This window comes from Muriventricola aceti (assembly GCF_025567565.1).
Lineage (GTDB): Bacteria > Bacillota > Clostridia > Oscillospirales > Oscillospiraceae > Lawsonibacter > Lawsonibacter aceti.
This window is the reverse complement of record NZ_JAOQKF010000006.1, coordinates 105,604-162,826: the sequence shown is the minus strand read 5'-3', so window position 1 is coordinate 162,826 and position 57,223 is coordinate 105,604. Positions and strand designations below refer to the sequence as shown.

55 protein-coding genes, 2 tRNA genes and 1 pseudogene (2 of these 58 running past the window's edge) are annotated in these 57,223 nt (G+C 58.2%); 52 read left to right on the top strand and 6 right to left on the bottom strand.

Features of this window, described 5'->3' with window-relative positions; translation table 11 throughout:
- Both citX and citG read left to right on the top strand, forming a co-directional pair.
- Positions 1–294: pseudogene (gene citX / locus OCV64_RS16195) on the top strand (citrate lyase holo-[acyl-carrier protein] synthase); its annotated part reaches 78 nt to the left of the window's first position; the annotation flags it as partial.
- Between the two features lie 18 nt (positions 295–312).
- Positions 313–1,233, top strand: coding sequence for a triphosphoribosyl-dephospho-CoA synthase CitG (gene citG, locus OCV64_RS08545; RefSeq protein ID WP_262669801.1), 921 nt, complete (start codon positions 313–315; stop codon positions 1,231–1,233).
- Positions 1,234–1,748: 515 nt separating this feature from the next.
- Here the strand turns inward: citG and OCV64_RS08540 are convergent.
- Positions 1,749–1,822, bottom strand: a tRNA-Gln gene (locus OCV64_RS08540).
- 163 nt (positions 1,823–1,985) lie between these two features.
- Here OCV64_RS08540 and OCV64_RS08535 point away from each other — a divergent pair.
- The 21 genes from OCV64_RS08535 (at position 1,986) to OCV64_RS08430 (ending at position 23,104) form a co-directional block, all read left to right on the top strand.
- Positions 1,986–2,252 carry a GNAT family N-acetyltransferase gene (locus OCV64_RS08535; RefSeq protein ID WP_186852454.1) on the top strand — a complete coding sequence of 89 codons (267 nt, stop codon included), beginning with the start codon at positions 1,986–1,988 and terminating at the stop codon, positions 2,250–2,252.
- A gap of 292 nt (positions 2,253–2,544) precedes the next feature.
- On the top strand, positions 2,545–3,705 hold the full coding sequence (locus OCV64_RS08530) for a galactose ABC transporter substrate-binding protein (RefSeq protein WP_240287880.1): 1,161 nt from the start codon (positions 2,545–2,547) through the stop codon (positions 3,703–3,705).
- Between the two features lie 160 nt (positions 3,706–3,865).
- The gene (locus OCV64_RS08525; protein WP_147571237.1) at positions 3,866–5,374 is read left to right on the top strand and encodes a sugar ABC transporter ATP-binding protein; all 1,509 of its coding nucleotides are present in this window, start codon (positions 3,866–3,868) and stop codon (positions 5,372–5,374) included.
- Between the two features lie 17 nt (positions 5,375–5,391).
- Positions 5,392–6,450: a galactose/methyl galactoside ABC transporter permease MglC gene (locus tag OCV64_RS08520; RefSeq protein ID WP_147571236.1), complete on the top strand. Its 1,059-nt coding sequence runs from the start codon at positions 5,392–5,394 to the stop codon at positions 6,448–6,450.
- A 140-nt stretch (positions 6,451–6,590) separates the two neighbouring features.
- Complete coding sequence (locus OCV64_RS08510; protein WP_147571235.1) at positions 6,591–8,195, top strand: response regulator; 1,605 nt, start codon at positions 6,591–6,593, stop codon at positions 8,193–8,195.
- Between the two features lie 148 nt (positions 8,196–8,343).
- A complete protein-coding gene (locus OCV64_RS08505) occupies positions 8,344–10,110 on the top strand; it encodes a cache domain-containing sensor histidine kinase (RefSeq protein ID WP_240288908.1) in 1,767 nt (588 codons plus the stop codon).
- Positions 10,107–11,060, top strand: coding sequence for a sugar ABC transporter substrate-binding protein (locus tag OCV64_RS08500; protein WP_262669800.1), 954 nt, complete (start codon positions 10,107–10,109; stop codon positions 11,058–11,060). Before OCV64_RS08505 ends, OCV64_RS08500 begins: the two co-directional genes overlap by 4 nt.
- Positions 11,017–12,081, top strand: a complete 1,065-nt coding sequence (locus OCV64_RS08495) for a galactose ABC transporter substrate-binding protein (protein ID WP_262669799.1) — start codon at positions 11,017–11,019, stop codon at positions 12,079–12,081. The genes OCV64_RS08500 and OCV64_RS08495 overlap by 44 nt, the downstream gene beginning before the upstream one ends.
- 105 nt (positions 12,082–12,186) lie before the next feature.
- Positions 12,187–13,107: a tocopherol cyclase family protein gene (locus OCV64_RS08490; RefSeq protein WP_186852459.1), complete on the top strand. Its 921-nt coding sequence runs from the start codon at positions 12,187–12,189 to the stop codon at positions 13,105–13,107.
- Positions 13,108–13,306: 199 nt separating this feature from the next.
- Entirely contained in the window at positions 13,307–13,819 is a 513-nt protein-coding gene (locus OCV64_RS08485) for a cob(I)yrinic acid a,c-diamide adenosyltransferase (RefSeq protein ID WP_262669798.1), read from the top strand.
- A gap of 11 nt (positions 13,820–13,830) precedes the next feature.
- On the top strand, positions 13,831–14,166 hold the full coding sequence (locus OCV64_RS08480) for a winged helix-turn-helix domain-containing protein (RefSeq protein ID WP_147571230.1): 336 nt from the start codon (positions 13,831–13,833) through the stop codon (positions 14,164–14,166).
- A 118-nt stretch (positions 14,167–14,284) separates the two neighbouring features.
- Positions 14,285–15,367: an ABC transporter substrate-binding protein gene (locus tag OCV64_RS08475; RefSeq protein WP_262669796.1), complete on the top strand. Its 1,083-nt coding sequence runs from the start codon at positions 14,285–14,287 to the stop codon at positions 15,365–15,367.
- Positions 15,368–15,380: 13 nt separating this feature from the next.
- Positions 15,381–16,397: a FecCD family ABC transporter permease gene (locus tag OCV64_RS08470; RefSeq protein WP_186852462.1), complete on the top strand. Its 1,017-nt coding sequence runs from the start codon at positions 15,381–15,383 to the stop codon at positions 16,395–16,397.
- Complete coding sequence (locus OCV64_RS08465) at positions 16,390–17,163, top strand: ABC transporter ATP-binding protein (protein WP_186852463.1); 774 nt, start codon at positions 16,390–16,392, stop codon at positions 17,161–17,163. The genes OCV64_RS08470 and OCV64_RS08465 overlap by 8 nt, the downstream gene beginning before the upstream one ends.
- Before the next feature lie 178 nt (positions 17,164–17,341).
- A complete protein-coding gene (locus OCV64_RS08460) occupies positions 17,342–18,133 on the top strand; it encodes an FAD binding domain-containing protein (RefSeq protein WP_186852641.1) in 792 nt (263 codons plus the stop codon).
- Between the two features lie 3 nt (positions 18,134–18,136).
- Positions 18,137–18,601 (top strand): (2Fe-2S)-binding protein, encoded by a 465-nt coding sequence (locus OCV64_RS08455; RefSeq protein ID WP_147571228.1) that lies wholly within the window; start codon positions 18,137–18,139, stop codon positions 18,599–18,601.
- Complete coding sequence (locus OCV64_RS08450) at positions 18,601–20,892, top strand: xanthine dehydrogenase family protein molybdopterin-binding subunit (protein WP_262669795.1); 2,292 nt, start codon at positions 18,601–18,603, stop codon at positions 20,890–20,892. Before OCV64_RS08455 ends, OCV64_RS08450 begins: the two co-directional genes overlap by 1 nt.
- Entirely contained in the window at positions 20,885–21,481 is a 597-nt protein-coding gene (locus tag OCV64_RS08445; RefSeq protein WP_262669794.1) for a nucleotidyltransferase family protein, read from the top strand. Before OCV64_RS08450 ends, OCV64_RS08445 begins: the two co-directional genes overlap by 8 nt.
- A 3-nt stretch (positions 21,482–21,484) precedes the next feature.
- The gene (gene rsmD, locus OCV64_RS08440) at positions 21,485–22,078 is read left to right on the top strand and encodes a 16S rRNA (guanine(966)-N(2))-methyltransferase RsmD (RefSeq protein ID WP_262669812.1); all 594 of its coding nucleotides are present in this window, start codon (positions 21,485–21,487) and stop codon (positions 22,076–22,078) included.
- Positions 22,075–22,572 carry a pantetheine-phosphate adenylyltransferase gene (gene coaD, locus OCV64_RS08435; RefSeq protein ID WP_186852466.1) on the top strand — a complete coding sequence of 166 codons (498 nt, stop codon included), beginning with the start codon at positions 22,075–22,077 and terminating at the stop codon, positions 22,570–22,572. The genes rsmD and coaD overlap by 4 nt, the downstream gene beginning before the upstream one ends.
- Before the next feature lie 4 nt (positions 22,573–22,576).
- On the top strand, positions 22,577–23,104 hold the full coding sequence (locus OCV64_RS08430) for a hypothetical protein (RefSeq protein ID WP_147571224.1): 528 nt from the start codon (positions 22,577–22,579) through the stop codon (positions 23,102–23,104).
- Between the two features lie 100 nt (positions 23,105–23,204).
- On the opposite strand, the gene OCV64_RS08425 is transcribed toward OCV64_RS08430, so the two are convergent.
- Both OCV64_RS08425 and cysK read right to left on the bottom strand, forming a co-directional pair.
- Positions 23,205–24,518 carry an Ig-like domain-containing protein gene (locus OCV64_RS08425; protein WP_262669793.1) on the bottom strand — a complete coding sequence of 438 codons (1,314 nt, stop codon included), beginning with the start codon at positions 24,516–24,518 and terminating at the stop codon, positions 23,205–23,207.
- A gap of 140 nt (positions 24,519–24,658) precedes the next feature.
- On the bottom strand, positions 24,659–25,591 hold the full coding sequence (cysK, locus tag OCV64_RS08420) for a cysteine synthase A (RefSeq protein WP_240288907.1): 933 nt from the start codon (positions 25,589–25,591) through the stop codon (positions 24,659–24,661).
- Between the two features lie 181 nt (positions 25,592–25,772).
- Here cysK and OCV64_RS08415 point away from each other — a divergent pair, with 181 nt between their 5' ends.
- On the top strand, positions 25,773–26,624 hold the full coding sequence (locus tag OCV64_RS08415) for a patatin-like phospholipase family protein (RefSeq protein ID WP_186852468.1): 852 nt from the start codon (positions 25,773–25,775) through the stop codon (positions 26,622–26,624).
- On the opposite strand, the gene OCV64_RS08410 is transcribed toward OCV64_RS08415, so the two are convergent.
- Positions 26,614–26,862 carry a hypothetical protein gene (locus tag OCV64_RS08410; protein WP_262669792.1) on the bottom strand — a complete coding sequence of 83 codons (249 nt, stop codon included), beginning with the start codon at positions 26,860–26,862 and terminating at the stop codon, positions 26,614–26,616. The two genes, OCV64_RS08415 and OCV64_RS08410, sit on opposite strands and share 11 nt — an antisense overlap.
- A 154-nt stretch (positions 26,863–27,016) precedes the next feature.
- Here OCV64_RS08410 and OCV64_RS08405 point away from each other — a divergent pair, with 154 nt between their 5' ends.
- The 10 genes from OCV64_RS08405 (at position 27,017) to OCV64_RS08360 (ending at position 38,969) form a co-directional block, all read left to right on the top strand.
- Positions 27,017–27,967, top strand: coding sequence for a 3'-5' exonuclease (locus OCV64_RS08405; RefSeq protein WP_262669791.1), 951 nt, complete (start codon positions 27,017–27,019; stop codon positions 27,965–27,967).
- Between the two features lie 147 nt (positions 27,968–28,114).
- The gene (locus OCV64_RS08400) at positions 28,115–28,810 is read left to right on the top strand and encodes a response regulator transcription factor (protein ID WP_147571219.1); all 696 of its coding nucleotides are present in this window, start codon (positions 28,115–28,117) and stop codon (positions 28,808–28,810) included.
- The gene (locus OCV64_RS08395) at positions 28,811–30,892 is read left to right on the top strand and encodes a sensor histidine kinase (RefSeq protein WP_147571218.1); all 2,082 of its coding nucleotides are present in this window, start codon (positions 28,811–28,813) and stop codon (positions 30,890–30,892) included. It begins immediately after the preceding gene.
- 233 nt (positions 30,893–31,125) lie between these two features.
- A complete protein-coding gene (locus OCV64_RS08390) occupies positions 31,126–32,601 on the top strand; it encodes a VCBS repeat-containing protein (RefSeq protein WP_262669790.1) in 1,476 nt (491 codons plus the stop codon).
- A gap of 22 nt (positions 32,602–32,623) precedes the next feature.
- Positions 32,624–33,313, top strand: coding sequence for a response regulator transcription factor (locus OCV64_RS08385; RefSeq protein WP_147571216.1), 690 nt, complete (start codon positions 32,624–32,626; stop codon positions 33,311–33,313).
- Between the two features lie 251 nt (positions 33,314–33,564).
- Positions 33,565–34,992 carry a sensor histidine kinase gene (locus OCV64_RS08380; RefSeq protein ID WP_147571215.1) on the top strand — a complete coding sequence of 476 codons (1,428 nt, stop codon included), beginning with the start codon at positions 33,565–33,567 and terminating at the stop codon, positions 34,990–34,992.
- Positions 34,993–35,165: 173 nt separating this feature from the next.
- Entirely contained in the window at positions 35,166–36,152 is a 987-nt protein-coding gene (locus OCV64_RS08375) for a DUF1385 domain-containing protein (protein ID WP_262669789.1), read from the top strand.
- A gap of 102 nt (positions 36,153–36,254) precedes the next feature.
- The gene (prmC, locus tag OCV64_RS08370; RefSeq protein ID WP_147571214.1) at positions 36,255–37,118 is read left to right on the top strand and encodes a peptide chain release factor N(5)-glutamine methyltransferase; all 864 of its coding nucleotides are present in this window, start codon (positions 36,255–36,257) and stop codon (positions 37,116–37,118) included.
- 120 nt (positions 37,119–37,238) lie between these two features.
- The gene (gene recA, locus OCV64_RS08365) at positions 37,239–38,348 is read left to right on the top strand and encodes a recombinase RecA (protein ID WP_186852472.1); all 1,110 of its coding nucleotides are present in this window, start codon (positions 37,239–37,241) and stop codon (positions 38,346–38,348) included.
- Positions 38,349–38,969 carry a regulatory protein RecX gene (locus tag OCV64_RS08360; RefSeq protein WP_147571212.1) on the top strand — a complete coding sequence of 207 codons (621 nt, stop codon included), beginning with the start codon at positions 38,349–38,351 and terminating at the stop codon, positions 38,967–38,969.
- Here the strand turns inward: OCV64_RS08360 and OCV64_RS08355 are convergent.
- Positions 38,966–39,220: a hypothetical protein gene (locus OCV64_RS08355; protein WP_262669788.1), complete on the bottom strand. Its 255-nt coding sequence runs from the start codon at positions 39,218–39,220 to the stop codon at positions 38,966–38,968. The genes OCV64_RS08360 and OCV64_RS08355 overlap by 4 nt on opposite strands.
- Before the next feature lie 69 nt (positions 39,221–39,289).
- On the opposite strand from OCV64_RS08355, the gene OCV64_RS08350 reads away from it, so the two are divergent.
- From OCV64_RS08350 to OCV64_RS08335, 4 genes are all read left to right on the top strand, one after another.
- The gene (locus OCV64_RS08350) at positions 39,290–39,523 is read left to right on the top strand and encodes a helix-turn-helix domain-containing protein (RefSeq protein WP_147571211.1); all 234 of its coding nucleotides are present in this window, start codon (positions 39,290–39,292) and stop codon (positions 39,521–39,523) included.
- A 20-nt stretch (positions 39,524–39,543) separates the two neighbouring features.
- Entirely contained in the window at positions 39,544–40,869 is a 1,326-nt protein-coding gene (rimO, locus tag OCV64_RS08345; protein WP_147571210.1) for a 30S ribosomal protein S12 methylthiotransferase RimO, read from the top strand.
- A 338-nt stretch (positions 40,870–41,207) separates the two neighbouring features.
- Complete coding sequence (gene pgsA / locus OCV64_RS08340; protein ID WP_147571209.1) at positions 41,208–41,732, top strand: CDP-diacylglycerol--glycerol-3-phosphate 3-phosphatidyltransferase; 525 nt, start codon at positions 41,208–41,210, stop codon at positions 41,730–41,732.
- Between the two features lie 24 nt (positions 41,733–41,756).
- Positions 41,757–42,635: a YitT family protein gene (locus OCV64_RS08335; protein ID WP_262669787.1), complete on the top strand. Its 879-nt coding sequence runs from the start codon at positions 41,757–41,759 to the stop codon at positions 42,633–42,635.
- A gap of 149 nt (positions 42,636–42,784) precedes the next feature.
- On the opposite strand, the gene OCV64_RS08330 is transcribed toward OCV64_RS08335, so the two are convergent.
- On the bottom strand, positions 42,785–43,630 hold the full coding sequence (locus OCV64_RS08330; protein ID WP_147571207.1) for an AraC family transcriptional regulator: 846 nt from the start codon (positions 43,628–43,630) through the stop codon (positions 42,785–42,787).
- Between the two features lie 255 nt (positions 43,631–43,885).
- Here OCV64_RS08330 and OCV64_RS08325 point away from each other — a divergent pair, with 255 nt between their 5' ends.
- The 14 genes from OCV64_RS08325 to OCV64_RS08260 form a co-directional block, all read left to right on the top strand.
- Entirely contained in the window at positions 43,886–44,983 is a 1,098-nt protein-coding gene (locus OCV64_RS08325) for a CoA transferase subunit A (protein WP_240287854.1), read from the top strand.
- Between the two features lie 20 nt (positions 44,984–45,003).
- Entirely contained in the window at positions 45,004–45,807 is an 804-nt protein-coding gene (gene gctB, locus OCV64_RS08320; RefSeq protein ID WP_147571205.1) for a glutaconate CoA-transferase subunit B, read from the top strand.
- A 186-nt stretch (positions 45,808–45,993) separates the two neighbouring features.
- Positions 45,994–47,742 carry an acyl-CoA carboxylase subunit beta gene (locus OCV64_RS08315; protein WP_340405806.1) on the top strand — a complete coding sequence of 583 codons (1,749 nt, stop codon included), beginning with the start codon at positions 45,994–45,996 and terminating at the stop codon, positions 47,740–47,742.
- A 145-nt stretch (positions 47,743–47,887) separates the two neighbouring features.
- A complete protein-coding gene (gene hgdC, locus OCV64_RS08310) occupies positions 47,888–48,682 on the top strand; it encodes a (R)-2-hydroxyglutaryl-CoA dehydratase activase HgdC (protein WP_147571203.1) in 795 nt (264 codons plus the stop codon).
- Positions 48,679–48,849, top strand: a complete 171-nt coding sequence (locus tag OCV64_RS08305) for a hypothetical protein (RefSeq protein WP_186852475.1) — start codon at positions 48,679–48,681, stop codon at positions 48,847–48,849. The genes hgdC and OCV64_RS08305 overlap by 4 nt, the downstream gene beginning before the upstream one ends.
- Before the next feature lie 65 nt (positions 48,850–48,914).
- Positions 48,915–50,378 carry a (R)-2-hydroxyglutaryl-CoA dehydratase subunit alpha gene (gene hgdA / locus OCV64_RS08300; protein WP_147571202.1) on the top strand — a complete coding sequence of 488 codons (1,464 nt, stop codon included), beginning with the start codon at positions 48,915–48,917 and terminating at the stop codon, positions 50,376–50,378.
- Positions 50,375–51,511, top strand: coding sequence for a (R)-2-hydroxyglutaryl-CoA dehydratase subunit beta (gene hgdB, locus OCV64_RS08295; protein WP_240287852.1), 1,137 nt, complete (start codon positions 50,375–50,377; stop codon positions 51,509–51,511). Before hgdA ends, hgdB begins: the two co-directional genes overlap by 4 nt.
- Before the next feature lie 201 nt (positions 51,512–51,712).
- Positions 51,713–52,132, top strand: a complete 420-nt coding sequence (locus OCV64_RS08290; protein WP_262669786.1) for a biotin/lipoyl-containing protein — start codon at positions 51,713–51,715, stop codon at positions 52,130–52,132.
- 16 nt (positions 52,133–52,148) lie between these two features.
- Positions 52,149–52,808: an OadG family transporter subunit gene (locus OCV64_RS08285; RefSeq protein WP_147571199.1), complete on the top strand. Its 660-nt coding sequence runs from the start codon at positions 52,149–52,151 to the stop codon at positions 52,806–52,808.
- Between the two features lie 15 nt (positions 52,809–52,823).
- A complete protein-coding gene (locus OCV64_RS08280; protein WP_147571198.1) occupies positions 52,824–54,005 on the top strand; it encodes a sodium ion-translocating decarboxylase subunit beta in 1,182 nt (393 codons plus the stop codon).
- 214 nt (positions 54,006–54,219) lie between these two features.
- Positions 54,220–54,296, top strand: a tRNA-Arg gene (locus OCV64_RS08275).
- Between the two features lie 720 nt (positions 54,297–55,016).
- Positions 55,017–56,057, top strand: a complete 1,041-nt coding sequence (locus OCV64_RS08270; protein ID WP_147571197.1) for a tripartite tricarboxylate transporter substrate-binding protein — start codon at positions 55,017–55,019, stop codon at positions 56,055–56,057.
- 96 nt (positions 56,058–56,153) lie between these two features.
- Positions 56,154–56,669: a tripartite tricarboxylate transporter TctB family protein gene (locus OCV64_RS08265; RefSeq protein ID WP_186852477.1), complete on the top strand. Its 516-nt coding sequence runs from the start codon at positions 56,154–56,156 to the stop codon at positions 56,667–56,669.
- A gap of 18 nt (positions 56,670–56,687) precedes the next feature.
- A protein-coding gene (locus OCV64_RS08260; protein ID WP_147571195.1) for a tripartite tricarboxylate transporter permease crosses the window boundary here: on the top strand, positions 56,688–57,223 show its beginning. The gene runs 979 nt beyond the window's last position; only the first 536 of its 1,515 coding nucleotides appear in the window; the start codon lies at positions 56,688–56,690; its stop codon lies beyond the right edge, outside the window.

Below are 57,223 nucleotides of genomic sequence, written 5' to 3'. Positions count from 1 at the left end.
CGGGCGTTTCTAGAGGGACTGAAGAGATTAGATGAGGCGCTAACCGCCGCTGGTCTGGAGACAGTAGAGCGCCATCAAACCGATAGTCCAACCGGATGTGAAGCCCTGTGGGCTGTCCGTGGTGATGGGCGGCAGATTAAGCGGCTGTGTGTCGGTCTGGAGGATCGACACCCAATAGGCCGCATCTTCGATATGGACGTCTTGGATCCAGTACACGAAAAATGGAATCGCGCCGATCTGATGCTCCCGCCCCGTGGATGCCTGGTCTGTGGATGTAAAGGGAAGAACTGTGCCTCTAGACGGCTCCATTCTGTGGCAGAGATCCAGCAAGTTACAACAAACCTGCTCCGCAACTTTTTTGCCGAACAGGATCGATGTAGCTTGGCGGATTTAGCCAGCCGCTCTCTCCTCTATGAGGTGTGTACCACACCGAAGCCTGGGCTGGTGGATTGCCGGAACAATGGAAGCCACTGTGATATGAACCTATTTACCTTTCTGGATAGCACCTGTGCCCTGTTGCCTTACTTTCGCCGCGCTGTATCTGTGGGACAGGAGACAGCGTCTCTTCCTCCGGAGGAGACCTTCCTCCAACTGCGCCCCGACGGCGTGGGCGCGGAGCGCACTATGCTTCAAGTCACAGGTGGCGTAAATACCCACAAAGGTGTGATTTTTTCTCTTGGAACCGTGTGTGCAGCGGTAGGCCGGTTGTGGAATCCGGCATCCTTTAAATGGAATATATCCGAAATTCTGCGTGAGTGTGCCGCCATGACACGCCGGGCGGCTCTAGCTGAGCTGGATACCATTTCGCCAGACACTGCTTCTACTGCGGGGAATAGACTCTATATAAAATATGGAATTCGGGGGATTCGGGGAGAGTTGGCAGCAGGGTTGCCCGCTGTGGAGCAGATAGGCCTACCCGCCCTCAACCAGGCGCTGACAGATGGCGCTAGTCTGGATGAGGCTGGTGTCTCAGTACTGCTTGCTCTTATGACTTCAGTCACCGATACCAACTTGATAGCAAGGGGTGGAATGGAGGGATGGCAGTGGGTGGTCCGTCGTACACGGGATTTACTACTCAGTGACATTCCCCCTGATCAGGCGGCCTCTGTGCTGGATACAGAGCTCATCCAGCGAAATCTATCTCCAGGGGGATGCGCCGATCTACTGGCAATCACCTATTTTCTCTACTTTCTGCAGCATACTTCACCTTGCCAGGTAGAGTGTGTTTCATAAAAGCGCCGTGTCGTAATGAAGAAGTCTGACTCCGGCCGCTGCCTCCTTTGTAGCGCCTTAAAAATTGGTGTGGCTGATATGTATGTAAAGATAACGATATGATATGTGATTTGTGGTATGGTAGTTGACTATGAACGGGGTACGTAGCAGAGAATTTATGTACAATCGAAATCGAGATTTAAGGGCTCGGATCCCCGACCTGCATAATAAAGGGAGGAAAATTGTACATAAGATGACTGGATAGCCGATTTATTCCAACACCAACAGGCGAAAAAATAGTGTTGATCAGTAAAAAACCCCTGAAAGTGCTTTTTAGCACTTTCAGGGGTTCTAGCTTGTAAAGGACGGTAAAACAGGCGTTTTCTCATCATAAGACCAAACCGCTGTAAAGCGATGGACCCAGATCGAAGCCCAGTGACAGCGGGTTCGGTTTGGAAAAGAGGAGGAACAAAATGAGTGCGCTCTGAATTTTAAATAGAAAAGTCGGAGCAAACGACATAACGTTTGCTCCGACGTGGCAGCGGGAGAAGGATTCGAACCCTCACAAACAGAGTCAGAGTCTGTCGTGCTACCCTTACACAATCCCGCTATTTGCGCCTGCTGTCGCAAGCACGAATGTTATTATAGCAGAGGATAGAAAATTGTCAATAGAATTTTTTTATTTTTTTACATATAAAAGCAAAAAAGAAAGATGGTCCTGTCTTGCCTTCTATCTGAAAGTAAGGTATACTACCTTTTAAGGGGTGATGGATATGGAGTTTCAGCATGAGCGGGAGCGCATTTTTGCCTTGGATGAACAGGGAAAGCTGGTGGCAGAGGTCACATTCCCCGTTTCAGAGGGGGTGGCTGACATTGACCACACCTTTGTAGACCAGTCCCTGCGGGGACAGGGGGTGGCCGGCCAGCTGCTGGATGCTGCCGTGCGGCAGATTCGGATGGAGGGCCTGCGTGCCAAGGCAACCTGTAGCTACGCGGCAAAGTGGTTCAAGGAGCACCCTGATCAGTCTGATCTGCTTTAATTCCCCTGCACGAAGGACGACCTGTTCAAGGCCGTCTTTTTTATTGCTTCAATTTGTGGTGTAAGGCAGGAGAAATGAGGGGTATACTGTAAGGGTAAAAGGGCTGGGTTCGTCTTTTTTCGAAAAATTTTTCTCTTGTTTGCTCACGAAACCAAGTTTTTTTATAGAAGTTCGTAGTTTTTTCTATCGTTTTTGCGGCGAGAAACGATTAGAATAAGGACGCTGAAAGAAACATCGGTTTTTTCAGCGAGTCTACGTAAGACGCCAACTGAACGAAACAGGAGGAATAACAATGAAAAAGAAGCTTGCACTTGCTCTGGCCGCTGTCATGATGATCGGCCTGTTTGCCGGATGTGGCAGCAAGGACAACAACAGTGCGAACAGCAACGCCGGCAGCTCTGCTGGCAGCGCCGCCGGCAGCACCTCTCAGGGGACTGCCACTCCCGCCAGCGATATGCGGGTAGACGTGTTCTACTATGACTTCTCCGATATCTATATCTCCAGCGTCCGTGCGTCCATGGACGAGCAGCTGAAGGCCCTGGGCATTGAGCCCAACAACTGGGACGGCGCCGGCTCCCAGCCCACCCAGACTGACCAGGTCAACACCGCCATCACCGCCGGTTCCGATCTTCTGATCGTCAACATCGTGGAGACCTCCACTTCCGATCCCGCCAAGGATATCGTTGAGGCCGCCCGCTCCGCTGACATCCCCGTCATCTTCTTCAACCGCGAGGTCGCCGACAATGAGGTGATCAACAGCTATGAGAAGTGCGCCTTCGTGGGTACCAACGCCCCCGACGCCGGCCATATGCAGGGTGAGATGATCGGCAACTACCTGATGGCCAACTACGACGCCGTGGACCTGAACGGCGACGGCACCATCTCCTATGTGATGTTCAAGGGCCAGGAGGCCAACGCTGAGGCTGAGGCCCGCACCCAGTTCGCCGTTGAGGACGCCAACGCCATCCTGACTGCCGGCGGCAAGCCCGAGCTGGCTTACTACGATGCCTCCGCTTCCACCAAGTACCTGGTTGACCAGGCCGGCAAGTGGTCCGCTCAGGCTGCCAACGACTACATGGTGTCTCTGCTGGGCTCCTATAACGAGGGCAACAACAACATGATCGAGCTGGTCATCTGCAACAACGATGGTATGGCCGAGGGCGCTATCGCCGCTCTGCAGAACGTGGGCTATAACAACGGCGAGGGCACCACCATCATCCCCGTGTTCGGCGTTGACGCCACCGACTCCGCCAAGGCTCTGATCAAGGCTGGCAACATGACCGGCTCCATCAAGCAGGACGCCGTGGGCATGGCCTCCACCATCGTCACCCTGGTCAAGAACGTTCAGGACGGCGCTGAACTGATGGCCAATACCGATTCCTTCACCATTGACGCTGATGTGGCTAAGATCCGCGTGCCTTACGCCATGTATGACGCTACTACCCAGGACTAAGGACTGGTGGCAAAGCTGAATCGGCCCCAATAGAAACGACCCAAAGCGAGCGGGGCTGCCGGATGGCAGCCCCGCTCTCCAAGTGAAGCTCCCGCTTGAGACGCGGCCTGTACCGGGCGCGTATGAAGCGGAAGCTTCACCAAGAGAGAGGAGGAACAATATGGAGCAGCCAGCACTGCTGGAGATGCGCGGCATCTGCAAGGAATTCCCGGGCGTCAAGGCGCTGGACGGCGTCAACCTTACTGTCCGTCCTGGCACAGTCCATGCCTTGATGGGGGAGAACGGAGCCGGCAAGTCCACCCTGATGAAGTGCCTGTTCGGCATCTATCACAGAGACGCGGGTACCATCACGCTGGACGGCAAGGAGATCAATTTCAGAAGCTCAAAAGAGGCCCTGGAGAATGGTGTGGCCATGGTGCACCAGGAGCTGAACCAGGCCCTGACCCGCACGGTGAAGGACAACCTGTGGCTGGGCCGGTATCCTAAAGTAGCCGGATTTGTGGTCAGCGAGCGCATAATGGACCAGCGCACAAAGGAGATTTTTGAGACCTTAGAGGTAGAGGTGGACCCCAATGCTGTGATGTCCACGCTGCCCGTTTCCCAGCGCCAGATGGTGGAGATCGCCAAGGCAGTATCCTATAATTCCAAGATTATCGTCTTTGACGAGCCCACCTCCTCCCTGACAGAGACTGAAGTGGAGCACCTGTTCCGGATCATCAATATGCTGCGGGACCGGGGCTGCGGCATCATCTATATCAGCCACAAGATGGAGGAGATCCTGCGGATCAGTGATGATGTCACCATTATGCGGGACGGCACCTGGGTGGCTACCAAGCCGGCCAAGGAGCTGACCATGGACGAGATCATCCGGCTGATGGTGGGCCGTGAGCTGACCAACCGCTTCCCGCCCAAGACCAACAAGCCGGGAGAGGTGATCCTGGACGTCCAACATATTGCGGGAAAATATACCCGGCTGAAGGACGCTACTTTCCAACTGAAAAAGGGTGAGGTGCTGGGTATCGCCGGTCTGGACGGCTCCGGCCGGACCGAGGTGCTGGAAAATCTGTTCGGCGCCATGACCCGACAGGGGGGAACTATTACCCTCCACGGTAAGCAGATCCAGAACCGGACCCCCAGAGAATCCATCAAAAACGGCTTTGCCCTCCTTACCGAGGAGCGCCGGGCCACCGGCATCTTCGGCATTCGGGATATCAAGGAGAACACCGTCATCTCCAATATCAAAAATTACCTGGTGGGCTTTGGCCGTCTGGCCTATCTTAGCGACAAGAAGATGAAAGAGGACACCGACTGGGCCATCCAGGCCATGCACATCAAAACGCCCAGCCAGAGGACCCAAATCCGTTCTCTATCCGGTGGCAATCAGCAAAAGGTCATCATCGGCCGCTGGCTGCTGACCAAGCCGGAGATCCTTCTGCTGGACGAGCCCACTCGTGGCATCGACGTGGGAGCCAAATACGAGATCTATCAACTCATCATCGACCTGGCCAACGAGGGCAAGGGGGTCATTATGGTATCTTCCGAGATGCCTGAGCTGCTGGGCGTATGCGACCGCATCATCGTCATGTCCGGCGGTCAGGTAGCCGGTGAGGTAGACGCGAAGAACACCAGCCAGGAGGAGATCCTCACCCTGGCGGCGAAGTATGTGTAAAGAGGAGGAAACGATTCATGAGTAACGAATCCAAGCAGCTCGCCGCCAAGGCGAAAGGCATTGACGCCAAGCAGGTCGGCAACGCCCTGCTGAACAATGCCCTGATTATCATTATGCTGGCGGTGGCCGCCTATGTGGCGATCACCCAGCCTTCTTTCCTGGCCCCCCGCTCTCTGGTCAACCTGCTGTCCCTGACCGCGGCCTATCTGCCTGTGGCGCTGGGCATCGCCGGCTGCATCGTGCTGACTGGCACCGACCTGTCCGCCGGCCGGGCTGTGGGTATCACCGCCTGTGTGGCGGCCTCCCTGCTCCAGGCCAGCGACGCCGCCAACAAGATGTGGCCCAATATCGGCACCCTGCCCATCCCCCTGGTCATCCTGATCGTGGTGGGCATCGGCGCTCTGATCGGCGCCTTTAACGGTTTCTTTGTGGCTAAGTTCAAGCTGCACCCCTTCATCGTCACCCTGGCGACCCAGCTGATCCTGTACACTATCCTTCTGCTATATGTTCAGCAGGGCAACAACAACGGCATGGCCATCTCCGGTCTGGATCAGGGCTACCGCAACTTCGTGGTGGGCAATCCCCCTCTGCTGACCTTCGGATCCATTCAGATCCCCAACTATGTGATTTACGCTGTGCTGCTGACCGTTCTGATGTGGTTCATCTGGAACAAGACGACCTTCGGAAAAAACATGTTTGCCCTGGGCGCCAATGAGGAGGCCGCCCGTGTGTCCGGCGTCAACGTGTTTGCCACCACCATCGCCGTCTTTGCCCTGGCTGGCGCCATGTACGGCTGGGCCGGCTTCGTGGAGTCCGCCCGTATCGCCTCCAATACCGCCAACACCGGCGTCAACTACGAGCTGGACGCCATCGCGGCCTGCGTCATCGGCGGCGTGTCCTTTGTAGGCGGCATCGGTAAGATCAGCGGCATCGTCATCGGTGTTATCATGCTGCGCCTGATTTTCGTGGCCCTGCCTCTGGTGGGCATGGACCAGAACCTGCAGTATGCCATCAAGGGCGGGATCATCCTCTTTGCCTGCGCTCTGGATATGCGCAAATATCTGGTGAAAAAGTAATTTCTACCGCACGTTCCTCTGGCCTTTTGGGCGCCCATCCACCACACGGCGGACGGGCGCCTTTCTTCTGTGGGAAAGAAGGGAGGCCCTTGAATAGCTTGGCAGACCTGTGCTATACTCTTTCCAAAGGAGGGGTCACTATGGAGCCCTACCGTGTGCTGCTGGCCGACGACGAGGAGGAGATCCGCGCCGGCATCAGCCGCAAGATCGACTGGAGCAGTCTGGGCTTCGCCCTGGTGGGCGAGGCGGAGAACGGCCAGGAGGCCCTGGAGCTGGCCGAGCAGCTCAGGCCGGACGTGGTCCTCACTGATATCAAAATGCCATTTATGGATGGCTTGGAGCTGTGCCGCCGCTTGAAACAGTCCCTTCCGGCGGCTAAACTAGTAGTATTCTCCGGTTTTGACGATTTTGAATACGCCCGCCAGGCCATCGGTATGGACGTATCCGAATATATCCTGAAGCCCATCAACGCCCCTGAGCTGATGGATGTGCTGAACAAGCTGAAGGACCAGCTGGACCGGCAGCGGCTGGAGCGGCGGGATATGGAGACCCTCCGCCGCCGGTATGAGGAGAGCCTGCCCGTGCTGCGTGAAATGTTCTACGCCCGGCTGCTGGATGGACAGATACGGGCTGATCTGATTCAGGAGCGGGCGGGCCGATACGAGATTGAACTGCCTCAGGGGACTTGGGCGGCGGCGCTAGTCCAGGTGGACTGCCTCAACGAAGCGGGAAAGCCGGAGCGGGATGAACTGCTCCTCCTGTCCGTCCGGGCGTTTTTGGAGGAGCATTTTGCCTTGGAGGGCTGTACCATCCGGGCCATCCTGTATAATGATACAGTGGCTCTGCTGGCCCATATGGGAGATCAGGGGATATATCCCCTGATCGAGGAGCTGGGGCGGCTGTGTGCCCTGGCTTACAGCTATCTGGGGATGTCGCTGACCGTGGGGGTGGGCTTGCCCTGCGATGGGCCGGAGGAGCTCCATTCCTCGGCCGAGGGGGCCCGTTCCGCCCTGGATTACCGTGTGCTGAAGGGGAGCGTACAGGTCATCTATATCGGCGATATGGAGCCGGACCACACGGTCCGGCTGGCCTTCGAGGAGGAGGACCAGCGCCAACTGACAGCGGCGATCAAGCTGGGAAGCCAAGAAGAGGTGGAGCGGACCATTCGTACACTGATGGACCGGGTCCGCGAGGCGGGGCTCTCTTTGCCCCAGTGCCACCTGTTTTTCCTGGAAACCATGACCTGTCTGATCAAACTAGCCAGAGGAGGCGGGGTGGAGCTGGAGCGGGTGTTTGGGTCCGGCTTTACCGGGGCGATCTCCATCACGGATTTTTCCTCGCTGGATGAACTGGAGCGGTGGCTGGTAAAGGGCGGCCTGAAGCTGCGGGAACTGCTGGGGCAGCAGCGGACAGACTCCACCTGGAAGACGGTGGAGCGGGCCAAGGATTTTATTGCCCGGAACTATGGGGATGGGGATTTGAGCGTAGAAACCCTTTGCTCCTATCTCCACCTGTCGCCCACCTATTTTTCCACCCTCTTCAAACGGGAGGTGGGGATGAGCTTCATCGCCTATCTGACTGAGGTGCGGATGGAGCGGGCCGCCCAGCTCCTGCGGGAAACAGAGGAAAAGACCTACCTTATCGCGGAGCAAACAGGTTATACTGACCCCAACTATTTCAGCTATGTGTTCAAGCGCCGGTTCGGTGTGTCCCCCTCCAAATTCAGGGCGGGACAGACGGGCTGACACCATCCGCCGGATGGGCATAACAGCGGGCCATGGCCCGCTGCCCCTTTCCTGGGAAAGGGGACCTGGTCAACGAAAAGAGAGGAGGGGGAGAGTGACCTCTATATTAAAGCGGTTTACCAGCCGCTGGGCCCAGCGATACCAGAAAATGAGCATCCAAATGGTTATCTCCCTCTCCTTTACCACGGTGGCGGTGGTGGGGATGATCTTTATGGGCCTGAGCCTGTTTTGGCGCTTTTCTTCCGCCACCGGGGAACTGGTGGCGGAGAACAGCCAGCGGGTGCTGGCTCAGGTCAATTTGAATCTGGACAGCTATCTCCGCTCTATGATGCGGGTGTCCGACACCATGTACTACCGGGTTATCAAGAGCGCGGACCTGGGGCGGGACAGCCTGACCGCACCCATGGAGCTGTTATATGAGGACGACCGGGACTCCCTGGTGTCCATCGCCCTCTTTGACCTGCGGGGAGGGTTGGTGTCCGCCGTTCCGTTAAGCACCCTGAAACAGCCAGCGGACCTGACGCAGACGGGCTGGTTCCTCTCGGCGCTTCAGAAGAAGGAGAACCTCCATTTCTCTACGCCCCATGTCCAGGATCTCTTCGAGGACCCGGACTACCACTACCAGTGGGTGGTTTCCCTCAGCCGCTATGTCCAGCTGACCCGGGACGGAGCCACAGAGGGGGGTGTCCTGCTGGTGGATATGGGCTTTGCTGGCATTGAACAGGTGTGCCGCAACGTGGAGCTGCCCAATGGGGGCTACCTGTATCTCATTGACGGCAGCGGCGAGCTGATCTACCATCCCCGGCAGCAGCTCATCTATTCCGGGCTGCAGGAGGAGAACAACCAGGCAGCGGCACGCTACCGGGATGGCACCCACAGCGAGGAGTTCCAGGGCCAACGCCGCCAGGTGACCGTAAAGACCGTGGGCTATACCGGCTGGAAGCTGGTGGGAGTCGTGCCGGTGGAGGGAGGGTTTGTCTCTGACTCCCGGCAGATATTCCTTTTTGGGCTGTCCCTGCTGTTGTTCTCTATCTTCCTCATGGCCTTTTTGAATTTTCGGATATCTGCCCATATCTCGGATCCTATCCGCCGTCTGGAGCAGTCCATCAAGGAGCTGGAGGCGGGCAGGGAGGACGTGGAGATCGAGGAGGGAGGTTGCTATGAGGTGCAGCGCCTGGGCCACTCGATCCGGTCCATGGTGTCCACCATGCGGCACCTGATGGACGACATCATCGAGCAGGAGGGGCAGAAGCGCCGAAGTGAGCTGGAGGTCCTCCAGTCCCAGATCAATCCCCACTTCCTCTATAACACTCTGGATTCCGTCATTTGGATGACCGAGGCGGGCCGCTATGAGGAGGCCATCCAAATGGTCACCTCCCTGGCCCGGCTGTTCCGCATCTCTCTCAGCCGGGGAAAGAGCATCATCCCCCTGGCGGACGAGTTGGAGCACGCCCGCCACTATATGAATATCCAGCAAATACGCTATAAAAACAAATTTACCACACAAATCAATGCCCTGCCTGGGACCGATGGCCTATATACCATGAAGCTTATTGTACAGCCTATCTTGGAGAATGCCATCTACCACGGGATGGCCTCAGCGGAGGACGACGGCCTCATCACCGTCACAGCCCGGCGGGAGGGGGAGGACCTGGTCATTGATGTAGCGGACAACGGGCTGGGGATGCGTCCAGAGGTGGCCGCCTCTCTGCTGGATGAGGACAGGCCCGAAATCCGCACCAGCGGATCGGGGATTGGAGTGCGGAATGTCCACCGGCGGATTAGGCTGACCTTCGGAGACAGATATGGGCTTACCATATTCAGCGAACCCGACGAGGGGACCACTGTGCGGATCCGCCTCCCCGCTCTGGATCAGGACGGGGCGGCTCAGTACCAGCGGGAGGACGTGCCATGAAAAAGAGAAGAAGCGCGCTGATCCAGCTGGCCATCCTGACAGCTCTGGGAGCCGCTGTGGCCCTCACCCTTCTGCTGCCTCAGATGTCTGGACTGCACAGGCGTCCACAGCCGCTGGAGCTATCGGTCATCATTCGGGAGCAGGACAGCTCCCTCTGGACCAACACCCGTATGGGGATGGAGCAGGCGGCCGGGGAGCTGGGGGCTGAACTGCGGTTTTTGACCCTGGCCACCGCCAACGACGGCAGGGAGCAGTGGGAGCTGTTACAGCGGGAGATCGAGCAGGGCGCGGACGCTCTGGTGGTCGCCCCCGCGGACCCGGCGGCGCTGGAGAAAAGCCTGGGGGAGTTGGACAGGGACGTTCCGGTGGTCACATTGGAATCCCCACTGGAGGGGGCTGATTTGAGCGTGGTAGTCCCCAATGCTGAGATGGGGGCCAGTCTGGCCCAGGCGGCACTGGAGGATTGGAAGGGTGGAACGGTGCTTTTGCTTGACACCGCTCCCCACTGTACCGCTGTGGCCCAGCGCCTGGCGGCGGCCAAAGATCTCTTGGCCGGGGCTGGGGTGGAGACACAGGTTGAGACAGTCTCTGTAGACAGCCTGGCGAGCCGGCTGCCCGAGCTGCTTAGGCAGTTGAGCCCTGCCCAGCTGATGACGTTTGAGCCGGCGGCCACGGAAGCGGTCGCCAGTGTGAAAAGCCTGGAGGGGCTTTCGGCGGATCTCTACGGCGTAGGCGCGACCGCCGCCGTTGTAGCGGCCCTGGATCAGGGCGCCCTGTCCGCCGTGGCCGCTTGGAGCGACTACGCCGCGGGCTATCTGGCGGTGGACGGAGCCGCCAAACTGGCCAGGGGGGAGCGGAGCGAAATGAAGCCACCGCCCTTTTTCCTGATCCGAGGGGAGGACATCTATGAGCCGGACAACCAAAAATTACTCTTCCCAGTCACATCTTAAAGGAGTTGCCGTCCTGCTGCTGGCCCTGCTAGCCATAGCGCCTCTGTCTGGCTGCGGCCCAGAAAAGGGAGCGGAAACAGAGACCTTGCGGGTGGGGCTGGCGCTCTATACCCAAGACGACACGTTCATCTCCACCATTGTACAGGACCTGGAGCGGATCGCCCAGGAGGAGGAACTGGCCAGGGACATCAAGATCAACCTCTCTGTGGCTGATGGAAGGAGCAATCAGACGACCCAGCTGGAACAGGTGGACCGGCTGATTACCTGGGGCTGCGATGTGCTGTGTGTCAATATCGTGGACCGCACCGCGGCGGCGGTTCTCATTGACAAGGCGGAGGAGGCCGGGGTGCCCCTGATCTTCTTCAACCGCCAGCCGGTGGCGGAGGATATGGAGCGATGGGATCAGCTCTACTATGTGGGCGCCAGAGCGGAGGAGGGAGGCATCCTTCAGGGGCAACTGGTGCTGAAGGCATGGCTGTCCGACCGGGAGCGGCTGGATAAAAACGGAGACGGTATCCTCCAGTATGTGATGCTGGAGGGAGAGCCGGGCCACCAGGACGCCCTGCTGCGTACCGAGTATTCCATCCAGGTGTTGTCAGAGGCTGGGGTGGAGCTGGAGAAACTGGGAAGCGACACCGGAAACTGGAAGAGGGGTCCGGCCGCCACAAAAATGGGCCAGTGGCTGGAGGAATTTGGGGACCAGATCGAGGCGGTCATCGCCAACAATGACGACATGGCGCTGGGCGCGATAGACGCCTATGGACAGACGGACTGGGAGCTGCCTCTGGTGGTGGGGGTAGACGCCACCGCCCCGGCGCTTCAGGCCGTAGCGGAGGGAACGCTGTACGGCACGGTCCTCAACGACGCCGAGGGGATCGCACGGGCGATGCTGGACCTCACACTGGCACTGAGCGGTGTGGAGGACTCTGGGGACACTGTGGAGCTGACCGGGGACCACTACGTCTGGCTCTCCTACCAGAAAGTGACCAAAGAGAATCTGGCGGACTTTCAAATGGAATAGGTCTTTGGCGGGACGGGGCGTGGTTCCTGTCCCGCTGATATTTTGTTCCTGCGGGGATATACTATGGGGGAATGGATCTTAAACAGAGTAAAAGGTGGAGAGAGCATGGAATACTACCATGGTCCGGGCCGGCGTGGGGCCTATTTTGAGGGCTGGTATCTAAAGCATCAGGGCCCGGAGGGGGAGTTGGCCCTGATCCCGGCGATTCACCAGCGGCGCGGCGGGGAACGCTCTGCCACCATCCAGGTGATCACTGCGGACCAGACTAGAATATTCTCTTTCCCAGAACGGGCGTTTCAGGCATGGGCGGACCAGTTTAAGGTTCGAGTCAGCGGAAACTGGTTTTCCCAGGACGGAGTCTATGTGGATTTGGAGGAAGGGGATTTTTCCCTGAAAGGAGAGCTGCGTTACGGCCCGTTTACCAGGCTGGAGTCAGACATTATGGGCCCCTTTCGACGGGTGCCGGCCATGGAGTGCGTCCACACGGTGCTGAGTATGGCCCACCCGTTGGAGGGGCTGCTCTGCCTGAACGGGCGGTATTTGGATTTCTCCCATGGAACGGGATATATCGAGGGGGACAGGGGGAGGTCGTTCCCCAGGACCTACCTGTGGACGCAGTGCTGCTGGCAAGAGCGCCAGAAGGGGAGCATCATGCTGTCTATTGCCCACATCCCTATTCTGGTGGGAGGGTTTACCGGCTGTATCTGTCAGATATGGTTCGGAGGCAGATCTTACCGGATGGCCACCTACCAGGGAGTAAAAGTAGTCCAGTGGGGTAAAGAGGGGGCGCGCCTAAGACAGGGAGATTTGGAATTATCAGTGGATCTGGTCCGGGAGAGCGGACAGCCCCTCCGGGCCCCTGTTTCCGGACAGATGGAGCGGACCATCCACGAGAGCCTCTGCGCCACCGTCCGCTACCGCCTGTGGGAGCGGGGAAAGTTGATGTTCGACCGGACAGATGAGCTGGCCAGCTATGAGTACGCGGACGAGGGAAAAAAGCGCCGGGGGAGGGGCCGGTATTCATAAGGAAACATGGACTCCAACAAGATACAGACAGGAGAGGGACGGTCTTGTTCCCAGCCGGCCGGTCACAAAGCTTGATTTTTCTCAGAAAATGTAGTTAAATCAATCTGATATCGAGACGCCTGTGCCGCGAACGGCGCTTTGGCCCTTTCCGGAGTGGAGAAGGTTTTTTGGAGGCAGGCGGAAATGGGGAGGGACAAGCATGGAGCGGGGAATGGTCCACCTTTACTGGGGAACGGGAAAAGGAAAAACGACAGCGGCTATGGGGCTGGCCCTCCGGGCCCTTGGAAAAGGTATGGGAGTCACCGTAGTCCAGTTCTTAAAAGGGGGAATGAGCGGGGAACTGTCCCCTTTAGAGCGGTTGGGGGCCAGGATATACTCTGGGGCGGCTGGAGATCGGTTCTTCTTCCAGATGTCGGAGGCGGAGCGAAAAGAACTGGCGCAGGCGCAGACCAGACTGCTTCATCAGGCTCTCCAGGTCCCCTGTGACCTGCTGATCCTGGACGAGGCCTGTGCGGCCTGGCAGCTTGGCGCGGTAGACCGGGAAATGCTCCGTCAGGCTGTATTGGGCCGGCCGGAGCATTGTGAGGTAGTGCTTACTGGCCGGAAGCCCGCGGATTGGATGAAGGAGGCGGCCCACTACTCGACAGAGATGGTCTGCCACAGCCACCCCTTTGACCGCGGGACACAGGCTCGCCCTGGGATCGAATTTTAAGGGGGTAAGAAATGGATCATCTGCGCTATCATCTGACCGTGAGGCTCTACCGGCAGGACAAGAGCTTTGGCCCCGGCCCCATGCGACTGCTCCGCGGTGTGGAGGAGGGCGGTTCTCTTCACCAGGCGGCGGAGGCCATGGGGATGTCTTACTCCAAAGCGTGGACCCTGCTGCGTAAGCTGGAAAAGGAGTGGGGCTTTACCCTGCTGGACCGCCAGCCCGGCGGCCCCAAAGGAGGAGGCTCCGTACTTACCCCGGAAGGCAGGGATCTGCTGGAGCGGTATGAGGCCATGTGCGCCCAAGTGGAGCAGGCGGCCCAAAAGGCGTTTGCACAATATTTTCAGTAGCTGAGAGCACCCCTGCCCGACGGGCAGGGGTGTTTTTGACAAAGGGATATTCTTGTGTTAGAATAACGCTCGGCATTTGCTGACCAGAGATCGACAAAAGATAAAGAGGGATAGAGAGATGAAGATAAACTTTCAAAGGCGGCTGCTGGCACTGGCCATTGCAGCTGTGATGACCCTTTCCTTGGCCGCCTGTGGCCAGAAGAACGGCCCCGCGGCTTCCAGTGGGAGCCAGGGGGCGGCCGCTGGCTCCGCTGAGGTCCAAAGCGGCGGGCAGGAGGGGATAGTCGCCTTTACGGACCAGGCCGGGCGGCAGGTAGAACTGGAGGGTCCGGCCCAGACGGTGGTAAGCTGCTATTATGTGACCACTTACGCGGCGATTGCTCTGGGCGTAGCCGACCGGGTGGTAGGTCTGGAAAAAAAGGCGGATACTCGTCCAATCTATCATATGGCGGCCTCTGCCTTGCTGGAGAAGCCCCAGGTGGGCACCATGAAAGAACTGGATGTAGAGGCGGTGGCCGCTCTGGCTCCGGATCTGGTGGTCATGCCAAAGAAGCTGATGGACTATGCGGATACCCTGGAGGAGCTGGGCCTTCCGGTGATGGTCGTGGAGCCTGAAACCCATGAAGGACTAGTGACTATGCTGGAGCTGCTGGGGCAGGCCTGCGGGGTCGAGGACCGGGCGGCCCAGCTGACAAACTACTATGAGGAACAGCTGGACCGGATGGCCCAGCTCACCGAGGGGACGGAGAGGCCGCTGGTCTATCTGGCGGGGAACTCCTCCTACCTTACCGCCGCCCCGGACGCTATGTATCAGAGCTCTCTGATCGAGGGCGCCGGAGGGACCAATGTGGCCGCTGGCCTGGAGGGGGACTACTGGGCCGAAGTATCCTATGAGAGCGTCTTGGCCATGGCACCGGAGGTGGTCATTATCCCAGCGGGAGCGGAGTATACGGTTGAGGATATTCTAGGGGATCCCCAGTTGGCCTCCCTTCCAGCGGTCCAGAGCGGCGCGGTCTACGCCATGCCCAGCGGCATTGAGGAGTGGGACTCTCCCATCCCCTCCGGCATTCTGGGCACAATGTGGCTGACCAGCGTCCTCCATGAGGACGTTTATCCCTTTGCGGACTTTGTGGCCGACGCGCAGGACTTCTATCAGACCTTCTACGGCTTTCAACTGGATGGGAGCCTGATCACCAAGTAACGAAAGGAGGGGGATGCGGCCTGTGAAACGGTTTGGTCGGAGTGGGAAGGCCCTGGGGATAGCAGCCGTCCTAATGGCGGCTCTGGTCCTAGTTTCGGTACAGGTGGGCAGCTTCCCCCTTTCTTCCAATGAAATATGGGACATCCTCGCTGGGGGACGGAAGGGGACCACCCAGGCCCAGGTGCTGTGGACACTCCGTCTGCCGCGGGTGTGGATGGGGCTGCTGGCCGGCGGGGCCCTGGGTCTGGCTGGCGGAGTCTATCAGACGCTGTTCGGCAATCCTCTGGCCTCCCCGGACCTGACAGGGGTAGCCTCAGGGGCTTCCTTGGGAGCGGCCTGCGCTATTGTGCTGGGGGCCGGAACCTCCGCCCAGATCATGGGAGGCGCCTTCCTAATGGGAATGGCCTCGCTGGTCCTGGTCCTGGCCCTGGTGCGCTGGGCCGGGTTGGAGCGGACGGGGACCTATATCTTGGCGGGGGTCATCATCTCCTCGGCGGCGGATGCCGGGTTGATGGTGCTGAAGACTGTGGCTGACCCGGAGGGAGAGCTGGCCGCCATTGAGTTCTGGACCATGGGCAGCCTGGCCGCTATGACGGCGGATAAGGTGTGGCCTGCGGCGGCTGCCATCCTTATCCCGGCCCTTCTCATCTTTCTGTTCCGGCAGCGGTTGCTCATCCTCTCCATGGGGGAGGAGAGCGCTCGGACCATGGGCCTTGCCCCTGGACCGTGGCGGAGCCTGCTGCTTGGTCTGACCACGCTGATGGTGGCGGCGGTGGTGTCAGTGGCCGGAGTGGTGGCCTTTGTGGGGCTGATTGCCCCCCACATCGCCTTCCTTCTCCTGGGCCGGCGGGGCGGACCCTATCTGCCGCTGTGCGCCTTGGTGGGAGGAGATATCCTGCTGGCCGCCGATCTGTTGGCCCGAAGCCTAGCCGGTGGAGGAGAGCTGCCTTTGAGCATCTGGACAGTATGTTTTGGTGTGCCGGTACTGCTGGCCCTGCTGGTGGGGCAGAGAGGAGGCCGGGATGGATAAGCTACTGGAGGTACGGGACCTCAGCGCAGGCTATCAGAGGCCGGTGGTCCAGAACATCTCTTTCTCTATCCGCAAGGGGGAGCTGGCCGCTGTCCTAGGGAGAAATGGGTGTGGAAAAACCACGCTGCTCCGAGGCCTGACTGGCGGGGCCAAGGTGATGGAGGGGACTGTACTCCTAGATGGACAGGACTGTGCCGGCTGGGACCCGAGGCGGAAGGCCCGGAAGGTGGCGCTGCTCCCCCAGAGGGCACGGCTGCTTCCCGGTCTGTTGGTGGGGGAGGTTATCGCCATGGGCCGTTACCCTTGGACGGGTCCCCTCTCCGGGGGAGACAGAGAGGAGCGGGAACGAGTTCGGGCGGCGGCGGCCCGGTTTGAAGTGGATCACCTGCTGGACCGGGACTGTGCCCAACTCAGCGAGGGACAACGCCAGCTAGTCCAGTTGGCACGATTGGCAGCCCAGGACGCCCCGATCCTGCTGCTGGACGAGCCCAACACTGCCCTGGACTTTGACAATACCGCCCTGCTCTTTGACCGGATCACTCAGATGGTGGAGGGGGAAAAGTGCGCCCTGATGGTCCTCCATGACCCGGCCCTGGCCTTGGACCGCTGTCACCGGCTGCTCCTGCTGGACGGAGGAAGGCTGGTGGACGATATTACAGTGGCCGAACGGAGGGAGGAGGAACTCCAGGCGGCATTGAGAAGGCTGTATCCCTCCATCCGTGTCCGCCGGGAAGCGGAGGGCAGGTTTTACTGTCTGCCCGATTGAACGGGAAGCGGCGCCCTTTAATAGGGCGTCGTTTTTTGTTTGTCAAAGGAGAAAAAGGATGGTATAATAGCCGCTGAATGATGATGCCGCCAGGCAAGAGTCAATTTGGCTGTGCCGCTGCGGCATCCCGTGGATTATGACGGACATCTGTGCCGATCAAGATATGGAGGGGAACGCTTTGCTGACCATCGACCGGTATGTCAAGGCCCAAAGTCTGAAGGAGGCCTATGAGCTGTGTCAGAAGCGCAATAACGTGGTGCTGGGGGGAATGCTCTGGCTGAAGATGCAGGACAGAAAGGTGGGCGCCGCCATTGATCTGTGCGGCCTAGGGCTGGACCAGATCACGGAGAGGGAGGACGCCTTTGAGATAGGGGCCATGGTGTCCCTGCGGGAGCTGGAGAAACACCCTGGGCTCAACGAGCTGACAAGGGGGGCCATCTCTAACAGCGTGGAGCATATCGTGGGGGTACAGTTCCGGAACTGTGCCACTGTGGGAGGAAGCGTCTTTGGACGCTTCGGCTTTTCCGATGTCCTGACCATTCTGATGGCCCTGGGGGCCCGCGTGGAGCTGTATCACGCCGGAGTGATGCCGCTGGCTGACTTCTGTGAGAGTCATATTTCCAGGGACATCCTTACCAAAGTCATTGTCCCCAAAGGTGTGACAGGGGCGGTATACCTGTCCCAGCGAAACAGCGCCACTGATTTTCCTCTCCTCGCCTGCGCCATTGTCCGCCGGGAGGAGGAATATCGGGTGGCGGTGGGCGCCCGTCCTATGGTGGCCCGGACCTATAGCGATGAGAGAGGCCTGCTGGCCGGAGGTATTACCCGGGAAATCGCCCAGGCATTCGCCCTTGAACTGTCCCAGCGAGTGAAGCTAGGGGGAAACGCCCTGGGCAGCGAAGAGAGCCGAAGGGCGCTCTGTCCGGTTTTGGTCCGCCGGGGACTGCTGAAGCTGGAAGGGGTGGAGTGACATATGGAGATCAACCTGAATCTAAATGGAAGGGCTGTCAGCGCTTCGGTGCGGCCGGATACGCTGCTGCTGGATTTTTTGCGGGACCAGGGCTGCTACAGTGTGAAGCGGGGGTGCGAGACCAGCAACTGCGGCGCCTGTACAGTGCTGCTGGACGGCAGACCGGTTTTGTCCTGTAGCGTACTGGCGGCCAGAGCGGATGGCCGGACGGTCCAGACCCTGGAGGGCCTTCAGAGGGAGGCGGAGGCGTTTGTCACCTACATTGCCGACCAGGGCGCCGAGCAGTGCGGCTTCTGCAATCCCGGCTTTGTTGTCAATACCATTGCCCTGCTCCGGGAGAATCCGGACCCCACGGACCAGGAGATACGGACATTTTTGGCGGGCAACCTGTGCCGCTGTTCCGGCTATGAGGGGCAACTGCGGGGCATCCGGGCCTATCTGGACAGCAGAAAGGGAGGGAAGGCGTGATGGACCAGCAGGAGCTTAAGATCGTGGGCAAGGGGGTCAGGAAAAAGGACGCCATGGCCCTCCTCCTGGGCAAGCCCGCCTATGTGGACGACGTGACGCCACGGAACTGTCTGGTGGTCAAGGTGCTGCGTAGCCCCCACGCCCACGCTCTAATTGAGGAGATCGACACGGAAAACGCCGAGAGCATTCCCGGCGTGGCTGCCATCTTCACCTATAAGGATGTGCCCCAAAAGCGGTTCACGATGGCCGGACAGACCTATCCAGAGCCCTCCCCCTACGACCGTCTCATTTTGGACCGGCGGGTGCGCTTTGTGGGAGACGCTGTGGCCATCGTGGCCGGGGAGGACGAAGGGGCGGTGGACCGGGCGCTGAAGCGCATTCGGGTTCGCTACCAGGTCCTCCAGCCTGTACTGGACTACCACACCGCCAAGGACAACATGATCCTGGTCCACCCTGAGGAGGACTGGCGGTCCCTGTGCCCTGTGGGGGCGGACAACCGCCGCAACCTGTGCGCCAGCGAGAGCTGCCAGGACGGGGATGTGGACCAGGTGCTCGCCCAGTGTGATATCGTGGTAGAGGGGACCTATCACACCAAAGCCTGCCAGCAGGCCATGATGGAGACCTTCCGCACCTATACGGAGATGGACCCCTATGGCCGGCTCCATGTGGTCAGCTCCACTCAGATCGTATTCCATGTCAGGCGTATTCTGGCCAACGCTCTGGATATCCCAAAATCCAAGATCCATGTGGAGAAGCCCCGCATCGGCGGCGGCTTCGGGGCCAAGCAGACGGTGGTGGCCGAGGTATACCCCGCTCTGGTCACCTGGAAGACGGGCCGGCCGGCCAAGATGATCTATACCCGGCAGGAGTGCCAGACTGCCGGCTCTCCCCGCCACGAGATGGAGATCAAGGTGCGCTTGGGAGCCAGCCTGGATGGGACCATCCGGGCCCTGGATGTGTATACCTTATCCAATACCGGGGCCTACGGTGAGCACGGCCCTACCACAGTGGGGCTGTCCGGCCACAAATCCATTCCCCTGTATACCAACAGCCTGGAGGCCTTCCGCTTCGCTTATGACGTGGTGTACACCAATGTCCAGTCTGCCGGGGCCTACCGGGGTTATGGGGCCACTCAGGGCATCTTTGCTGTGGAGTCGGCGGTGAACGAGCTGGCCGACCGGCTTGGGGTGGACCCGGTGGCCCTGCGGGAGAAGAATATGGTCCGCCAGGGGCAGGTCATGCCCGCCTATTATAACGAGCGGGCGGACGCCTGCGCCCTGGACCGGTGCATGACCCGCTGTAAGGAGCTGTTCCACTGGGAGGAGAAGTACCCCGTCCGGGATTTGGGCGGCGGAAAGATTCGGGCGGCAGGCGTAGCCATGGCCATGCAGGGGTCCGGAATCTCTGGGGTGGACGTGGGCTCCGCCACTATCAAGCTGAGTGACGAGGGATTTTTTAACCTGACCATCGGCGCCGCGGACATGGGGACTGGGTGCGATACTATATTGGCCCAGATGGCCGCCGAGTGTATGGAGTGCGAGGTGGATGAAGTAGCTGTCTTTGGCGCTGACTCCGACGCCTCCCCCTATGATTCCGGCTCCTATGCCTCCAGCACCACCTATGTCACCGGAAAGGCTGTGGAGAAAGCCTGTGCCGAGTTAAAAGAGCGGCTTTGCGCCATTGGGGCGGAGCTGCTGGACTGCCCCAGAGAGGAAGTGGAGTACGCCAGGAAGGCGGTGCGTCGGTTGGACGGATCCGCCCAGGTATCCCTCTTTGATATCGCTACCAAGTCCATGTGCGGAAACGGAACAGCGGTCCAGACCACGGTTTCCCACTCCTCCCCCATCTCGCCGCCGCCCTTTATGGTAGGCATGGCCGAGGTGGAGGTGGACAAAGAAACTGGAGCTGTAAAGGTTTTAAACTATACGGCCGTGGTGGACTGCGGCACGCCCATCAACCCCAATCTGGCCAGAGTCCAGACCGAGGGGGGCATTGTTCAGGGGATTGGCATGGCACTGTTTGAGGATGTGACCTACAACAGGGAGGGGCGTATCCGGGAGGATTCCCTCATGCGCTATAAGATCCCAACCCGTCTGGATATGGGCAGGCTTCAGGTGGAATTTGAATCCAGCTATGAGCAGACTGGCCCCTTTGGCGCAAAGTCAATTGGGGAGATCGTCATCAATACGCCGGCCCCAGCTATCGCCCATGCCGTGTACCGGGCCACCGGCCTGCGGCACCACTCCCTGCCCATCACGCCGGAAAAGGTGCTCCTTGGCCGGGATGAGTAAACACATCCTCTATCTGGCCGCAGGCAGCGGCCGCCGGTTTGGAAGCAACAAGCTGCTCTACAACTGGAAAGGAAAATCACTTTATAGATATGGCCTGGATATGCTGGCTGATTTGATCCAAAGACGGGAAGACTGTACCTTGACCGTGGTCTCCAGTTATCTGGAGATTCGGGAGATGGCCGCCGCGTTAGGCGCCAGGGTTGTGGATAGCCCTGAAAGTGACAAGGGATTATCCTTTACAATAAAGAGCGCTATCCAAGCTTTGGATGGATTCGCTCCAGAGGATTTTTTGCTGTTTGCCGTGGCGGACCAGCCCTGGCTGGGGGCGGGGACTGTGTCCCGACTGCTGGATGCGGCCCGGCCCGGACTGCTGGCCGCCACCGCCGCCTGGGGAGATAGGGTAGGCAATCCCACCCTCTTTTCAGCGGAGCTGATACCCCAATTATTGGATCTCACCGGCGACCGGGGTGGACGGGCTGTCCTGGAGGCCTGTGGGGAACGGTGTCAGCGAATCCAGGTGGACACCCCACGGGAACTTGAGGATGTGGATACTAGACAGGCTCTGGAAGAAAATGGATCAGAAGCCTGAAACATTGTCCAAGTACGGCAAAGGAAAGGAAGAAAAACCATGCGTGTAATCTCCGGCTCGGCTAGAGGCAGAAGACTGAAGGAGCTTCAGGGGATGGATACCCGCCCCACCACAGATAAGGTCAAGGAGTCCCTATTCAATATCATCCAGTTCGAGATTGAGGGCAGAAGGGTGCTGGATCTCTTTGGCGGAACTGGTCAGCTGGGCATCGAGGCCCTGTCAAGGGGTGCGGACCACTGTACCTTTGTGGACATGAGAAAGGAGGCCGCCGCCCTGATTCGGGAGAACCTGAGGCTGACCGGCCTGAGTGAGCGGTCTCGGGTAGTCCAAGGGGACGCCCTGTCCTTCCTTTCCTCCTGCGGGGAAAAATTTGATGTGATCCTGTTGGACCCGCCTTACCACACGGAGCTGCTGGAAAAGAGCGTGGAGCGGATCACAGAGTTTGACATTCTTCGGGAACATGGTATAATAATCTGTGAAAGTGCGGCGGAACGGGAGCTGCCCGCCCTGCCGCCCCCCTATGAACGGGGGAGAGAGTATCGCTACGGCAAGATCAGGCTGACAGTCTGCCGCCGGGCGGGGAGTGATAGACGATGAGTACTGCCATCTATCCCGGCAGTTTTGATCCAGTGACTCTGGGGCACCTGAATATCATCAAGCGGGCTGCCGCCTGCTTTGACAAGCTGATCGTGTGCGTCATGGTCAATTCCAAAAAACAGGGGATGTTCACCCCGGAGGAGCGGGTGGAATTGCTGCGCCGCTCCACCGCCCGTTTCCCCAATGTAGAGGTGGATTTCTCCAACGAGCTGTTGGCGGAATACGCCAAGCGCCGTCGGGCTCATGTGGTGGTCAAGGGCCTGCGGGCGGTATCGGATTTTGAGCAGGAGGTCCAGATGGCGGTCATTAACCGCAAGCTGAATCCCAAGTTGGAGACCATGTTTTTGGCCTCCAGTGAAAAATATACTTACCTCAGCTCTACCATCGTGAAGGAGATGGCCCGCTACGGAGCCAATCTGGCGGACTTCGTCCCCAGAGAGATCGTCAACGATGTGAACCAGCGCATGGGGCAGATGGAAAGAAAGGAAGGGTAATGGCATGGCAAGCGGAGTAGAAGAATTGCTGGATATGCTCTTTGAGATGATTGACGAGGCGAAGAACGTCCCTCTCTCCGGTGATAAGTGTATGATCGAACGGGACCGGGCGCTGGATCTGATCGACGATATCCGAAGCCAGTTCCCGGTAGAGCTGTCTGAGGCCAGAAAGATGATGGCCAACCGGGCTGAATTGGTCGCCTCCGCAAAACGCGAGGCCGACTCCATCCGCAAGGCGGCGGAGGATAAGGCGCGCCAGCTGCTGGCGGAGGACGTCATCACCCTCCAGGCCAAGCAGAAGGCCAACGATCTGAAGCGGGAGACTGAGGAGCGAAGCCGGGATCTGAAGCGGTCGGCCAACGAGTACTGCGAAGATGTGCTGCGTCGTACGGAGGAGGCAGTGGCTGCCGCCTATGATGAGATCAAGAAGTCTCGGGCCAGCTTCCGGGCTGCCGCTGGAGCGTCTGCTGTGCCCCAGGCGGGGAGCACCGGCTCCCGGCCTATCTATGACGCCGCGGCTGACGAGGATTGAGAACAAAATGAAACAGCGCCGCTGGAAGGAAGCTTCCAGCGGCGCTGCTTTGTCTGAGTCAGGGGATCACGGCGAAGCGGGGGCGAATGGAGACTTAGCTTCACCAGGGCAGCCAGCCGTCCTCCCGGTCAGCCAGCACATCCATGGCCCCGTCCAGCATCTCGGCCGCCTCGGCCCGGGTCAGCTGATTGGATAGAGCTGCGGCGCCGGTGCTCTCCATTCGGATGACGCCGGAGGAGGCTAGGTTGGCCGCGGCCTGGGAGGCCCAGTGACCCTGGCTGTCAGAAGAAAATACCTCTACGGGCACATCAGTCACGTCCAGCAGGTTGTTTAGCATCACTGTGGCCTCGGCACGAGTGATCGGGGTATCCGCCCCAAAGACGGGGGCGCCGCTCTCATCTTTGGAGCCCTGGATGGTGCCGGCCTTCAGAGCCGCGGAAACAGAGCCCTTGGCCCAGGTGGGGATGGCGCTGTCGTCAGAGAAGCCGGTGAGTGTTACGTCCTCCATGGCTTCCAGACCAGACACGGCCATGGCCATGGTCAAGAACTGGGCCCGGCTGACGGGCTGCTTGGGGTCGAAGAAGTAGTGGCCGTTCATATACTGGCCCACATAGATGCCCTCCTCGGCCAGGCGAATCGCAGCCTTATGGGCGGGATTCCCCTCCATGTCGGCATAAGTCACCTTGGTGTCGGCCTTTTCGATGTGGACAGTGATCTTGGCCTCCGCGGAGGTGTTGCCAGCGGGGTCTACGGCTACATAAGTGAAGGAATCGCTCCCTGTCTTGTTCTCATAGGGGGTATACACGAACTGGCTGGAGCCGTCCTCTGCCAGAGTCACAGCGCCCCGGGCGGGGGTGGAGGTGAGCTGGAAGGACAGGGCGTCCCCCTCGCTGTCCACGGCGTCGAAATATCCGGTGATGGCCACGTTTTTATAGGTGGATAGCTCCATATTCCGAGCGATTGGGGCCTGATTTTCCTGGTCCAGAAGGTACAAGGTGACGGTAACGGGCCCGCAGTCCTGCGTGGGGGCGAGGCTGGGGGTGAAGGTAAAGGTGGTGGTGGTCACGGTGGGGACAGGAGAGCTCTGGAACCGGAGCCCGTCCAGAGCGGTACAGTCTACCACAGTGCCTACCTGGAGGGGCTGGCCGCCGATGACTAGTGTGCCAGCGCCGGGGTCAGGCAGGCTCTCGATGGTGATGGCAGTCAGCTGGGTCTTCTTATCTCCGGTGACCGCGAAGTCCTCCAGAGAGAAGGAGATGATGGTGCCGATAAGCCCGTTTTTGGAGAAGTCGTTGACAGCGGCGCTCTCCTTTTTATTCCAGAAGAAAGCGGAGGCGGGAAGGGACAGGGTAAAGGCCAGAGCCAGGGCTAGGATGGGAGCCATGACCCGGCGGAACGGATGAAAGCGATTCATGGGATACCTCCTTCAAAATTAGGTGTATCCCTATTCTTTTGCCATTGGAGCCAAATTATGCGAACACAGAAATTACCAGAAAAGATCCTGCCTTTTAGACAAAGCTCCCCGCATCCAGCAACGGATGCGGGGAGCTCCGGTCAGTCTGCAAACATGGGGGAGGAGAGATATCGGTCCCCAGAGTCGGGCAGGAGGACCACGATGGTCTTCCCGCGGTTCTCCTCCAGTCGGGCCAGCTCTCCCGCCGCCCACAGGGCGGCGCCGGAGGAGATGCCGGCCAGCACTCCCTCGGTCCGGACAAGCTCCCGCCCAGCCTGGAAGGCGTCCTGATCCCTTACACGGATAACCTGGTCGTAGACAGAACGATCCAGGGTCTGGGGAATAAAATTGGCCCCAATGCCCTGTATGCCGTGAGGGCCGGCTTGGCCCCCGGACAGCAGGGGAGAGGCGTCAGGTTCCACCGCTACTACCTTGATATTGGGATCTTGCTCCTTCAAATACCGGCCAGTACCGGACAAAGTCCCACCCGTCCCAACAGTGGCTACAAAAATATCCACGTTTCCATCTGTGTCACGCCAGATCTCCGGCCCGGTGGTCTGGTAGTGGGCACGGGGATTGGCTGGATTTTCAAACTGGCCGGGGATAAAGCTGCCGGGGATCGAGGCGGCCAGCTCCTGAGCTTTTCCCACCGCTCCCTGCATCCCTTGGGCGCCAGGAGTGAGGACGAGCTGGGCACCATAGGCCGCCAGCATGGACCGCCGCTCTGCGCTCATGGTATCCGGCATGGTTAAAATGACCTTGTATCCCCGTGCGGCAGCGATACAGGCTAGACCAATGCCAGTGTTGCCAGAGGTGGGTTCGATAATGGTGGCGCCTGGCTTGAGCAGACCCCGTTCCTCCGCGTCCAGAATGAGGGACAGCCCCACCCGGTCCTTAGCAGAGCCGGCTGGGTTAAGGTATTCCAATTTCGCCAGAACAGTGGCGGTGAAGTGGTGGGCTTTTCCGTAGCGTGTCAGTGCCAGGAGAGGTGTTCCTCCCACCAGCGGCTCGATTCCAGTATAGATACGGGCCATGATGACCAACCTTTCTCCATTCAAAATGATACAAAGCAGCCAAGGATAGGCACTGCCTGTCCCAGTTGCCTGATATTAAAAATCATACCCCCGGCAGAGTTTTTTGTCAATTCGATTGCAAAGGACGGGAGATAGGGGGTATAATGCTCTTATCTCTTAGTATGTCAAGAAAGGAAAACCTATGAAAACAGGACTGGTCCTGGAGGGCGGGGCCCTCCGTGCCATTTTTTCCAGCGGGGTGTGCGACGGCCTGCTGGAGGGCGGTATCATGACAGACTATTTCATCGGGGTGTCGGCAGGGGCGGCCTACGGCGTCAGCTATCTGTCCCGGCAGCCCCGCAGAAATCTGGAGGTGGTCACTCGCTTTGCCCCCGACCGGCGCTACATGGGGATGCGTAATCTGGCGGATAAGAAGAATCAGAGTTATTTCGGTCTGGAGTTTTCCTATCAGACTATCCCAAACGAGCTGGTCCCCTTTGACTACGACGCCTTTCAGGCCTATCCCGGAAAGGCGGAGGCGGTGGTCACCAACCTGAACACCGGCGGGGCGGACTATCTGGAGATCCCCCGGCAGGACCGGGAGTCCCTGGTGCTCCAGGCTACCTGCGCCATGCCCCTGATGTTTCCCATCTATCATATCAACGGTCAGCCCTATCTGGACGGCGGTGTTGGAGACGCTATCCCATGGCGGAGGGCGCTGGAGCAGGGCTGCGACCGTGTTCTGGTGGTGCTGACCAGGCCCAGGGAATACCGGCGCAGGCCAGATAAGCTGCTGCCCCTGGTGCGGAAGAAGTACCGGGAATATCCCAATTTTGTGGCGGCTATGGAACAGCGGGCCCAGGTCTATAACCAGGACCGGGAGGAGCTCTTCCGCGCGGAGCGGGAGGGCCGGCTTCTGGTCATCGCGCCCCGTTCCACCCTGGGCGTCTCACGGACAGAGCGGAACACGGAGAAGCTGCGGCTGCTGTGGGCGGCCGGCTATCAGGACGCTGTGGACCGGCTGGAGGAGATCCAGGACTTTTTCAGCCGATGAGGTGCTGCCTCCTGTCCGCTGGGCAGTCCGACTCCTTGGCCGGCAGGGAGCAGAGCCCCTGATACCGCTCTACAAGGTCGGGCTGGAGGGCGAAAAGGGCCAGGATATCTCCCAGCACGGTAAAAAAAGCGGACATACGGCCTAACTGGCCGCTGTCCTGGTCCTGGGCCAGGAGTAGGGCCAGTATGACGGCTATGGCCAGCAGCTCCTGGCTGCCGCCGCGGAAAAGTTGACCCAATACAACCACCCCCGGTCATTCTATGCGCTGGCCGCCGGGGTGGTTTTTCGCGCCGCCTTGTCGAAGGCGCGGGACGGGTGAACCATGGATATCCATTGACGTTTCCAGGAGGATGTGGTATGGTCGTATACAGAAGATACAGGCAGGTGACAGGATGATCATTTTGGACCTGGAGTGGAACCAGGGATATGACAAGACCGTTTTAGACGAGGTCCTCCAGATCGGCGCGGTGCGGGTAGACCGGCTGGGTGGCCCCATTACAGATATCTTTTGCGCCTTTATCCGGCCCCGCGTCCACAAGAAGATGAAACAGATGGCCAGGTATCTGCCGGAGCTGCGGCGGTCCCTGGATTCGGAGACCACCTTTCCAGAGGCCATGGGAGCCTTCCTGGATTGGTGCGGCGAAGAGCGGGAATTTGGCGCCTGGGGCAGCGGCGATATGGAGGTGCTGGCCCAGAACTGCCGGTACTGGAAGATGGAGGCCGACCTGTCAAAAAAGGTGTGGGACCTCCAGCGCGCGTTCTCCATCACTGTGGGCACAGGCCAGAGCGTGGCTCTGTACCGGGCGGTGGAATACTGCGGCGTTCCAGCGCCCTTTGAATTTCACAACGCGCTGAACGACTGCGTCTATACGGCGGTGGTCAGCCAGTGGATCTCCCCGGCGGCTATCGACGAGCTGTCGTCGCCCGCTTGGGTAAAAAAATTTACCTGGACCTCTGAACCGGAGGGGAGCAGCCGCGAGATCGGGCCATTTCAAACGGCCAGGAGCGGACTGAATAGCCGAACCAGCCGTCTGATGAGCTGCCCGCTGTGCGGGGAGAAAGGTTGGGTCATCCAGTGGCGCTCCAGACGGGAGGGAGTCTATTTCGGTACCTTCCCCTGCCGCGAACACGGCAGATTCTTGGTTCGGTTTGTGATGAGCCCTGGGGAGGACGGGCTGTTCCGGGGCAGGCTGTCCCTCCCACCTCTGACGGATGCCACCATCCAGGCATACTCCGAGGCCATGAAGGGTCAACTCCATTCCTGCAAGGCGCTGGGCGGCCGGCGGCGGAGGCGCGGCGGAAGAAGACGATCCGGGGACGAAGCGAGGGAGAAGGCGTCTTAAAAAAGAACAGCAGGGGGTGGACTGGCTTTGCTGGTCCGCCCCCTGTTCTGCTCAATTTAAGCACTTCTTAATATTTTCCCACTTGCAACTTAAACTCTGTATGTTATCCTTAGAGCAACAAGCACGGAAAGCGGGAGGAGAGGGACCATGTATACTATCCTGATCTGCGATGATGACAGGGACATTGTGTCGGCGCTGGATATCTATTTGACCAGTGAGGGCTATCAGACGGTCAAGGCCTATAATGGGAGAGAGGCGCTCAAGGCTGTGGAGCAGAGGGAGATCCATCTGATCCTGATGGACATCATGATGCCGGAGCTGGACGGGATTCGAGCCACAGCCAAGCTGCGGGAGGAGAACAATGTGCCCATTATTCTGCTGACGGCCAAGAGCGAGGACACAGATAAGATACTGGGGTTAAACATCGGGGCGGACGACTATATCACAAAGCCCTTTAACCCCCTGGAGGTCATAGCCCGGGTCAAGAGTCAGCTGCGGCGCTATACCAGCCTGGGAGGTTCAGAAAAGAGCACTGGCCTCATCACCGTTGGCCCGGTGTCCATGGATGACAGTGCCAAACGGGTCACAGTGGATGGAGAGCCCGTGGCGCTGACGCCCATTGAATACAATATTTTAAAGCTGCTGATCTCCCACCCCGGCCAGGTATTCTCCTCCGCCCAAATCTATGAGCAGGTATGGAACGATCCGGCCTACGGATCGGAGAACACGGTAGCCGTCCATATCCGCCATCTGAGGGAGAAGATCGAGATCGACCCGGCGGACCCCCGCTGGCTGAAGGTGGTGTGGGGGCTGGGCTACAAGATGGAGAAGGGAGGGGCCTGAATGGAAGCGGTACGGAAGAGCCCATGGGCTAAACTGACGGCTGCCTTTCTGATGCTGGCCCTTGCTTTTTCTAGTAGCTGGTTCGGATACAGGGCACTGACCGCTCTGTCCTGCGTGGGTGCCGAGAACTGGCAGCAGACGGGTATCTACTATGTTTTGCTGCGAGACCGAGAGGGCCAGCTGGCCGGCGGGGTGGCGGATGCCATCCAGCTGGAACGAAATGGGGAGAGCCTGTCTTATCTGGCTGTCCAGTCTATCCAGGAGAGCTTGGAGGAGCTGGAGGAGCGGATGGACGCTGAAAGCACCTGGTTTCGGTTTCAGGTCAAGACCGCCGACGGCGGCCAGGTCCTGGCCACCAATCTGAAGGAGGGGGAGACTCTCTCTGCGACGGTGTCCTCCGTGTGGTACTCCACCTTTGTGGTGGGCGAGCATTTTACACAGGAAGAATACGACCTCTATAACAGTGAAAATGATTATGTATTCTCAATCGGCGTGTCGGGACAGGGGAGCGAGCAGGTGCCGGGTGAGGCGGAGCTTGAGGGCAAGAGCGCCGTGGAACAGATGGTCATTGAGTGCGGGCTCCCACTGAACGTGGATGAGAGCCGGGCAGACGAATTTTACCAGCTATCCACCAGCTTTGACCAGGCCCTAGAGAGCTTCCGCCCCCGGTGTACCGCCGCTCTGTCCCTGATGGCGGCCAGTCTGCTGTGCCTGCTATTTCTGCTGTGGTCGGCGGGACATAAGGAGGGAAAAGAGGAGATCATACTCTCCTGGCAGGATAAGATATTCCTGGAGTTCCATTGGTTTTTCCTGTTGACTGTGGGGACCGCCCTGGCCGCCGGAGGCCTCTATTTTGGGGACTACCTGTACCAATTCATCGTGCAAGTCCATTTCTATTCCCAGGAGGAGCAGTGGGTGCTCTGGGTCATATATTTGGCCCTCTCCCTGCTCACAGCGGCGCTGGTCGGGGTCATCTGTCTGGCGCTGCGTACCCTGGTGGTCCGAGTTAAGGCCGGGGCGTTGGCGCGGACCACCCTGCTGTGCAGGGTGGTCGGGTGGACAGTGCGCACTGTCCACGAGCTGATTGTCAACCTGCCCTTCATCTGGAAGGTGCTCCTGGGCTTTTTGATCTATTTCTTTGCCAATGTCATGCTGTTTACCTCGGCCCGCTACAACGGCCTGGCGGGGCTGCTGTGGTTTGGCCTCAACGGTGTGGTGTTCCTCTTTCTGGCCTGGTGGGCCATCGGGTTCCACCGCCTGCGAAAAGGGAGCCGGGCTATCGCCGCGGGGGACTTGGAGCATCAGATCGACACCAACAGGATGTTCCATGACCTGCGTCTCCAGGCCGAGGACCTGAATAACATCTCGGTGGGCCTGTCCAGTGCTGTGGATGAGAAGATGAAAAGCGAGCGATTTAAGGCGGAGCTGATTACCAACGTGTCCCACGACTTGAAGACGCCGCTTACCTCCATTATAAATTATGTCAACCTGTTAAAAACTACGGAGCAGACCGACCCTAAGGCCCAGGAATACATTGAGGTGCTGGACCGCAAGTCCCAGCGGCTGAAGAAGCTGACGGAGGATCTGGTGGAGGCGTCCAAGGCGTCTACCGGCGTGCTGTCCGTCAGCCGGGAGAAGATCGGTATGGTCCAGTTGATCGACCAGGCCCTAGGGGAGTGGGAGGAGAAGCTGGCCGCCCGCCATTTGACCGTGGTAAGGAATCTTCAGGATGGGGAAACCTGGGTCTATGCTGACGGACGTCATCTGTGGCGGGTCATCGATAATCTGCTGTCCAACTGTGCCAAATATGCCATGGAGGGTACCCGAATCTACCTGGACCTGGAGCGGGGGCACGGACAGGTGGTCCTATCGGTGAAGAATATCTCCCGGGAGGCGCTGAACGTGGCGCCGGAGCGTCTGATGGAGCGGTTTGTCCGGGGGGATGAGTCCCGCACCACCGAGGGTTCCGGCTTGGGACTGTCCATCGCCCGAAGCCTGACTGAGCTTCAGGGGGGCATTTTCCAGCTGAAGGTGGATGGGGACCTGTTCAAAGCGTGTATCACCTTGCCCCAGGCGAATTGAGGGTAAACTGACAGACCGCCCGCATCTCGCGGGCGGTCTGCTTTTATATCCATACCGGCTGCATTAAGAGGGAAGCCGTACCGGAGAGCGAGTTCCCAAGGACATCCGCCGCTGCCAGCTTAGAAAACCAATAAATAAAAAAGTATATCCTTTTTACCGGGTTTGTGGTATGATGATAAATAGGATTTTTATGGGAAGCGGCAGAAGGCTGAAATGAGAGGAGAGTGGAGGGCATGAAGAGAAAATGGTATAAGATACTCTTTCCGGCGGCGCTGATGCTGCTGCTGTCCGGCTGCCTGTTCCAGTCTCCCCAGGACCTCTACCGCCAGCCGGAGAAGTCAGCCGGCTATGAGAAGCTGAACGCAGTCATTCAGGAGGTGCGCACCGCCCTGGAAATGGAGTTTGACGCCAGTGCGGAAACAGCAGTCATCCTGGCAGGCGACAATACTGCCACCATCCAGCTCCAGGATTTGGACGGGGATGGGACCCGGGAGAGCGCGATCACCTTCCTGCGTATCCCCAGTATTGAGAAGTCCATTAAAATATTTATCTTTACCCAGATAGGAGAGGAATACCGGGTGTCCGCTGTGGTAGAGGGGGACGGCTCGGCCATCTATTCCATAGACTATGTGGACCTGAACGGCAGCGGATATAAGGAGCTGGTGGTCAACTGGCAGATCAGCACTGGCGTATATCAGCTGGGTGTCTATACTCTGGACGAGCTGATGCTTCCAGTGTCCGGAGGAACGGAGGCTGCGGAGGCCGGCCCCACGGTATGGGGCGCGGCTCCTGCCGAGCGGGCGGAGCTGCTGGCTACTGAACTGCTGCTGACTCGGTGCAGTGCCGCTACGGAGGGCTCCTCCTTCTCCAGTGGTTACCGTCTGCTGGATATTGACCGGGACACCAGGAGCGAGGTAGCAGTGGTCCGTATTGACTCCGCTGGCGTGGGCAGCCATGTGGAGGTCTACGGATGGAGAGATGGAGCCATGGTCAGCTTGGGCAGCGTACCATTGTCTGCCGGCATCGTGTCCCTGACCCGTATCCGAGCCAATTACCTGGGAGGAGAGTTCTATCCACCGGCTCTCTATGTGACCAGCACCCTTTCCGACGGCCGGCGGGTGATCGATGTGCTCTCCTATCAGAATGGGCGGCTGACCAATCTAACAATGGATCCGCTGACCGGGGTAAGCCGGGAAGTCATGCTGGGCTATACTGAGGTGGACCCCACTGACATCAACGGCGACTATGTGATAGAGCTGCCCTCTCCCAGCCGCCTGCCGGTATACGGAGACAATGCCGCCACCAATTTCTGGCTGATCGACTGGTATCAGTATCAGGAAACAGGGGAGCGGGACCATGTGATGACCACCTATCACAATGTGACTGATTCTTGGTATCTGGTCATCCCACAGGAGTGGGAGGGCAAGATTACCATTTCCCGCAATGACCAGGTCATCGGCCAGCGTGAGGTTATTTTCTCTCTTTGGCAGGGCGAGGATAAGGAGCCTGTGCCCTTCCTAAGCATTTACCGGCTGACCGGGCTGAACCGGGCGGCCCGATCCACACGAGAGGGCCGGTTCGTTCTCCGGGAGGAGGAGAATGTGATTTATTCCGCTGCCTTCTATGACAGCGACTGGGACTGCGGCTTGGACGAGACCAGCCTGCTGGAGTATTTCAGGACGATCCAGGCAGACTGGTATAGCCAGTGACAGACGACGGAGGAAAACAGAGATGAGAAAAATTTTGGTCCTGGAGGACGAGGAGAATATTCGCAGCTTTGTGGTCATCAACTTGAAGCGGGCGGGCTACCAGACGATAGAGGCCGGAACCGGCGAGGAGGCGTTGGCCGCACTGAAGGCCAATCCAGGGATTAAGGTGGCCCTGCTGGATATCATGCTGCCTGACATTGACGGGTTTGAGGTCTGCCGCCGTATCCGGGCCATGGACAACAAAATCGGCATTATCATGCTTACTGCCCGGACCCAGGAGATGGACAAGGTAACCGGGCTTATGACCGGAGCGGATGACTATGTGACCAAGCCCTTCTCCCCGGCGGAGCTTACCGCGCGTGTGGACGCCCTATTTCGCCGTACAGGCGGGGATGAGACGGCGGCCAGCCCTGATGAGATTAGCGATCCCCCCTTTCTGCTCAACACTAGGAACCGGACACTGGAAAAGGATGGGCAGAAGGTAAAGCTGACCCAGGTGGAGTATTCCATCGTCAAGCTGTTTATGGAGAACCCAGGAAAGGCCCTGTCCCGTGAAGAGATCCTGGATACTGTGTGGGGAAAAGACTACTTTGGGGAGCTAAAGATTGTGGACGTGAACATCCGCCGCCTGCGGATCAAGATTGAGGATAACGCCCAAAAACCGGTGTTTGTCAATACGGTCTGGGGCTACGGCTATAAGTGGGGCAGTTAAGCCTGACGGCGTTTGGGCGTTGTCCTCCCCGCTCGACGGGTCCGGCCATAAATTCTTAGGCCCAGGGGGCTGGAGAATTTCCGAAGGCGGAATTTACTTCTGGGTACCTGCTCTATGGGAAAGCAACGCCCCAAAGCCGGTGTTTGTCAATACGGTCTGGGGCTGCGGCTATTAGTAAGGAAGCTGATGCTGAAAAAGAACTGTTGCCACCGCTCCATAAGGGGACAGAAAACGGGAAAGGAGGTGCTCCAGTGGCAAAAAAGATGGAACTTCACGATAAGGGTAAGATAAGAGGCATTCGTCGGCGCTGGCTGCTGAACAGCGTCGGCGTAGTGCTGTTGATTTTAGCTCTGGCCCTGGGCACCTTCATTGCCAGCCTGCGGAGTTACTATTATACAGGCACTACCGACGATCTGATGAGCCGGGCCAGTTCCACGGCGTACAGCTTCCGCAACTATACCAGCAGTGAGTATAGTACCGTGGCCCAGCGCACAGTCAGCGAATACGAGGAAAAGGGGCTGCTGGAGCTCCAGTTCCTGGACGAGACGGGGGCCGTTCTTTATTCAGGAAATGACTTGGCGGCCGGAACTACGCCGGATACGCCGGATATCCAGGGGGCGCTGGAGGATCAGGAGACGACCCCGTGGATTGGGCGGGACCCGAGTACGGGGGAGCGCATCGCTGCCGCCTGCAGCCCAGTGGTCTATCAGGGCCATACCGAGGGGCTGATCCGCTATGTCACCTCCATGTCAGGTATCGACCGCCAGTTCATCCTGACAGTGTCCCTCATCACGGTGGTCGCTCTGGCCATTTTTGCCATGGTCTATTTCTCCAACCTCTATTTTGTGCGCTCCATTGTGGAGCCTCTGGCCAGCATCACGGAAACGGCCAGACTCATTGCGGACGGAAGCTATGGAGTCCAGATCGAGAAGAAATTTGACGACGAGATCGGGGAGCTGACCGACACCATCAACGATATGTCCCTGAAGATACGCCAGTCGGAAAAGACCCAGAGTGAGTTCATCTCCTCGGTGTCCCATGAGCTGCGTACCCCCCTGACCGCCATCACCGGCTGGGCTGAAACCATGCAGAGCGGCGAGCTGCGGGACCCGGAGGATATGAAGAAAGGAATGGAGATCATCCTGTCCGAAGCCAGGCGGCTGACCAATATGGTGGAGGAGCTGCTGGAGTTCTCCCGTATTTCTGACGGCCGCTTTACCCTGTCGGTGGAGCCCCTGGATCTGAAGGCAGAGCTGGAGGACGCGGTGTATACCTATACCGAGTTCTTCCGTAGAGAGGGGATCGCACTGGAGTACACGGACTGCCCGGAGGAAATGCTGCCGATCTCCGGGGACCCCCACCGGCTGCGGCAAGTGTTCTGTAATCTGCTGGACAACGCCGCCAAGCATGGAGGTTCTGGAAAGCGCATTGATGTGTCTATCGCCCGAGAGGGGGAGGAAGCCGTCATCCGCATCCGGGACTATGGACCCGGTATCCCGGAGGGAGAGCTGCCATTTATTAAAAATAAATTCTATAAAGGCAGCTCTAAAGCACGGGGTTCCGGTATCGGTCTGGCGGTGTGTGAGGAGATTGTGGTTCGGCATGAGGGACAGCTGTTCATTGGAAATGCCGAAGGGGGAGGGTGCCTGGTGGTCATCCGGCTCCCATTAGACAAATGAGAACATAAGTTCTATTTTGCCTTGCTATTTTCGTTCAACTCTGGTACAATATCGGGGAGAATATTCAGAATGGGACGGTGAGACCTCTGGAGGACAGGGGGCGAAACTGCCGGGAGCTCCCCGGACATAGTTGGATATACCTATTCTATCAGTGCCAACATAAGGAGAATCAAATGTCGATTCACACAGAACAAGAAAGACAAGGGGCTTGCCAAAAGGGTTTTAAGACCATGTGCGGTGGACAGGCTCTGATTGAGGGCATCATGATGCGGGGCCCCAAAAAGCAGTCTGTGGTGGTCCGCCGGCCGGACGGAGAGCTGGAGATACAGGAGAAAGATATTAAGCTGATCCGGGACCGATATCCCATCCTGGGGCTGCCCCTGATCCGCGGCGTGGTCACCTTCTGCGACTCCATGTACAACGGAGTGACCGCCCTGATGTTTTCGGCGGATTTCTACCCTGAGGACGGGGAGGAAGAAGAGCCCTCCAGATTTGAAAATTGGCTCAACAACAGGCTGGGCAGCGAGAAGGCCACCGCGTTCTTCACTACCTTGGCCGTGATTTTGGGCATCGGGATGTCCATTGCCCTGTTTTTTCTGCTGCCCACCCTGCTGGGCACAGCGGTCCGGTTTTTTACCCCGTCTATGCTGGTTCGGAACGTGGCGGAGAGTCTGTTGAAGATCGTAATTTTTGTGGGCTATCTGGCCCTGTGCTCCCGGATGAAGGAGATGAAACGGGTATTCTCCTACCACGGGGCGGAGCACAAGACTATCTTCTGCTATGAGGCTGGGCTGCCCCTTACGGTGGAGAACGTGAGAAAACAGCCGCGGCACCATCCGCGCTGCGGTACCAGCTTCCTGTTTATGGTCATCGCGGTCTCCATTTTAGTGTCCACAGTAGTTTTTGCCATCTGGCCGGTGGAGAATGCCATTTTACGCTTTCTTGCCCACCTGGCGATGCTGCCCCTTATCGTGGGCATCAGCTATGAGTTTAATCGTTGGGCAGGCCGCCATGACGGACCTGTGACCAAGCTCCTTACCGCCCCCGGCCTGTGGCTTCAGAACTTCACTACCTTCGAGCCGGATGACTCCATGATCGAGGTGGGCATCCGGGCCCTGGAGCTGGTCCTGCCGGAGAAGCAGGGGGAGGACGCCTGGTAGCGCCAAAGGAAAGCGGGCTCCGTTTTGATAGGCCGTCTCCGGCCGTTAACGGGAGCCCTGTGCGCCTATGTCCGTATACAAATAAACGGGGAAGGTGATAGTATGGCCACCACCTATAACAATCTGTTTCTGGATACTAGGGCCCGGCTGAAAAAGGCCGGAGTGGAGGGGGCCCAGCTGGAGGCCAGAGAAATCCTGTGCTACGCCTCGGACAAGAGCCGTGAGCAGCTGTACCGAGATATGTCCCTCTATGTGTCCGCCGAGCTGGAGCGCCGGGTAGAGGAGCTGGTCCAGCGCCGTCTGGCTGGGGAGCCGGTGGCCTATATCATCGGCGAGTGGGAGTTCTATGGCCTGCCGCTCAATATCTCCCAGGATGTCCTTATCCCCCGGATGGACACCGAGGTGCTGGCCGAGCGGGGGATTTTGAAGGCACGGGAGGCCGGCGAGGGGGCCAGAGTGCTGGACCTATGCGCCGGGAGCGGCTGTGTGGGGCTGGCGGTGGCCGCCAATGCGCCCAACTGCCGGGTGGTGCTGGCGGAGCTGTCCGAGGGAGCCCTGCGGCTGTGCAAGCAGAATGTCCGCCGCAATGACCTGAACTCCAGAGTCACCTGCTTATCCGTCAACGCGATGGAGCCGCCCAGCTCCGCACTCTGGGATTTTGACGCCATCGTCTGTAACCCCCCCTACATACCTACCGCGGACATTCTGGGTCTGGAACACTCTGTCCGGGACTACGAGCCCCATATGGCTCTGGACGGCGGCGAAGACGGGCTAGACTTTTACCGCTTCATTTCCGCCAAATGGAAATCCGCCCTCCGGCTGGGAGGCACCCTGCTCTTCGAGGTGGGGATCGGCCAGGCGCCCGAGGTGGAGGAGATCCTGGCCCGAAACGGCTTTGAGGACATTAAGACCACAGCCGATACCCAGGGGATCTGGCGGGTGGTGGAGGGGACCATCAACAGCTGAGGTAGAACAGGGGGCCGCCCCCCCACAAAAAGTACCGTTTATCGGATAGATAAAAGGGTAATATATGGGACAGACAGAGGCCGGCGGCTGAGAGCCGCCGGCGAGAAAGGAAAGATGTACATGGCTGCTAAAAAACCCGTGGTGGAGTCGGCAACTCCCGCGTCTGACAAGAAAAAGGCACTGGAGACCGCTATGGCCCAGATCGAGCGGGCTTATGGCAAGGGCTCTATCATGCGCCTGGGAGAGAATGCCGATGTGGTGGTGGACTCCATCCCTACTGGCTCCCTGTCCCTGGATATCGCCCTAGGCATTGGCGGCGTTCCAAAGGGCCGCATCATCGAGATCTACGGGCCGGAGTCCTCCGGTAAGACCACCCTGGCCCTCCACATTGTGGCCGAGGCTCAGAAACGGGGGGGAGAGGTGGCCTTTATCGACGCGGAGCACGCCTTGGATCCCGGCTATGCCAGGGCCTTGGGGGTGGACATCGACTCCATGCTCATCTCCCAGCCGGACACCGGCGAGCAGGGATTGGAGATTTGCGAGGCTCTGGTCCGCTCCGGAGCCATCGACGTGGTGGTGGTGGACTCCGTGGCCGCTCTGACGCCCCGGGCGGAGATCGAGGGGGACATGGGGGACAGCCATGTGGGCTTACTGGCCCGACTGATGAGCCAGGCCCTGCGCAAGCTGGCCGGCTCCATTTCCAAAACCAACTGTATCGTTATTTTTATCAATCAGCTCCGAGAAAAGGTGGGGGTCATGTACGGCAACCCCGAGGTGACTACCGGCGGTCGGGCGCTGAAATTCTACTCCTCAGTGCGTATCGACGTGCGGCGGGTGGAGGCTCTGAAGAACGGTTCTGAGATCATCGGCAACCGCACCAGAGCCAAGATCGTGAAGAATAAAGTCGCGCCCCCCTTCCGGGAGGCGGAGTTTGACATCCTCTACGGCGAGGGCATCTCCAAGTGGGGCGAGCTGGTGGACCTGGCGGTCAAGCTGGATATCGTCCAGAAGTCCGGCTCCTGGTTTGCCATGGGTGAGCTGCGCCTGGGGCAAGGCCGGGACGCGGTGAAGCAGTATCTCCAGGACCACCCGGAGCTGGCCGAGGACATTGAGGCCCAGGTACGGGCCAACGCCTTCAAGCTGATGAGCAAGCAGGCCCAGATTGCCGCCAGGGCCGCCGGGCGGGCGGTGGATGTGGCTGCGGACGATTTCGAGGATGGAGAGGACTAAGTGGTCATCCAGGAGTTGAAGCCCTCCAAGCGGGTCCAGGGCCGGTGGCTGGCTGTGCTGGAGGACGGCTCCATCCTGCGTCTGGGGGAGAACGAAATCATTGATTTTGCCCTCTGCGCCGGGAAGGAGCTGACCGAGGAGGAGGCCGAGGGACTGATGGCCTCTCTCCACCGGAGCGGCCTGAAGGAGAAGGCACTGTCCCTGCTGGCAAGAAAGCCCCAGTCCCGAAAGGAACTGGAGCGAAAGCTGTCCCAGTGGGAGGCCACCCAGGAGGAGGCCGCCGCCATCTGTGAACGGATGGCGGAGCTGGGCTACCTGGACGACGCGGCTTACGCTGCCCAAGTAGTCCGCTACTACTCCGCTAAGGGATACGGGGAGCGGAAGCTGCGGGACGAGCTGTATTGCCGGGGCGTCCCAAGGGAGCTGTGGGAGGATGCCCTCGACCAGGCGCAGGACTCCTCCACGGCCATCGACGCCTTCCTGACCAAAAAGCTGGGGGGCAGGACGCCTGACCGTCAGGAGCTGAAGAAGCTGTCTGACGCCCTGGCCCGCCGGGGCTACCACTGGAGCGAGATCAACGAGGCCCTGGGGCGCTGCGGGGCGGAGGTGGAGCTGGACTAGCTGCAGCAGTCCTCCAGCATGGAGAGCATCAGCTGGGCCCCGGTCTGAAAGCCGTCCCGGTAACTCTTGAGCTCCGTGCGGGTGAGGACCAGCCGAAGCTGCCGCAGGAACTCTTGGTTGAACTGCTCGCCCATAGCCGGAGCGATGCGCTCCAACTGCTTCTTCAGGCTGGACGGTATGTTCTCAAGGGGGTTGACCGGGGGATCCCGCAGGCTTTCGCCCAGGCAGAGCGCGGAGATATAATCGTACATAAATAAAACACCCTTTCTTACCTTTGAGTAGATTATAGTCTACTAAAAGGTAAATGTCAAGGAGCATTTATGACAAATTCAAATGTGTTCGGCAGCCGTTTGCTTGCATTGAGAAAACGGGCGGGCCTGAATCAAAAGGAACTGGGAGAAGCGATTGGGCTCTCACACAAAGCAATCAGTACGATAGAGAGCGGAGCGCGGGGAACGACCATTGATAAATTGGTTGCTCTTTCCTGCTATTTTCATGTCTCCACAGATTATCTTCTGGGAATTACAGATGACCCTGCCTGGCGGGGGAAATAAATGATAAACGGAGCGATCCTATGACTTATAAAGTAGCGTTTGTGTCTCTGGGCTGCGCCAAGAATCTGGTGAATACCGAGCAGATGATGGCCCTGTGCCGCCAGGCGGGCCACATCGTCACCGGCGATCCAGAGGGGGCCGATGTGGCCGTCCTCAATACCTGCGGCTTCATCGAGTCTGCCAAGAGCGAGGCCATTGACAACATCCTGGAGCTGGCTCAACTGAAGGACCAGGGTAAGCTGAAGAAGCTGTTAGTGGCGGGCTGTCTGAGTCAGCGGTACCCCGACGATATCCGTGCCGAGCTGCCCGAAGTGGATGGGATGCTGGGCACCGGCAGCTACAGCGACGTGGTGGCCGCCGTAGAGGAACTGATGGAGGGGGAGAAGGCGGAGCACTTCGGCAACATCCACCGCACTTATGAGGACGGCGAGCGCATTGTCACCACGCCCCCCTACACCGCCTATCTAAAGATCGCCGAGGGGTGCAGCAATGGCTGTGCCTTCTGTATCATCCCGAAACTCCGTGGTCGCTATCGCAGCCGTACCGTAGCGTCGTTGGTGGCTGAGGCCAAAAAGCTAGCCGCCTCCGGGGTGAAGGAGCTCATCGTCATTGCCCAGGACATTACCCGGTATGGCCTGGACCTGGAGGAGAAAGCCACTTTGGCCCAGCTGTTGAAGGAGCTGTGCCGGCTGGACTTCCACTGGATCCGACTCCACTACCTCTATCCTGAGGCCGTCACCGATGAGCTTATCCAGGTCATCGCCTCTGAACCCAAGATACTCCACTATCTGGACATCCCCATCCAGCACTGCAACGACAACATTTTGAAGGCCATGCGCCGCCGAAACACCAAGGCGGAGATACGGGCCCTCTTCGCCAAGCTGCGGGCGGCGATGCCGGACGTGGTCATCCGTACTTCCCTGATCTGCGGCCTGCCTGGAGAGGGGGAGGAGGAGTTCGAGGAGCTGTGTGCTTTCCTGCGGGAGGAAAAGATCCAGCGGGCCGGTGTGTTTCAGTTCTCCCCCGAGGAAGGCACTCTGGCCGCCGCCATGGAGGACCAGGTGGATGGAGAGGTAGCCGCCCGCCGGGTAGAGCTGGTGGTGGACCTCCAGTCCCGGATCATGGACTCGTACAACGAAGAACGCCTGGGAACAGTGATGGAAGTGCTGTGCGAGGGCTTTGACAGTCAGGCCGGCTGTTACGTCGGGCGCACCTATGCCGACTCGGTGGATATCGACGGCCATGTGTATTTTACCGCCGCCGGGCTGGTGCCCGCGGGGGAATTTGTCAAGGTGCGTATCACCGGCGTGTCTGATGGAGATTTGACCGGCGAAATTGAGGACTGATACAAACGCGGCGCTGGATGAAGCGTGATTTTGGCTGACGCAGAATAAAGTGAGATTTTATGTTGAATCCAGCTTTGTCCAGTGCTGATAATGTGCACATATATGTGATCTGGGTGTCCTTGCTCGATAATAAGCTGTTCCAGCTCTTGAAACAAAAGGGCCTGAAAAAATATGTCATTAGAGAGGATAAAGCGGCTGAGGTGTCTGATCTGGAGACTATACACACGGAAAAAGGTCTATGTGGAATCCCGCGTCATTGAATACCTCTGCGCTTACCTGGATGATCAATTCGAGGACATTGATAGAGTATGTTCCGGAAAAAGAGGAGAAACGATAAGATGAATACCGCCAACAAGCTGACTTTGCTGCGGGTCGTTATGATCCCGCTGTTCCTGCTGGTCCTCTATCTGGATGTGCCTGGGGCGAACTATTGGGCCTTGGCCATTTTTGTGATTGCCAGCCTCACCGATACCCTGGACGGCTATATCGCTCGCCACTATAACCAGACCACTGACTTTGGAAAGTTTATGGACCCTCTGGCGGACAAATGTCTGGTCACCGCCGCCATGCTCTGGTTTGTAGAGATCGGCCAGATGCCCGGCTGGGCGCTGCTGGTGGTCATCATCCGGGAGTTCGGGGTGTCTGGCCTGCGTATGGTGGCCGCTGACAAAGGCAGAGTCATCGCCGCCGGCTGGTCCGGCAAGGTAAAGACCGCCTCCACTATGGTGTGCATCGTGCTGATGCTGTTGCCCATCGCCCCCTGGGTCAACAATATCTGTGTGGCTGTCATCGTGCTGGCTACCATCTATTCCGGCGTGGAATACTTTATGAAGAACCTGGACGTATTGGCCGATGTGAAATAGACCAGTAATATGGAGGAAGCGGCTATGTCGGAAAAAGCGGTGCGGTCCCCTGTCAGAGATATCCTGTTCCGCCTGGTCCTGGTGACGCTGGCGTCGCTTATCATCGCCGTCAATATGAAAAGCTTTGTCCAGGCCGGCGACCTGTTTCCCGGCGGCTTTACGGGGCTTGCCCGTCTGACCCAGCGCGCGGCTTGGGAGTTTTGGGGAGTAGACATCCCCTTCTCGCCAGTATATCTGCTGCTCAATGCGGTGCCCGCCGCTATTAGCTTCAGGTTTGTGGGAAAGAAGTTTACCCTCTATTCCTGTCAGTGTATTGTCCTGGTCAGCATTTTCACTGACCTGGTGCCTACCATCCCCATTACAGAGGACCTGCTGCTGATCTGTGTGTTCGGCGGCTTGGTCACCGGTTTCGCGGTCAGCCTCTGCCTGCGGGCCAGAGCCACCAGCGGAGGTACTGATTTTATTGCTATCGCCCTGTCCGAACGGAAGAATATCGATGCCTGGAACTATATTCTGGCGGGCAATGCGGTGATGCTGACGGTGGCCGGACTGCTTTTCGGATGGGAGCGGGCCCTGTATTCCATCATTTTCCAGTTTACCAGCACTCAGACCATCCGTCTGCTGGACCCGGACAGCGGCCGGGCCACCCTGTTTATCGTCACGGGACGGGAAACGGTGGGGGGCGTGTGTGCCCAGATACAGGATACCCACCATACCGCTACTTTGATCGAGGGGGTTGGCCTGTACAATGGGGAGCCCTGCGTCATGATCTATACGGTGGTCAGCGTGGGAGAAAGCAAGGGCCTGGTCCGTAAGGTACGTCAGGCCGACCCCAAAGCCTTTGTCAATGTCATCCGGACTGAGCGGGTCCACGGGAAGTTCTATCGAAGGCCAAGGGATTGAAAAAGAAAGGGCGCTGTGTGCCGCGGCACACAGCGCCCTTTGGTATATCCGGTCAAAATAGACAAAAGGAAGAGAAGAAGCTGATTTGCAGATGTTGACCCGTAGTGGGGGCCTCATCTGGGAAAATCGGGAAAAAAAGGGGCCTGTCCCTATCTATGCTTCAGATTTTCACGGAGCAGGATCTGATCGCTGCTCTGATACTCCTTGGCATACCGGCCGGGCGTGACCCCGGTGAGATGGCCAAAGGTGCGGATGAAATGAGAGTTGTCTGAGAAGCCGGACAACTCCCCGGCCTGCTGGACGCTGGTGCCCTCCTGGAGAAGCTGGCGGGCCCGCAGTACCCGGCTGTAGATGATATATTCCATTACGGAGAAGCCAGTGGCCGCCTTGAAGACGCGGCATAGATAGTGTTTGCTGATGAAAAACTGGCTGGCGATCTGATCCAGGGACAGGGGCTCGGACAGGTTGTCCCGGATATAATCTAGAATGGGGGCCACCCGGAGGAAGTCCTTGTTGTGGATGGCCTCTCCGGCAGTGGCGGCATTCAAGGTAGGAGCTACCCGAATCAACAGATTGAGCAGGGCCACCATTTGATGGATGTCGCTGCCGAAGGAACCGTCGTTTTTATTGCGCTCCAGGGCCTGGAACAGCTCGATGATCTCGGTCATCTGCATACCGTTCAGGTTAGCCCGGCGGAAGGAGTCGTGGGTGAGCTGGGTGAAATCGGTTTGAACGGTGGACAGTTGCATCAGGGATTTACGGCTGATGTGGAGGACATACCTGGCGTGCGCCCCGGTGGCCATGGTCCGGTGGAGGGTGTTCTCCCCAATGAGGTACAGGGTGCCCCGGCGAAGGGGGTACACCTGGTCGTTGACAAAGATGTTGCCGGGGCTGGTCAGAGGGAGGAGGAGTTCGAAGTGGTCATGAAAATGGAGCCGGCTCATGTTCCAGGTGTCGTTGTGGTTGAGCTGCAGATGAAACTCCACATTGGTCATACGGCAAACCTCCGTTTGTATGGCTCATTTCTCAGGGCAAAGCGCCCCTGGAAGGCCCCCCCGGCCGGCGTGGGGGAGAGGGCCAGGAGCATTATAGCACAGCAGGCGAAGATATGCAAACTTTTTGATAAATTAAAGATAGACCTCTTGTGTCAGTTGTGTTAAAATAATAGCCGATATAGAGCGCATATCAGTACCTTGAAAATTTGAGAAAAAGAAGCGAATGAAAAAATCTTTTGTAATGGGGGTTTTACCATGAACAAAGTGTATTCCTTGCATGACGCCGTGGCGAAATTCGTCGAGAACGGAGATTGTATCTGCTTCGGCGGCTTCACCACCAACCGCAAGCCCTATGCCGCTGTGAGTGAGATCCTGCGCCAGGGTCAGAAGGACTTTACTGTCTGGGCCGGCCCCGCCGGCGGTGATTGGGATATGATGATTGGCGAGGGCCGCGTCAAAGCGTACATCAACTGCTACACCGCCAACTCCGGCTATACCAATGTCTCCCGTCGTTTCCGTGCTGCCATCGAGAAGGGCGAACTGACCTATGAGGACTATTCCCAGGACGTCCTGATGCTCCAGCTCCACGCCGCCTCCCTGGGCCTGCCCTTCCTGCCTGTCCGTCTGATGCAGGGCTCCGGCCTGATGAAATACTGGGGCATCAGCGAGGAGCAGCGCAAGACCATGGACAAGGTAGACGACCTGAAGTGCGTCGAGATCGAAAATCCCTTCAAGCCTGGCGAGAAGGTGGTGGCCGTCCCTGTGCCCAAGCTGGACACCGCCATCATCCACGTGCAGAAGGCCAGCCCCGACGGCACCTGTATCGTCGAGGGCGACGAGTTCCACGATGTGGATATCGCCGTGGCTGCCCGCAAGGTCATTGTCACCTGTGAGGAGCTGGTCAGCGACGAGTATATCCGCCGCGACCCCACTCTGACCCGTATCTTCGGTGAATGTGTCTCCGCCGTAGTCCACGCCCCTTATGGAGCCTGGCCCTCTCAGTGCTATAACTACTATGACAACGACTCCCATGCTTTGAAGGAGTATGACAAGGCATCTAAGTACCAGGATGCCGAGGACGCCAAGGCCCAGCTGGCCAAGGCCGCCGCCAAGGCTGAGAAGGCCGCCGCCGCCAAGCCTGAGGATGAGAAGCTGGCCGAGGCTGCCGCCAAGGCCAAGAAGGCCGCTGACGATGCCGCCGCCGGCATCGCCATCCCTGAGACCTTTAAGGACTATGTAGACAAGTGGGTTTACTCCGTCAAGGACCACGATGAGTTGCTGGATAAGGTGGGCGGTTCCCGTTTGATGCGGTTGAAGAACGAGCCCCATCTGGGCTACTCCACCAGACACTAAGAACAGGGAGGTACATAGACATGGCTGATTATACCAAGTATACCAAGCAGGAGATGCAGGCTTACGCCATCGCCAAGAACATCAAAGAGAACCAGATCGTCATTGTGGGCACCGGTCTTCCACTGATCGGCGCCTCCCTTGCCAAGCGGGTGGTATGCCCCTCCTGCCACCCCATCGTGGAGAGCGGGCTGATGGACTGTTCCCCTGTGGAGGTCCCCCGCTCTGTGGGTGACAACCGCTTTATGGCTCACTGCGCTGTCCAGTGGCCCAACGTGCGCTTCATCGGGTTTGAGGCCAACGAGTGGCTCCACGACGAGGACCGGCTCATCGCCTTTATCGGCGGCGCCCAGATCGACCCCTATGGCAATGTGAACTCCACCTGTATCTACGGCAAGGGTGACTACATCAAGCCCCAGACCCGGTTTACCGGCTCCGGCGGCGCCAACGGCATCGCCACCTACTGCAACACCATTATCATGATGCAGCACCAGAAGCGCCGCTTTATGGAGAAGATCGACTACATTACCTCCTGCGGCTGGATGGATGGCCCCGGCGGCCGCGAGCGCGCCGGCCTGCCTGGCAACCGCGGCCCCCAGATGGTGGTCACCGATCTGGGCATTATGAAGTTCGATGAGGAGACCAAGCGGATGTACCTGGCCTACTACTATCCCTTCTCCTCCCCTGAGATGGTTCAGGAGAACACCGGCTTCGAGGTGGATGTGTCCCGCGCCCAGCTCTTTGAGGGCCCCTCTCCCGAGATCATCAAGGTCATCCGCGAGGAGATCGATCCCGGTCAGGCCTTTATTAAGGTTCCCAAGGAATAAAAAATAAGCTGCTGATGGGAAGAAATGCTTTCTTTCGGACCGTGTTCCCCTGCCCGTACTGCCGCCGACACAAGTGTTGATCGGGGGCGTCGGCGACCCAATACAATTTATGGTCGCCTGGGTGGCACGGCGCGCATCAGAGATGATACGATATAAAAGGAGGAAATTACATTGGGTAACTATTCCATGCCCCGCTATTTCCAGAACATGCCTGTGGTGGGCAAGCCTGTTAAGGTCAACGCCGAGAACGTGGCCGAGCTGAGGGCCATCGAGGACGACATCCACGCCCATATTGTAGACGCCCTGTCTGCCGGCAAGGCGGACGAGGACATGAACGCCAAGGGACAGCTCACCGCTATGCAGCGTGTCGCGCTGCTGGTGGACGCCGGCACCTGGTGCCCCCTGAACAGCCTGTACAACCCCGAGCACAACAAAAACGGCTCTACCTCCATCGTAAAGGGCCTGGGCCGGGTCAACGGCAAGTGGTGCTGCATCATCGCTTCCGATAACAAGAAGCACGCCGGTACCTGGGTTCCCGGTCAGGCGGATAACCTGCTCCGTGGCTCTGATACTGCCAAGCGGCTGCGCATCCCTCTGATCTATCTGCTGGAGTGCGCTGGTGTGGAGCTGGACAAGCAGGAGAAGGTGTACCCCAACCGCCGGGGCGGCGGCACCCCCTTCTACCGCAACTCTGAGCTGAACCAGATGGGTATTCCCGTTATCGTAGGCATTCACGGCACCAACCCCGCCGGCGGCGGCTACCACTCCATCTCTCCCACCGTGTTGATCGCCCATGAGAAGGCCAATATGGCCGTAGGCGGCGCCGGTATCGTAGGCGGCATGAATCCCAAGCCCCATGTGGATATGGAGGCCGCTCTGGCCCAGATCGAGGCCACCAAGGGCCTGCGTGCCGATCCTCCCGGATCCGTCTCCATCCACTACGGTCAGACCGGCTTCTTCCGCGAGGTGTACGCCGATCAGGAGGGGGTCATCGCCGGTATCAAGAAGTATGTGGATATGCTGCCCACCTTCGACCTGGAGTTCTTCCGTGTGGACGCGCCCCAGTCCCCCGCCATGTCCGATATCGAGCTGTACGACCTGGTGCTGAACAACAAGAACCGTCCCTATGATATGTATTCTGTCATCGGCCGCCTGTTTGACGGCAGCCAGTTCATGGAGTACAAGAAGGGCTACGGCCCCGAGATGATCACCGGCATCGCCAAGGTGGACGGCCTGCTGGTGGGCGTGGTGGCCAATCAGCAGGGCGTGTTCCCCAACTACCCTGAGTATAAAGTGGCCAAATACGGCCAGTCTATGGGCGCGGGCGGCAAGCTGTACCGCCAGGGGCTGATCAAGATGAACGAGTTTGTCACCCTGTGTGCCCGTGACCGCCTGCCTATGATCTGGATTCAGGATACCACCGGCATCGACGTGGGTGACGACGCCGAGGTGGCCGAGCTGCTGGGCCTGGGCCAGTCCCTGATCTACTCCATCCAGAGCAGCAAGCTGCCCATGATGGAGATTACCCTGCGCCGCGGCACCGCCGCCGCCCACTATGTCCTGGGTGGGCCCCAGGGCAACGACAACAACGCCTTCTCCCTGGGCACCGCCGCCACCGAGATCAACGTCATGAACGGCAAGACCGCCGCCAACGCCATGTACACCGGCCGTCTGGCCAAGGACCAGAAGGCGGGCAAGGATCTGCAGCCCACCATCGACAAGATGAACGCCTTGATCGACGACTACGATGTCAAGTCCAAGCCCCTGTTCTGCGCCCAGGCCGGTCTGGTGGACGAGGTGGTGGACCTGCCCATGATGCGCAACTACATCGTGGCCTTCACCGACTCCTGCTATCAGAATCCTGAGAGCATTTGCCCCTTCCACCAGATGCTGCTGCCCCGGACCATCAAGGACTACGACGAGGGCCACCGGTGATCTGACACCTGCGCTATCATCCGGCCGGGGAGCTGCCCAGCCGGCAGGTCCCCGGATGCGGGTGTGGATGGGATCGATGGGGGAGCGGCCTTTTTGCCGCGCTGCGATCCGGCCGATCTAAGCAATACAAGGAGAAATTGACCGTATGAGTATCTATACCCTTGGGATCGATATCGGTTCCACCGCTTCCAAATGCATTATGCTGGCCGATGGCAAAGACATCGTCGCCAAGTCCCTGATTCCCGTGGGTGCCGGCACCAGCGGGCCCCAGCGGGCTATCTCCCAGGTGCTGGAGAACGCGGGCAAGGCACGGGAGGAGATGAGCTATATCCTGGCTACCGGCTATGGCCGCAACTCCCTGGAGGAGTTTGCCGATCAACAGATGAGCGAGTTGAGCTGCCACGCCAAAGGGGCCTCCTTCCTTTTCCCTGAGGTCCGCACGGTTATCGACATCGGCGGCCAGGATGTAAAGGTCCTCCAGATTGAGAACGGCGTGATGACCAACTTCGTTATGAATGACAAGTGCGCCGCTGGCACCGGCCGGTTCTTGGACGTCATGGCCCGAGTGCTGGAGGTGAAGGTGGAGGATTTGGGCACTCTGGGCGCCCAGTCCACCAAAAACGTGGGCATCAGCTCCACCTGCACGGTTTTCGCCGAGAGTGAGGTCATCAGCCAACTGGCTCAGGACACGGATAAGCGGGATATCATCAACGGCATCCACCACTCTGTGGCCAACCGGGTGGCCGGTTTGGCCCACCGGGTGGGCATTAGGGACCAGGTAGTTATGACCGGAGGCGTGGCCCAGAACATCGGCATCGTCAGTGCTCTGGAGGAGCAGCTGGGCCACACCATCCATACCTCGCCTCTGACCCAGTATAACGGCGCCCTGGGCGCCGCCCTGTTTGCCTATCAGAAGTATCTGAAGGAGCAGAAGGGATGAAACAGATCTTCTTTGGAATCGCGCTGATTTTGTTTGCGCTGGTCTTACTGCTGTCGGAGATATGGCTCCCAATTGTGGGAGACCTGATGAGCAGGGGAGAGTTTGCGGTTTTGATAGCGGTCATCGGTCTGGTGATTGCCGGAATTGGCGCATTCAAAGAGAAGTAACGCAGTATGGCCGCTGTCTCGGCGGCCGATTGCAAAATTGATTTTCCGGTAAGGAGGAATTTACAATGGCTAAAGAAGTAAGTCCTGGCGTAAAGGCTCTGCGTAAGGTCGTTGAGGACGTCTACGCCGACGCCCGTGTGGCCAAGAAAGAGGGCAAGCTGGTGGGCTGGTCCAGCTCCAAGTTCCCCTGTGAGCTGGCCGCCGCCTTTGACCTGAACGTAATGTACCCTGAAAACCAGGCCGCCGGTATCGCCGCCAACCGGGACGGCGAGATTATGTGTCAGGCCGCCGAGGACCTGGGTTTTGACAACGACATCTGCGGCTACGCCCGTATTAGCCTGGCCTATGCCGCCGGCAAGCGCGCCAGCCGCAAATTTGACCCTGAAACGCTGGAGTTTGTCATCAACCCCAACAGCGGAAAGCCCCTGAAGGACGAGAACGGCAAGGTGGTCATCGACCCTGAGACTGGCAAGCCCAAGAAGGATCCCAAAACCATGCAGCCTTACACCGTGCTGGATGACATCTATGAGATCGAGGCTCTGCCTGAAACCACCGAGAAGGAGATCGCCTATAAGAACTTCCGCCGGGAGGCCATCAAGCCTTACCGCCAGATGCGCATGCCTCAGCCCGACTTTGTGCTGTGCTGCAACAACATCTGCAACTGCATGACCAAGTGGTATGAGAATATTGCCCGTATGTGCGATATCCCACTGATCATGATCGATATCCCCTATAACAATACGGTAGAAGTAGACGATACCTATGTGGCCTATATCCGCGGCCAGTTTGACAACGCTATTCATGACCTGGAGAAGCTGACCGGCAAAAAGTTTGACGAGAAGAAGTTTGACGAAGCCTGCGCCAACGCCAATCGGACCGCCAAGGCCTGGCTGAAGGTGTGCGACTATCTGCAGTACAAGCCCGCTCCTTACTCCGGCTTCGACCTGTTCAACCACATGGCCGACGTTGTGACCGCCCGCGGCCGTGTGGAGGCTGCCGAGGCTTTTGAGCAGCTCTCCCGCGATTTGGATGAGGCCATCAAGGAGGGTAAGTCTACAACGCCCTTCCCGGAGCAGTACCGCGTCATGTTCGAGGGTATCCCCTGCTGGCCCAAGCTGCCCTCCCTGTTCAAGCCCTTGAAGGAGCATGGTGTCAACGTCACCGCCGTTGTGTACGCCCCCGCTTTCGGCTTCGTGTACAATAACATGGACGAGATGGTCCGCGCCTACTGCAAGGCCCCCAACTCTGTGTGTATCGAGCAGGGCGTGGATTGGCGTGAGGGCATCTGCCGGGACAACAAGGTGGACGGCGTGCTGGTCCACTATAACCGTTCCTGCAAGCCCTGGTCCGGTTACATGGCCGAGATGCAGCGCCGCTTTACTAAGGATCTGGGTGTGCCCTGCGCCGGCTTTGACGGCGACCAGGCCGATCCCCGTAACTTCAACGAGGCCCAGTATGAGACCCGTGTCCAGGGCCTGGTAGAGGCCATGGAGGCTAACAAAGCTGCGAAGGAGGCTGCTGAGAAATGAGCATCGAGGTACTGCTGAATCAGTTTAAGGAGGCCTCCGACCACCCCTATCGTCGGATCAAGGCCTATAAGGAGCAGGGTAAGAAGGTCATCGGCGTCCTGCCCTATTACGCCCCTGAGGAGCTGGTCTATGCCGCTGGGATGGTGCCCATGGGCATCTGGGGCAGCAACAGCAAGACCATCGCCCAGGCCAAGGAGTATTGTGCCACCTTCTACTGCACCATCGCCCAGTTGGCGCTGGAGATGCTGCTGGATGGCACACTGGACGACCTGGACGGCCTGATTACCCCCACCATTTGTGACACCCTGCGCCCCATGAGCCAGAACTTCCGGGTGGCTATGGAGGGCAAGCTGCCCTGCATTTTCCTGGCCCACCCTCAGCACCGCAAGCCCGCTTTCGGTCTGCAGTTCTGCGTGGACCAGTACACTCATGTGAAGAACGAGTTAGAGAAGATCTCCGGCGCTCCTATTACGGACGAGGCGTTGCGGAATGCTATCAAGGTGTATAACCGCAGCCGGGCCGCCCGCAGGGAGTTTGCCAAGCTGGCCGGCCAGCACCCTGATGTAATCTCCGCTGTCAACCGTTCCGCAGTCTTCCGCTCCTCTTGGTTCATGCTGAAGGATGAGCACACCGATCTGCTGGAGCGGCTGAACGCGGAGCTGTCCAAGCTGCCCGCCTGCAACTGGAAGGGTAAGAAGGTGGTCACCTCCGGCATCATCTGCGACAACCCCAAGCTGTTGCAAATCTTTGACGACAATAAGATCGCCATTGTCGCCGACGATGTGGCCCATGAGAGCCGTCCCTGTCTGGTGGACGCTGCTGAGACCGGCGACCCCATGATGGCGCTGGCCCAGCAGTTCGCTGATCAGGACTACGACGTGCTGCTGTACGATGAGCACTCTAACCAGAACCGCCGTGGCGAGTTTGTGGTCAAGCTGGTCAAGGACTCCGGCGCTCAGGGTCTGGTCCTGTTCATGCAGCAGTTCTGCGACCCCGAGGAGATGGAGTATCCCTACCTGAAGAAAGCTCTGGATGGGGCGGGCATCCCCCACATCAAGCTGGGTGTGGACCAGCAGATGCGGGACTTTGGCCAGGCCAGCACCGCGATCCAGGCATTTGCCGACGTGCTGTAAAGTTTCTATATAGATATTTTTATCTCATTTACCCGGACCTTGACATAAGACGGATAAAACTGGTATAATATCCACGATTTTAAGTTCTCTCCCGCCTCTAAAACAGGCGGGAGAGAACCATAAGCCGTGAATACTGGAGTAGAAATACCCGTGTCAGTATTTAAGCGGCCGATTAATAAATTGTAAAGGGGAAAACAAGCTATGAACTACAACGTTACAGTGAACGGCAAGGTTTACAGCGTGACCGTGGAGAAAACTGGCGCCGCCGCTCCCGCGGCCGTTGCTCCTGCCGCCGCCCCTGTGGCTGCCGCTCCCGTGGCCGCCCCTGTGGCTGCTCCTGCCGCCGCTCCCGCTCCCGCCGCTACGCCTGCTCCCGCTGCGGCTCCTGCCGCCACCGTGGCCGCCGGTGAGACGGCAGTCAAGAGCCCCATGCCTGGCAACATTTTTAAGGTGGAGTGCTCTGTGGGCCAGTCCGTGAAGGCAGGCGATGTCCTGGTGGTTCTGGAGGCCATGAAGATGGAAATTGAGGTTTCCGCACCTGTGGATGGTACGGTCAAGGCTGTTTCTGCTGTGGTAGGCACCGCTGTCAATACGGACGATCTGCTGGTCACTCTGGGTTAAGGGAGGACTATGATCTATGCCTAATGCAGATATCGCAATCCTGAATCCATTTGAACCGCTTTCAGTCCCGGAGGCGCTAATGGTCGCCGTTTGTGGTCTGCTTGTGGTATTCCTGATGCTGGCCATCCTGATGCTGGTTATCATGGTTATTTCCAAGATCGTGAACGCCATCGAGGGAAAGTCTGCCGCTCCCGCTCCGCAAAAGAAAGCCGCCCCCGCGCCCGCCCCGGCGGCTGCGCCTGCCGCACCGGCTGTGGATGAGGGTGAGCTGGTTGCGGTTATGATGGCTGCGGTTGCTGAGGAGTCCGGGATGGCGCCCAACTCCTTCCGCATCACCAATATTGCCGCCGCCCCTGCGGCTCCTGCCGCGGCTGCCCCTGTGGCTGCCGCCCCTGCTCCCGCCGCTACGCCTGCTCCGGCCGCGGTTCCGACCGCAGCCGCCCCCGTTGCGGTGGCGGCTGGTGAGACAGCGGTCAAGAGCCCTATGCCCGGCAACATCTTTAAGGTAGAGTGCTCCGTAGGCCAGTCCGTAAAGGCAGGCGATGTCCTGGTGGTTCTGGAGGCCATGAAGATGGAAATCGAAGTTTCCGCCCCTGCGGACGGCACCGTCAAGTCCGTTTCCGCTGTGGTGGGTACCGCTGTCAATACCGATGACCTGTTGGTCACCATCGGTTGAAAGGAGGGGTAAAGTATGAATTTTGTAACGGAAGTTTTGACTAAGATCATGCAGGGTTCTGGCTTTGCCGCTCTGGATTGGAAAACCGCGCTCATGCTGTTTATTGCCTGTGTCCTGCTATATATGGGCATTGGCAAGGGCTTCGAGCCTTTGTTGCTGGTTCCCATCGCCTTTGGTATGCTGCTGGCTAACCTGCCGGTCACCGGGCTGTTCAACGAGCCCGTCTATGATGCCGCCACCCACAGCGGAACGGTGGGCTTTATGTGGGTGCTCTATCAGGGCGTCCAATACGCCATATACCCATCCATTATCTTTATGGGTATTGGCGCTATGACGGATTTTGGCCCTCTGCTGGCCAACCCCGTATCTCTGATGCTGGGCGCCGCCGCCCAGTTGGGTATCTTTGCGGCCTTCCTGATGGCTTTGGCTCTGGGTCCCATTACCAACGGCCTGATCAGCTTTACTCCCGCTGACGCGGCCGCTATCGGCGTGATCGGCGGTGCTGATGGCCCGACGGCCATTCTGACGGCGTCGAAGCTGTCTGTGAATCTACTGCCGGCGATTGCCATTGCGGCTTATTCCTACATGGCTCTGATACCTCTGATCCAGCCTCCGCTGATGAAGCTGATGACCACCAAGAAGATGCGTCAGGTCAAGATGAGCCAGCTTCGTGTGGTTTCCAAGACGGAGAAGATTATCTTCCCCATCGCTGTAACCATCTTCGTGGTGCTGTTGATCCCCGATACAGCTCCTCTGATCGGTATGCTGATGCTGGGTAACTTGTTCCGTGAGTGCGGCGTCACCGAGCGCCTGTCCGATACTGCTCAGAATGCTCTGATCAACATCGTGACCATTCCTCTGGGACTGTCTGTGGGCTTTAAAGCCACTGCTGATCAGTTCCTGACTCCCCAGACTCTGGGTATCGTTGCTCTGGGCTTGACTGCCTTCCTGCTGTCTACCGCTGGCGGTCTGTTGCTGGGAGACTTGATGTATGTCCTGACTGGCGGTAAAGTCAACCCCTTGATTGGCTCCGCTGGTGTATCTGCGGTGCCTATGGCCGCCCGTGTTTCCCAGGTCGTCGGCCAGAAGGAGAATCCCACGAACTTCCTGCTCATGCACGCTATGGGCCCCAACGTGGCCGGTGTTATCGGCTCCGCTTGCGCTGCTGGCTTTATGATCAAGGTATTCGGTGGCTGATCCTCTGTTTGATAAGCAGGGCGGCCCCACGGCAAACGCCGTGGGGCCGCTTTATTTTAAAAATAATTCCGAAGGCCAAGGTAATTTGGAAGAAAAAATTATGAGTGTAAAGAAAAAAAGAAATTAGTCAAAAAATTTGAATAAAATGGTTGCATTTTAAATCTGACTGTGCTATAATAACCAAGCTGTCAAGAGGAAATCCTCTTTGCGGTATGCGGCTGTAGCTCAGTTGGATAGAGTGACTGGCTACGAACCAGTAGGTCGGGGGTTCGAATCCCTTCAGCCGTACCACGTCGGAGCAAGCTATAATGGCTTGCTCCGACTTTTTTTAAAGTCAAAGCGCACCTAAATAGTTGCTTCTCATCTTCAGATAGAACTCTTGGTTGTTGAGGTGCTTTAGGGCCGCCGATTTGTGGCGCTCTTATTTTATTGAGCAGCAATATCAATTTTAACTATTTTTTACGTCGAAGTAAGTAAGTCTTGCTTCGGCGTCTTTTTTATTGCATCTAAAAATTTTATTCAACTATTGTATGGACTACTTCTTAGGTTTTTCTGTGTTTCCGCCGGAAGGGCGGTTTGTACTTTTGGAGCATTAAATACTCAGAAAGAGGTTGAGCCAATCTGAGTAAGTTATCTTTTTTGCATTTAGCATTCGAACCACACACTAGATTAAGATTTTGCTTTCTTAAACTATAAAGAGTGCGGTTTCTTTCAATTAATTGTTTGGTTTTCATTCAAAAGAGTTTATATGAAATAGATCTGTTGAATATAAAACTTCTTATCAGCCACTGAGTGAGTCTGTCAAAAAAGGACCATAAAAGTTGTACAAAATAAACAAAATTTTAATGAAAAGAATACAGCATTTCTAAAAAGAGGTTATTGCCATACAACTTTATAAAAATTTGTTTTAAATCTGTTGATTCAAAAAATCCACCATGATATATTGAGGACAACAGGTGTGGTGGTCACACACCCCAATTCTGGAAAATTTGTGAAAAAGGAGAATGAATCATGAAAAAGCGTTTACTTAGCTTATCTCTTGCTCTCGCAATGGCCGTTGGCCTGCTGGCTGGCTGCGGCGACAGCGGAAAAAACACCGGAACCAATGACGGAAGCTCTAGCAATTCTAGTACAAGCACCAGCACCCCCTCCACTACTGTCAAGAAGTCCAGCTGGAAGGTGACCTGCCCCTGGGCCCCCTCCGGCGTAGCGGCTATGGTGAGCCAGAAGGCCGCCTCTAAGTCCACTGAGTATTCCGACGCGATCACTCTGGTCGCCGAGGCAATTAAGGGCGACGCCGCCACTGTCAATACCTGGGTCATGGACACCAAGGCCAATGATCCAGAGCTGGTATTTGTGGGCGAGGGCCTGCTGTCTATTACCTCCATCATCGATCCTGCCAAAATGAAGTTTACCGCTGAGGACTTTGCCTATGTGGAAAACCTCTACTCCTCCATCTTTGTGCTCTCCGCCTCCGCTGATTTGAATATCAAGACCATCGCCGACCTGGAGGCCTATGTAGCCGCCGGCAATGAGATCAGTGTGGCTGTCAACGGCGCCACCAGCTCTGAGGCATTCCTGGCCGCAGCCCTGTTCGGAAAGATGGGCGCCGGTGACAAGCTGAAGCTGACTCCCTATCAGTCCGCCGCCGAGGCCGCTCAGGCTGTGGCCAAGGGCGAGACCCAGTTTGCCGTCTCCCACCAGTCCCAAATTCTGGAGACCTATCAGCAGGGCGGCGTGACCATCCCCTGCGCCTTTGATGAGAAGGCTCTGGAGCATGGACCCTTCGCGGGCGTGGAGGGCGTCGGTGAGAAGGGCTATCCCTACTTCCGCAACCGCTGCTTCATCATGGCCCGTGCTGGTACGGACGAGGCCACTGTAGCTGCTCTGAAGGAGCTGTATGGCAAGATCCTGGCCGATGAGGAAGTTGCCGCCTGGCTGCAGGATACTATGCTGCTGGAGGTTGACCCCATGTCCCAGGAGGATGTGGACGCCCATGTGGAGAATGTAAAGAACATCGTCAACGAGTACAAGGATATCGTTGCCGGCTAATCCTGACCAACCACAATAACTGGGGAATGGGATGGGGAAATATCCCACCCATTCCCCGGTTTTATGTGTGTGCAGACTGAGGAGGTTTTTATTCGGATGAAAAACTGGATCAATCGATTCCATGCCCGTCTGGACGCATGGGGAGAAAAGCTCTGTGAAAAAGAGATCCGCATCCCTGTGGACTTGACGGTGGGAATTCTCTTTTTTCTCTTTGCGCTGGCAATCCTGTTCGTTATGCCCCAGCAGGTGATCGTGTCGGACAAGGACGTAGTGAATGGCCGCGCCTTCCCCACCCTGCTGATGGTCGTGATGATGATTTGCTGCGGGATGCTGATCGTCAAGGAGCTGTATAAGCTCTTTACCAAGCAGCCCCTCAACTGGAAGGTGATCAACCTCCAGACCGAGCTGAAAGCATTGGCTATCCTGACCATTCTGGTTATCACCTATCTGCTGTGCCGCTTCACCGACTTGTTTGTGGTGGGCGCTGTGTTCTGCTGTCTGGGCTTTTTGGTCTATTTCCGCTGCAAAAAGCCCTCTTATTATGTGATCACCATCACCTTGGCTGTGGTCATTTGGGCGTGCTTCCGTTTCGTCCTGAATGTGGAATTTTAGAAGGAGGCTGAACGTTTTATGATGCAATATATCGTTCCCGCTACCGGCCTTCTTTTCACGCTGGAAAATATCCTGTGGATCAATATCGGCGTGTTCGTCGGATCGGTCTTTGCCGCTATTCCCGGACTGAGCGTGATCCTGTGCGTCATCCTGTTCCTGCCCGTCACCTATACCATGACCGCCATCCCGGGCATGATGTTCCTGCTGGGCATCTACTGCGCCGGCGGTTATGGTGGCAGCGTATCCGCCATCCTGATCAATACGCCGGGTACGCCACACGCCGCGGCCACCATGCTGGACGGCCATCCTCTGTCTGAGCAGGGGCGGACCAAGGCGGCCCTGAAGATTGCACTGTACGCCTCTACCTTTGGCGGCGTGTTCTCCGCCCTGATGCTGCTGTTCCTGGGCCCCCAGGTGGCCAAGGTGGCCGCCCAGCTGGGCACTGCGGAGTATTTTATGGTCTGTGTCTTTGGCCTGACCATCATCGCGGGTGTCTCCGGCAAGAGTATCATCCGGGGCCTGATTTCCGCCTGCTTGGGCCTGCTCATCTCCTG

Coding starts and splice junctions, on each gene's coding strand:
- OCV64_RS08535 (WP_186852454.1), top strand. CDS start 1,986: ATGGAGTTTCAGCATGAGCGGGAGCGCATTTTTGCCTTGGATGAACAG.
- OCV64_RS08530 (WP_240287880.1), top strand. CDS start 2,545: ATGAAAAAGAAGCTTGCACTTGCTCTGGCCGCTGTCATGATGATCGGC.
- OCV64_RS08525 (WP_147571237.1), top strand. CDS start 3,866: ATGGAGCAGCCAGCACTGCTGGAGATGCGCGGCATCTGCAAGGAATTC.
- OCV64_RS08520 (WP_147571236.1), top strand. CDS start 5,392: ATGAGTAACGAATCCAAGCAGCTCGCCGCCAAGGCGAAAGGCATTGAC.
- OCV64_RS08510 (WP_147571235.1), top strand. CDS start 6,591: ATGGAGCCCTACCGTGTGCTGCTGGCCGACGACGAGGAGGAGATCCGC.
- OCV64_RS08505 (WP_240288908.1), top strand. CDS start 8,344: ATGAGCATCCAAATGGTTATCTCCCTCTCCTTTACCACGGTGGCGGTG.
- OCV64_RS08500 (WP_262669800.1), top strand. CDS start 10,107: ATGAAAAAGAGAAGAAGCGCGCTGATCCAGCTGGCCATCCTGACAGCT.
- OCV64_RS08495 (WP_262669799.1), top strand. CDS start 11,017: ATGAGCCGGACAACCAAAAATTACTCTTCCCAGTCACATCTTAAAGGA.
- OCV64_RS08490 (WP_186852459.1), top strand. CDS start 12,187: ATGGAATACTACCATGGTCCGGGCCGGCGTGGGGCCTATTTTGAGGGC.
- OCV64_RS08485 (WP_262669798.1), top strand. CDS start 13,307: ATGGAGCGGGGAATGGTCCACCTTTACTGGGGAACGGGAAAAGGAAAA.
- OCV64_RS08480 (WP_147571230.1), top strand. CDS start 13,831: ATGGATCATCTGCGCTATCATCTGACCGTGAGGCTCTACCGGCAGGAC.
- OCV64_RS08475 (WP_262669796.1), top strand. CDS start 14,285: ATGAAGATAAACTTTCAAAGGCGGCTGCTGGCACTGGCCATTGCAGCT.
- OCV64_RS08470 (WP_186852462.1), top strand. CDS start 15,381: ATGCGGCCTGTGAAACGGTTTGGTCGGAGTGGGAAGGCCCTGGGGATA.
- OCV64_RS08465 (WP_186852463.1), top strand. CDS start 16,390: ATGGATAAGCTACTGGAGGTACGGGACCTCAGCGCAGGCTATCAGAGG.
- OCV64_RS08455 (WP_147571228.1), top strand. CDS start 18,137: ATGGAGATCAACCTGAATCTAAATGGAAGGGCTGTCAGCGCTTCGGTG.
- OCV64_RS08450 (WP_262669795.1), top strand. CDS start 18,601: ATGGACCAGCAGGAGCTTAAGATCGTGGGCAAGGGGGTCAGGAAAAAG.
- OCV64_RS08445 (WP_262669794.1), top strand. CDS start 20,885: ATGAGTAAACACATCCTCTATCTGGCCGCAGGCAGCGGCCGCCGGTTT.
- coaD (WP_186852466.1), top strand. CDS start 22,075: ATGAGTACTGCCATCTATCCCGGCAGTTTTGATCCAGTGACTCTGGGG.
- OCV64_RS08430 (WP_147571224.1), top strand. CDS start 22,577: ATGGCAAGCGGAGTAGAAGAATTGCTGGATATGCTCTTTGAGATGATT.
- OCV64_RS08425 (WP_262669793.1), bottom strand. CDS start 24,518: ATGAATCGCTTTCATCCGTTCCGCCGGGTCATGGCTCCCATCCTAGCC.
- cysK (WP_240288907.1), bottom strand. CDS start 25,591: ATGGCCCGTATCTATACTGGAATCGAGCCGCTGGTGGGAGGAACACCT.
- OCV64_RS08415 (WP_186852468.1), top strand. CDS start 25,773: ATGAAAACAGGACTGGTCCTGGAGGGCGGGGCCCTCCGTGCCATTTTT.
- OCV64_RS08405 (WP_262669791.1), top strand. CDS start 27,017: ATGATCATTTTGGACCTGGAGTGGAACCAGGGATATGACAAGACCGTT.
- OCV64_RS08400 (WP_147571219.1), top strand. CDS start 28,115: ATGTATACTATCCTGATCTGCGATGATGACAGGGACATTGTGTCGGCG.
- OCV64_RS08395 (WP_147571218.1), top strand. CDS start 28,811: ATGGAAGCGGTACGGAAGAGCCCATGGGCTAAACTGACGGCTGCCTTT.
- OCV64_RS08390 (WP_262669790.1), top strand. CDS start 31,126: ATGAAGAGAAAATGGTATAAGATACTCTTTCCGGCGGCGCTGATGCTG.
- OCV64_RS08385 (WP_147571216.1), top strand. CDS start 32,624: ATGAGAAAAATTTTGGTCCTGGAGGACGAGGAGAATATTCGCAGCTTT.
- OCV64_RS08375 (WP_262669789.1), top strand. CDS start 35,166: ATGTCGATTCACACAGAACAAGAAAGACAAGGGGCTTGCCAAAAGGGT.
- prmC (WP_147571214.1), top strand. CDS start 36,255: ATGGCCACCACCTATAACAATCTGTTTCTGGATACTAGGGCCCGGCTG.
- recA (WP_186852472.1), top strand. CDS start 37,239: ATGGCTGCTAAAAAACCCGTGGTGGAGTCGGCAACTCCCGCGTCTGAC.
- OCV64_RS08355 (WP_262669788.1), bottom strand. CDS start 39,220: ATGTACGATTATATCTCCGCGCTCTGCCTGGGCGAAAGCCTGCGGGAT.
- OCV64_RS08350 (WP_147571211.1), top strand. CDS start 39,290: ATGACAAATTCAAATGTGTTCGGCAGCCGTTTGCTTGCATTGAGAAAA.
- rimO (WP_147571210.1), top strand. CDS start 39,544: ATGACTTATAAAGTAGCGTTTGTGTCTCTGGGCTGCGCCAAGAATCTG.
- pgsA (WP_147571209.1), top strand. CDS start 41,208: ATGAATACCGCCAACAAGCTGACTTTGCTGCGGGTCGTTATGATCCCG.
- OCV64_RS08335 (WP_262669787.1), top strand. CDS start 41,757: ATGTCGGAAAAAGCGGTGCGGTCCCCTGTCAGAGATATCCTGTTCCGC.
- OCV64_RS08330 (WP_147571207.1), bottom strand. CDS start 43,630: ATGACCAATGTGGAGTTTCATCTGCAGCTCAACCACAACGACACCTGG.
- OCV64_RS08325 (WP_240287854.1), top strand. CDS start 43,886: ATGAACAAAGTGTATTCCTTGCATGACGCCGTGGCGAAATTCGTCGAG.
- gctB (WP_147571205.1), top strand. CDS start 45,004: ATGGCTGATTATACCAAGTATACCAAGCAGGAGATGCAGGCTTACGCC.
- OCV64_RS08315 (WP_340405806.1), top strand. CDS start 45,994: ATGCCCCGCTATTTCCAGAACATGCCTGTGGTGGGCAAGCCTGTTAAG.
- hgdC (WP_147571203.1), top strand. CDS start 47,888: ATGAGTATCTATACCCTTGGGATCGATATCGGTTCCACCGCTTCCAAA.
- OCV64_RS08305 (WP_186852475.1), top strand. CDS start 48,679: ATGAAACAGATCTTCTTTGGAATCGCGCTGATTTTGTTTGCGCTGGTC.
- hgdA (WP_147571202.1), top strand. CDS start 48,915: ATGGCTAAAGAAGTAAGTCCTGGCGTAAAGGCTCTGCGTAAGGTCGTT.
- hgdB (WP_240287852.1), top strand. CDS start 50,375: ATGAGCATCGAGGTACTGCTGAATCAGTTTAAGGAGGCCTCCGACCAC.
- OCV64_RS08290 (WP_262669786.1), top strand. CDS start 51,713: ATGAACTACAACGTTACAGTGAACGGCAAGGTTTACAGCGTGACCGTG.
- OCV64_RS08285 (WP_147571199.1), top strand. CDS start 52,149: ATGCCTAATGCAGATATCGCAATCCTGAATCCATTTGAACCGCTTTCA.
- OCV64_RS08280 (WP_147571198.1), top strand. CDS start 52,824: ATGAATTTTGTAACGGAAGTTTTGACTAAGATCATGCAGGGTTCTGGC.
- OCV64_RS08270 (WP_147571197.1), top strand. CDS start 55,017: ATGAAAAAGCGTTTACTTAGCTTATCTCTTGCTCTCGCAATGGCCGTT.
- OCV64_RS08265 (WP_186852477.1), top strand. CDS start 56,154: ATGAAAAACTGGATCAATCGATTCCATGCCCGTCTGGACGCATGGGGA.